Consider the following 53,557-nt stretch of genomic DNA (forward strand, 5'->3'; position numbering starts at 1 on the left):
CGGGTACTGTTATCCACAACATCGAGCTAAAACCTGGTAAAGGCGCGCAAATGGCGCGTTCTGCTGGCGCTTACGCTCAGTTAGTTGCGCGTGACGGTGCTTACGTTACTTTACGTCTTCGCTCTGGCGAAATGCGTAAAGTATTAGCCGAAGGTCGTGCGACTATCGGTGAAGTAGGTAACTCTGAGCATATGCTTCGTAGCCTAGGTAAAGCTGGTGCCACTCGCTGGCGCGGCGTTCGTCCTACGGTTCGTGGTGTAGCGATGAACCCAGTTGACCACCCGCATGGTGGTGGTGAAGGGCGTACCTCTGGTGGTCGTCATCCTGTAACTCCATGGGGTGTACCAACCAAGGGTAAGAAAACTCGTAAGAACAAGCGTACTGACAAGTTTATTGTCCGTCGTCGTAACAAGAAATAGAGGACAGCATAGTGGCACGTTCATTAAAGAAAGGCCCTTTCATTGACCTTCACTTATTGAAGAAGGTTGAGGAAGCTGCGGCCTCTGGCTCTAAAAAGCCAATTAAAACATGGTCTCGTCGTTCTACCGTTTTCCCGGAAATGGTTGGTTTGACGATTGCCGTTCACAATGGTCGTCAACACGTACCAGTTTTCGTTTCCGAAGACATGGTAGGCCACAAGTTGGGCGAGTTTGTATTAACTCGTACTTACTATGGTCACGATGTTGATAAAAAAGCCAAGAAGCGATAAGGCGAGGAGTGAAAGATGGAAGTAGCAGCAAAATTGCGTAACGCTAGCATCTCTGCACAGAAAATGCGTCTTGTGGCAGATCAAGTTCGTGGCTTACCAGTAGAAAAAGCATTGAACATTCTTGAATTCAGCCCTAAAAAAGCGGCTCGTCTAATCAAGAAAGTTCTTGAGTCTGCGATTGCAAACGCTGAGCACAACGAAGGCGCTGACATCGACGAATTAAAAGTTTCGGCTATTTTCGTTGACGAAGCAGCTACCGCTAAGCGTATGCGTCCGCGCGCGAAAGGTCGTGGCGACCGTATCTTGAAAAGATCAAGCCACGTTACTCTAAAAGTATCGGATAACTAGGAGAGATAGTATGGGTCAAAAAGTACATCCTAATGGTATCCGCTTAGGTATCGTTAAGAAGCACACCGCAACTTGGTATGCTGAGCGCGGAGAATATGCGGATAACCTTGAAGGTGATATCAAAATCCGTAACTGGTTGGTTAAAGAATTGAAGAGCGCTTCAGTATCTCGTATCGACATCGAGCGTCCTGCGAAAGCGATCCGTGTGACTATTCACACCGCTCGTCCAGGTATCGTTATCGGTAAGAAAGGTGAAGATATCGAGAAATTACGCGCTAAAGTTAGCAACATGGCTGGCGTTCCTGCTCAAGTTTCAGTTGAGCAAATTCGTAAGCCTGAGTTAGATGCTAAATTGGTTGGTGATAACGTAGCTCAGCAATTAGAGCGCCGTGTAATGTTCCGTCGTGCTATGAAACGTGCGGTACAAAACGCTATGCGTGCTGGTGCAGAAGGTATCAAAATCCAGGTTAGTGGTCGTCTTGGCGGTGCTGAGATTGCTCGTTCTGAGTGGTATCGTGAAGGTCGTGTACCTTTGCATACACTTCGCGCGAACATCGATTACGCACACTGCGAAGCTTTGACTACTTACGGCATCATCGGTATTAAAGTGTGGATTTTCAAAGGCGAAGTTCTTCCTGGTCAAGAAATTGTTGAACCAAAAGAAGATAAAAAACCTCGTCGCAGAAAGCCTGCACCACGAGCTAAGAAATAGGGGTAGCGAATAATGTTATTACCTAAAAGAACTAAATTCCGTAAGCAACATAAGCTGCGTAACCGTGGTTCTCAAACCATGAACGTTAGCTTCGGCGAATTCGGATTAAAAGCAACTGGCCGTGGTCGTATGACAGCTCGTCAAATCGAAGCTGCTCGTCGTGCCATGACTCGTCACATGAAGCGTCAAGGTAAAGTTTACATCCGTGTATTCCCTGACAAACCAATTACTAAAAAGCCATTAGAAGTTCGTATGGGTAAAGGTAAAGGTTCTGTTGAGTATTGGGTAGCACAGATTCAGCCTGGTCGCATGTTATATGAAGTAGAAGGTATTGACGAAGGTTTGGCGCGCGAAGCATTTGCTTTGGCAGCGGCTAAATTACCTTTCAAAACTACTTTCGTTAAACGTACGGTGATGTAATGAAAGCTGTAGATTTGAGAGAGAAAAGCGTTGAAGAATTGAATGTGCAACTCGTTGAGTTGTTACAAGAACAGTTCAAAAAGCGTATGGAAAAAGCCACTGGGCAGATGGAAGCGACTCACGAAATTCGTGAAATCCGTCGTAACATCGCTCGTGTTAAAACCATCATCAACCAGAAGGCGGGTTCATAATGAGCACTGAATCAATTCAACGCACATTACAAGGCAAAGTCGTCAGTGACAAGATGGATAAGTCCATTACGGTTCTTATCGAACGTCAAGTGAAGCACCCAATCTATGGGAAATTCATCAAGCGTTCTACTAAGATCCACGCACACGATGAAGCCAATGAGTGCAAAATGGGTGATGTAGTTACGATAGCTGAGTGTCGTCCACTGTCAAAAACCAAATCGTTTAAATTGGTTGAGATTGTAGAAAGCGCAAGCTAACAAAACTGTGTCGGTTAACCCCGAAGGAGTCATTTCCATTTGGGGTTAGGAATTTTAGAAATTTAATGGTATACTCTCGCGCCATTTTAGCGCGGGTTTAAGCGGAGAAAACCATGATCCAGATGCAATCAATGCTAGACGTAGCTGATAATTCAGGCGCTCGTCGAGTAATGTGTATTAAAGTGCTGGGTGGTTCGCATCGCCGTTATGCTAACGTTGGTGACGTTATCAAGGTGAGCGTAAAAGAAGCGATTCCACGCGGTAAAGTTAAAAAAGGTGACGTGTTGAACGCGGTTGTTGTTCGTACTCGTAAAGGCGTACGTCGTCCAGACGGATCTTTGATCAAGTTTGACGGTAATGCGGCAGTAATGTTGAACAACAACTTGCAACCAATCGGTACTCGTATTTTTGGACCTGTGACACGTGAATTACGTGGTGACAAGTTCATGAAGATCGTATCACTTGCACCTGAAGTATTGTAAGAGAGATAAGATCATGCAAAAGATTAAGAAAGACGACGAAGTCATCGTAATCGCAGGCAAAGATAAAGGTAAACGCGGCACTGTAAACCGCATCTTACCAAATGGCCGCGTGATTGTTTCAGGCGTTAACTTGGTTAAGAAACACCAAAAACCAAGCCAAGGCGCTGACGGTATGCCTGTTGAGGGCGGTATCGTAGAAAAAGAAGCGGCATTAGATTTATCCAACGTTGCGATTTATAACCCTGAGACTGGTAAAGCTGACCGTGTTGGCATCAAAGTCGAAGAAGGTAAAAAATCACGCTTCTTTAAGAAAACTGGCGGTGCGATCTAATCGCTCCACTGGTTGTTGAGAAAGAGTTTATTTTAAATAGGTAATTATTAAGATGGCGAAACTGCACAACTTTTATAAAGAGACTGTAGTAGACCAACTTCAAGAGAAGTTTGGTTTCAAGTCAGTTATGCAAGTCCCACGCATTACCAAGATCACATTAAACATGGGTCTGGGTGAAGCTATTGCGGACAAGAAAATACTGGAACACGCAGTCAACGATATGACCGCAATCTCAGGCCAAAAGCCGGTTATCACTAAAGCTCGCAAATCTGTTGCTGGCTTTAAAATTCGTGATGACTACCCGATTGGTTGCAAGGTAACCCTACGCGGTGAGCGTATGTGGGAATTCCTTGAGCGTTTCATTTCAATTGCGATTCCTCGTATTCGTGACTTCCGTGGTTTAAATCCTAAATCATTCGACGGTCGCGGTAACTATTCTGTAGGTATCAAAGAGCAAATCATTTTCCCTGAAATTGATTATGACAAAGTTGATAAAATCCGTGGTATGGACATTACCATCACTACGACTGCAGCTAACAACGAAGAAGGACGTGCTTTATTAGATGCGTTCAACTTCCCATTGAAATCATAAGGAACGCGCAATGGCTAAAACATCTATGGTTCAGCGCGAACTAAAGCGCACCAAAACAGTGGCTAAATTCGCAGCAAAACGTGCGGAGCTTAAAGCAATCATTAACAATCCTAAGTCTTCTGAAGAAGAGGTTTGGGAAGCACAAGTGAAATTGCAAAAGCTACCACGTGACGCAAGTCCTTCTCGTCAACGTAACCGTTGTCGTGTCACAGGTCGTCCTCACGCTTACTTACGTAAATTCGGTCTTTGCCGTAACAAATTACGTGAGCACGCGATGAAAGGTGACGTTCCTGGTTTAGTTAAAGCAAGCTGGTAGTCGGGAGAATAGATCATGAGTATGCAAGATCCTATTGCAGATATGTTGACTCGTATTCGTAACGGCCAAGCTGCTGCGAAGAAAAGCGTAAACATGCCTGCTTCAAAATTAAAAGCATCAATTGCACAAGTATTGACTGATGAAGGTTTCATCAGCGGTTTTAGTGTTTCTGACGAAGTCAAAGCGACTATGACGGTTGAATTGAAATACCATCAAGGTCGTCCAGTAATTGATGAGTTAAAGCGTGTAAGCCGTCCAGGTTTACGTATCTACAAAAAAGTAGACGAGTTACCGAAAGTTATCGGTGGTTTGGGCGTTTCCATTATTTCAACCTCGAAAGGTGTCATGAGCGATCGTGCGGCGCGTAAAGCGGGCCACGGTGGTGAAGTCATCTGCACTGTAGCGTAAGGGGAGTTTAAGATGTCACGTGTAGCAAAAAGCGCTGTATCTATCCCTTCAGGTGTTGACATCAACATCAAAGACGGCGTGATCAGTGTAAAAGGTTCAAAAGCAACCCTTGAGCAAGCGTTGCACCAAGACGTAGTAGTTAAAGTTGAAGACGGCGAAGTTACTTTCGTTCCTTCAGACTCTGCTACTAACTGGGCAATGGCCGGTACTTTCCGTTCACTAGTTAACAACATGGTTGTTGGCGTAACTGATGGTTTTGAAAAGAAGCTTCAGTTAGTGGGTGTTGGTTATCGTGCAAACGTTCAAGGCAAGAAAGTTAACTTAACCCTGGGTTTCTCGCATCCTGTAGTTCACGAAGTTCCAGAAGGCATCACAGTTGAAGCGCCTTCGCAAACGGAACTAGTGATCAAGGGTGCGGACAAGCAAGTTGTTGGCGAAGTCGCGGCGAAAATTCGCGCTTACCGTCCACCAGAGCCTTATAAAGGTAAAGGTGTACGTTACGTTGACGAGCACATTGTTCGTAAAGAAGCTAAGAAGAAATAGTAGGGCTTAAGAGATGAAAAAGAAAATTCAACGTATTCGTCGTGCGACTAAAAGCCGCGCGAAAATGCACGAGTTAGGCGCTAACCGCCTAGTCGTGAACAGAACGCCTCGTCATATTTACGCTCAAGTAATTTCTGGCGAAAATGGTTCTGTAATTGCTAGTGCTTCTACGGTTGAAAAGTCAGTTCGCGGTGACGTGAAGTCGACTGGTAACGTAGATGCAGCTAAGCATGTTGGCACTCTAGTAGCGGAGCGTGCTTTGGAAGCGGGCGTAAAGCAAGTTGCTTTTGACCGTAGTGGTTTCAAATATCATGGTCGTGTGCAAGCGTTAGCTGATGCGGCTCGTGAAAAAGGCTTACAATTCTAAGGTGACGACAGATGGCTAGAGAAGTAGAAAATCAAGAAGGTTTAGTTGAGAAATTAGTCAACGTAAACCGTGTTGCTAAAGTAGTTAAAGGTGGTCGTATCTTCGGTTTCACAGCTTTGACTGTTGTTGGTGATGGTAAAGGTAAAATCGGTTTCGGTCGTGGTAAGTCGAAAGAAGTTCCAACTGCTATTCAAAAAGCAATGGAGCAAGCTCGTCGCAACATGATCCAAGTGGATTTGAAAGACGGTCACACTTTGCAACACCCAATTAATGCTCGTCACGGCGCATCAAAAGTGTATATGCAACCAGCCTCTGAAGGTACTGGTATCATCGCTGGTGGTGCAATGCGTGCGGTATTCGAAGTGCTTGGCGTACAAAACGTTTTAGCGAAAAGCGTAGGCTCTACAAACCCAATTAACATCGTTCGTGCAACGATTAACGGTTTGAAGCAAATGTCTTCTCCTGAAGCTATGGCGTCTAAGCGTGGCAAAACTGTAGAAGAGATTTTGGACTAAGACAATGGCTAAGAAAATGATGAAAGTAACGCAGACGCGTTCTAGCATTGGCCGCTTAAAAGCGCATAAAGCGTGTTTAACTGGCTTAGGCTTGCGTCGCATCGGTCATACGGTTGAAGTTGAAGATACCCCTTCAACTCGCGGTATGGTAAACAAAGTTTACTACATGGTTTCTGTAGAGGAGTAATGACATGCGTTTAAATACTTTAATGCCAGCTCCTGGTAGTAAGAAAAAAGCCAAACGTGTTGGTCGTGGTATCGGTTCTACCGATGGTAAGACTGCAGGTCGTGGTCACAAGGGTTTGAAATCGCGTTCTGGCGGTAAAGTGAAAATCGGTTTTGAAGGTGGTCAAATGCCTTTGAAACAGCGCTTACCTAAGTTCGGTTTCAAATCACGCAAAGCTTTGGTTTCGGCTGAAGTTCGCCTTGGTGAGTTGGCTAAAGTTGAAGGTGAAGTAGTGGATATGTTGAGCTTGAAAAAAGCGGGCATCATCACTAACAACATCCAAAACGTTAAAATTATGTTGTCTGGCGAGATTGATCGTGCGGTAACCGTGACTGGCGGTATTCGTGTGACTAAAGGCGCTAAAGCGGCTATCGAAGCGGCAGGCGGCAAAGTGGAAGAGGCTGCCCAAGAAGAGGCGCAAAGCTAATGGCCTTGAATCCACAGCAACTCGCGAAAAGCGGTGGCTTATCGGAGCTCAAACAGCGTTTGCTGTTTGTGCTTCTTGCTATTGTGGTATTCCGTATTGGATCTTTTATTCCGGTTCCTGGAGTTAATGGTCAGGTATTAGCTGACTTCTTGGCTCAACAAACCGGTATTTTTGATCTGTTCAACGTATTCTCAGGCGGTGCGCTTGAGCGTGCTTCGGTTTTTGCATTGGGTATCATGCCGTACATCTCGGCATCGATTATCATGCAAATCTTGAGCTACGTTGATCCACGTTTAAAAGAACTGAAGAAAGATGGTCAAACAGGCCAGCGCAAAATCAACCAATACACTCGTTATTTCACGGTGGTATTGGCTACGGTTCAAGCCTTTGGTATGGCGACTCAGCTACCAAAGATGATCCCTGGTTTGGTGGATAATCCTGACATCTCTTTCTACTTCGTTGCTATCGTAACGTTGGTAACGGGGACTATGTTCTTGATGTGGCTTGGTGAGCAAATCACTGAGCGTGGTATTGGTAATGGTATCTCTATCATTATCTTGGTTGGTATCGTTGCGGGTCTACCGCCTTCAATCGCCCAAATGTTCTCGGAAGCCTATGATGGCACTCGTAACATTCTGGAAGTATTGATCTTCGCTATTTTTGCCCTAGGCGTGATTTATTTCATCGTTTGGGTCGAACGCGCGATGCGTCGTATCACCATTAACTACGCGAAACGCCAACAAGGCAACAAAGTTTACGCAGCCCAAAGCTCTTACTTGCCGTTAAAAGTTAATATGGCGGGTGTAATCCCTGCGATCTTTGCCTCAAGTATCGTCTTGTTCCCAAGTACTTTATTGTCTTGGTTCTCGACCGGTTCGGGCGAAGTGACTTGGTTTACAACTTTGGCGCAGAACTTACAGCCAGGTAAGCCTGTATATATGCTGATGTATGCAGCGGGTATTATTTTCTTTGCGTTCTTCTATACCGCATTGACTCAAAACCCACGCGACACAGCTGAGAATTTAAAGAAGCAAGGTGCATTCATTCCAGGTATTCGTCCTGGTCAACAAACTGCCAGCTATCTTGATAAAGTGACTACTCGCCTAACATTCTGGGGCGCGCTTTACATGACCGCGGTCTGTTTGTTACCTGAATTTTTGATCTTGTTCTTTAATTATCCGTTCTACTTTGGTGGAACATCACTACTGATTATTATTGTTGTAGCCATTGATTTTATGGCGCAAGTGCAAGCGCACTTGATGTCACAACAATATGACTCAGTGCTAAAGAAAGCGAATCTTCACAAACAAGGCCCTGGCGGTCGTGTTCGTGGACGCTAAGGATGTTGGAGTAGCAAATGAAAGTTCGTGCTTCTGTTAAAAAAATGTGCCGTAACTGTAAAGTGATCCGTCGTCACGGTGCAGTTCGTGTAATTTGTACTGACCCACGCCATAAACAGCGTCAAGGTTAGTGAATTTAATTGGTTGATTTTTGCGCTTTGAAGGGCTAGAATACGCGCCCTTTCAAAGCTTGCTTAATCAAAATTTTAGGAGAAACTGTTAATGGCTCGTATAGCTGGTATTAACATTCCGGTACATAAGCATGCTGAGATCGCATTGACCGCTATCTATGGTATCGGTCGTCCTCGTGCACAGGCTATCTGTGCTGATGCAGGGGTAGAACCTACTGCAAAGATCAGAGATTTGAACGAAGACCAAATTGAAAATCTACGTAACGAGGTGAGCAAATTTACCGTTGAAGGTGATTTGCGTCGCGAAATCAACATGAATATTAAACGTTTGATGGACTTGGGTTGTTTCCGAGGCATTCGTCACCGTCGTAACTTGCCACTTCGTGGTCAACGTACGAAGACAAACGCCCGTACCCGTAAAGGTCCTCGCAAACCTATTAAGAAATAATTTAGGTATTATTAAACATGGCTAAATCACCTCGTTCTACGAAAAAGAAAGTCAAAAAGCATGTTGTTGATGGTATGGCGCACATTCACGCGTCATTTAACAATACCATCATCACCATCACAGACCGCCAAGGCAATGCTCTTTCATGGGCAACTGCTGGTGGTTCTGGCTTCCGTGGTTCACGTAAATCTACTCCATTTGCTGCACAGGTTGCGTCTGATCGCGCTGCGCAAGTAGTAAAAGAAATGGGTATGAAGAATGTTGAAGTATTTGTTAAAGGTCCTGGACCAGGTCGTGAATCTGCGGTGCGTGCATTAAACGCTGCGGGTTTTAAGATCACTAACATTACTGACGTGACACCAATCCCTCATAACGGTTGTCGTCCGCCTAAAAAGCGTCGCGTCTAACCTAGAGCTTAACGGGAGTTTAAAATGGCTAGATATTTAGGTCCAAAACTTAAATTGTCGCGTCGCGAAGGTGTCGATCTAGGACACAAATCAGGCGTTCGTGCAATTGAGACTAAATGTAAAATTGAAACAAAACCAGGTCAACACGGTGCCGGTCGTGGTCGCTTGTCAGACTATGGTTTACAGTTACGTGAAAAGCAAAAAGTTCGTCGTATCTACGGTGTACTAGAGCGTCAATTCCGTAACTACTATAAAGAAGCTGATCGTCTTAAAGGCGCAACTGGTGGTAACTTGTTGCAACTTTTAGAGTCACGCTTGGATAACGTGGTTTTCCGCATGGGCTATGCTGCTACGCGCAACGAAGCTCGTCAACTAGTAAGCCACAAAGCAATCCTTGTTAATGGCAAACCAGTAAACATTCCTTCATACGTAGTTAAGTCTGAAGATGTGGTTTCTGTGCGCGAAAGATGTCAAAAGCAAGCGCGTATCGTAGCTGCTTTGGAATTGGCTGCACAGCGCGATAAGCCTGAGTGGATTGACGTTGATGCGAAGAAAATGGAAGGCACTTTCAAGCGCCAACCAGAGCGTTCTGAACTAGACGCTAGCATTAATGAAAACCTAATTGTGGAGCTTTACTCGAAGTAATCCATAGCGGTTTGAAACGCCAAAGCCTGAGAGTTTTTACTATCAGGCTTTTGTGCGTTTAAGAGCAATGCTGAAAATGCATTACTTAATTACCAATTTTTTAATCCTTAGAAGAGGGATATTATGTCAGCTACTGAATTTCTAACTCCGCGTCAAATTAAGGTTGAGTCTAACGAAGGCACAAAAGCTCGTGTGATTTTAGAACCTTTTGAGCGTGGTTTTGGACACACTTTAGGTAATTCTCTTCGTCGCATTTTATTGTCTTCAATGCCAGGTGCGGCGGTAACTGAAGTTGAAATCGACGGCGTGCTTCACGAATACTCTGCTATTGAAGGTGTTCAAGAAGACGTAATTGATATCCTTTTGAACTTGAAAGGTTTGGCTGTACTTCTTGAAGATAAAGAAGAAGCGACTTTGACTTTGCAGAAAAAAGGCGAAGGCGTAGTTACAGCTGCTGATATCGAAGAAATTGCTGGTGCAGAAGTGGTTAATAAAGATCACTATATCGCGACCTTGAACAAAGGCGGTGCTTTAAGCATGCGCATTAACGTTCGCTTAGGTCGTGGTTATGAGCCATCGAATACGCGTAAACTGCCAGAAGGCGAAGATAAGCCAATTGGTGTTTTACACGTAGATTCTTCTTTCAGCCCAATGAAAAAAGTATCTTACACCGTCGAAGCGGCGCGTGTAGAGCAGCGTACCAACTTAGATAAATTAGTTTTGGACTTGGAAACTAATGGCACTATCGATCCTGAAGAAGCGATCCGCCGTAGCGCGACCATTCTTCAAGAGCAATTGGCAGCCTTCGTTGACTTAAAAGACGAAAAGCAAGCTGAGCCTGAAAAAGAAGAGCCGGAAGTTGATCCAATTCTTTTACGTCCAGTAGACGATTTAGAGTTAACTGTACGTTCTGCTAACTGTTTGAAGACTGAGAATATCCATTATATTGGTGACTTGGTACAACGTACCGAAGTTGAACTTCTTAAAACGCCTAACTTGGGTAAGAAGTCATTAACGGAAATCAAAGACGTATTGGCTTCACGCGGTTTGTCTTTGGGTATGCGTTTAGAAAACTGGCCGCCATCAAGCATTCTAGAAGGTTAATTCCTAGGATAATTGAGCGTCAGTTAATACATTAATAAAGCTCTAATTGTATTGTTAGAGCTTTGTTTTTAAAGAAGTAATTGTTTCGATGATTATTTCAAAACGGTAAAACACTAGTTTTACATTATCAATACTAAGTGTTAAAAATTTGCTTAGTTGCGCAGCAAAAGTGGTATGAAATAGCGAAGTTTAGTTCTTCTAAATAAACGCCTTGAATACAACTTTCAACAAAGCCAATGACAAATTTAGCCACTTAGAAAGCTTTCTCAGTACTACAGCAGGCTGAGATTAAATAGAGTGAGGAACTCAATATGCGTCATCGTAAATCAGGTCGTCAATTAAATCGTAACAGCTCACACCGTAAGGCTATGTTCAAAAACATGACTGCGTCATTAATCGAACATGAACTTATTCGCACTACTTTGCCAAAAGCAAAAGAATTGCGTCGTGTTGCTGAGCCACTAATCACCTTAGCAAAAAAAGACACGGTTGCTAACCGTCGTTTAGCTTTTGCTCGTATTCGTGACAATGCAGCTGTAGCTAAATTGTTTGCAGAGCTTGGTCCTCGTTACCAAGAGCGTCCGGGTGGTTATTTGCGTATTTTGAAGTGTGGTAACCGTCCAGGTGACAATGCTCCAATGGCTTACGTCGAGTTAGTTGATCGTCCAGTAGTTGAAGAAGATTTTGAAGAAGAAGCAGTAGAAGAGTAATTTTCTGACTTTTTCTCGAAGTTCTTAAAAAACCGGCTTTTGCCGGTTTTTTGTTTGTTAATTTGCTGAGTTTATTTTGGTTTTGATTGTTTCCCAGATTTTTTAATAAACAAAATAATAAAAAAGATGGCCATACCAAACATGAAAAGAATGACCAAGGCGCTTAAAATACCGAATGGGCTGGAGAATAATTCTTTAATTAATTCCATCAAGACCTCCTAAAGTAATGCTAATACTCTAGCAAATCAGCAGTAAAGGATTTTGATTTAGATCAACAAATAGAGGCTTTGTCGTATGCTATAGCTATAAATAGAAGCTATTGGCAGCGCAAATTAGTGTTAACTATTTTTAATGTGCAGAATGTAGCCTTCAAACTTTTCTGGTTCTACGGAATACCAGTCGAGGTATTCTGCCTGAAAATGCTTCTGGCACAGTTCTACTAACTCATAAAATGGCGAACGGCCAGGATCGGCAAAAATAATATCTTTAACACCAGCTTTTAAGGCGCGCTTGATCAGTTTGAAATGAATTGGCGTGAGCGAGTCCCAGAAGCAAATATCTGCGCCAAACACTAGATCGAATTTAGCAAACTCTGCTTTTTTTAATTGTTGAAAAGATTTTCTTAAGGTTTTGACCTTAACGCGATTGATTTCGGCCTGTGCTTGAAAAAAGGGAAACACATCTTCATCCAAATCGACACCAGTAACTTTAGCGCCGCTATTTTCAGCACAAAAAACACTGGCTGGCCCCCAGCCGCAGCCCAATTCCATCACTTTCTTTTTTGGCTTGAGTAAGTGCTTGTGCAGCAAATAATCCATAATTAAAAAACTGGAATCCCAGGTTTTATGGCCATGCACACTGGGCACATAAGCTTCTTCTAACTCTTTTACCGTGGGGTGGTCGTTTTCAAAAAGGAAAATACCGTAAGCTTGTATTAGTTTGGATTCGGTTTCAGCAGTTTGCGGCATCTTAGTGGGTTGCTAATTGTGGTTATTTTTTAGTTTCAGTTACTTGATCATGATTTTTTTTGAAAAACTTATCAAGTTTTTGTTGGGCTAATGTTAAATGCTCTTCTTTAATAGAACTGGTCACGGTTGAGAAGGCTAATGCCAAGGCACCTAAATCATCCATCCAACCCCCCGGCAAAATATCGGGTATTAAATCTACTGGCAGAATAAAATAGCCAAGCGCGCTTAAAATGATGCTTTTATGCTTTGCTGGAGTGTCCGGATCTTTCATGCAGTAATACATGATCAGGGACTTCTCCATGGCTTCTTTGCCAATTTTGATGGCAAATTGCTTTGTTTTCTGCCAAAAAGATTCATCGGAATAATGTTTTTTATAGTCTTGGTTGCTTATTTCAAAAGCATCAAGCTCTTTAGCTTTGTCATCTTTAGTCTTAGTGAGAACCGGCGGCTCAGAACTCATGGCTACTCCAAAAATTGTATCTCAATACTATGATGGGGCTTATCAAGATTAATTTCAAATGAATACAAGGTTGTGCTTTAAATATTGAGTATCGAGCAAGTGCAAAATGCCCCTGCTGCGAATTACGCATTAAGACTGATAAGGTCTATACACTTATTCTGCCCGAGTTTTTAATTGGTTTGATTGAGCCTGTAATTCAGTTCTTATTGGACTTCGGTTAAAAAGTTTTTTTGGTGCTCGAAGTTGGTTAAAGAGCGTGCTAACTTATGTTGCAACTCTTGGATCGAGTTAGAATTAGCCGCGTGTTTTTGCACCAAATTGTCAGCGCTATCGGTGTATTTGGCTAACACCTCCGTTAATCCTAAAAGTTGTTTATGGCTAAAGTGAATGTTCTTTTTCAGGATGATTCGTTTGCAATCGTCAATCAAATCATCCTTCTCAAAAGGAGCCGTAAAAAAAGCATTAATTTGTTGGCGATAAACCCACTCACGTAACGAAGTGCTGCCGCTATCGGAATAGATACAAATGTCGATGGTGTTTTGAACCGCTCGTTTGACTTTGCGCACAGTGGGATAGCCCAAGGCATTATTCAAAGCGATGATGATCATGCCGAGTTCCGATTTGTGTTGCTCCACAAATTCGAGCGCCTGCGAACCTGAGTTGAGATAGGTAATGTCACAGCCCGCAAGTTTTAATTCTTTCACCGTTTCTGCTAGGTATTTTTTATCATCGTCTAGCAAAAGTAATTTCTTCATAAATTACAGTATGTTACTTATAGGAATAGGCTATACTTTACCATCGAACGACTGGCTTGTCGGATTACTTTTTTGGAAATTTTGTAAATTGTGTTAAAAAATGTGAGGAAATACTTACTTGTGCTCTAAACCGTCAAAAATACTGACATTTGTCACCCTGTTATTGCTTACTTCTTGTGCAACTTTTAAACCCAGCAATGTCAATAATTTGTGTAGCGTATTAGCCGATGAGGACTGGTACGAGGCAGCAATTGATTCGCAAGATAAATGGGGAACACCGATCCATGTGCAACTGGCTATTATGCACCAAGAATCTAAATTTCAACACGATGCCCAGCCGCCTCGCAAATGGTATCTCGGCTTTATTCCTGGCCCGCGCCCATCGAATGCTTACGGCTATGCCCAAGCCTTAGAATCCACTTGGGATACATACATTAGGGCTACCGGTAATAGTGGCGCTGATCGCGATGATTTTGATGATGCTATCGATTTTATTGGCTGGTATACCGCCACCAGTCACCGCAAGCTTGGCATTTCCAAATGGGACGCCAGAGCCCAATACTTGGCCTATCACGAAGGTTGGGGTGGCTATAAACGTAAAACTTATAACAATAAAGCTTGGCTGCTTAAAGTCGCCGACAAGGTCAAAGCTCGCTCGTTAAGTTTTTCCAATCAATACAAGCAGTGTCGCCGTGAACTGGAATCCAACCGAGGATGGTTTTAACGGTTAAGACCTGCCGATTTTACTACCAGTTAAGGCGTTATTTTTATCAAGAATAGCCGCGCATTTCACCTTCTGATCGGTTAAAATGACGCCACTAAAATTTTACGCTTAACCAAATATTTTGAGGCTTTGCTATGTTGGGAAACACTACTCCACTAAAAGACTTTGATCCAGAATTGATGGCTTCGATGGAAGCTGAGCAACAACGGCAAGAAGAGCATATCGAGCTTATCGCTTCGGAAAATTACACCAGCATGCGGGTGATGCAGGCGCAAGGCTCGGTGTTAACCAACAAATACGCCGAAGGCTATCCTGATAAGCGCTATTACGGCGGTTGTGAATACGTGGATGTGGCGGAAAAATTAGCGATCGAACGTTTAAAAACATTGTTTGGTGCTGACTATGCCAATGTCCAGCCGCACTCCGGCTCGCAAGCCAATGCCGCGGTTTATATGGCCTTATTGAAGCCTGGTGATACGGTTTTGGGTATGAGCTTATCCGATGGCGGCCACCTAACTCACGGTTCAAAAGTCAATTTTTCAGGCAAGATCTATAATTCGGTTGAGTATGGCGTTGACGAAAATGGCTATATCGATATGGCCAATGTGGAAGCCTTGGCGCTTGAGCATAAGCCGAAAATGATTATTGCCGGCTTCTCTGCTTATTCCCGAGTGGTTGATTGGGCTAAGTTTCGTGAAATCGCCGATAAAGTTGGTGCCTATTTATTCGTCGATATGGCGCATGTGGCGGGTTTGATCGCAGCGGGCGAATACCCCAATCCAGTGCCTTATGCGGATGTGGTAACCTCGACCACTCATAAAACCTTAGCGGGTCCTCGTGGTGGTATTATTTTGGCCAAGGCCAATCCAGAGTTAGAGAAAAAATTAAACTCAGCGGTTTTCCCCGGTGGTCAGGGCGGCCCTTTGATGCACATCATCGCTGCCAAAGCAGTGGCTTTTAAAGAAGCGCTAAGCGATGAGTTTAAAGCTAGCCAAAAACAAGTCAAAGCCAATGCCAAAGCCATGACGGAGGTGTTAATGGAGCGAGGCTTTAAAATTGTTTCGGGCGGTACCGATAACCACTTGTTCTTGATTGACTTAATCGATAAGGATATTACCGGTAAAGATGCAGAAGCAGCCTTAGGCGCAGCCAATATTACGGTTAATAAAAATACGGTGCCGAATGAACCGCGCTCACCTTTTGTCACTTCCGGTTTGCGCATGGGTACCCCTGCGGTGACCACACGCGGTTTTAAAGAAGCCGAAGTAACTGAGTTGGCTGGCTGGATTTGTGATATTTTAGATGACATTGAAAATCAAGACACGATTGAAACGGTGAAAACGAAAGTCTTGCAATTAACGGCGCGTTTTCCAGTTTACAAAGCGTAAGGCTTGTTTTCGGAAGCGATGGTTTTAAGGAGCGACTATGCACTGCCCATTCTGTTCAAATAACGACACCAAGGTGATTGATTCGCGCCTGGTAGCCGATGGTTCGCAGGTGCGTCGCCGTCGCGAGTGTTTGTCTTGTGGCGAGCGCTATACTACCTTTGAAACTGCAGAGTTGGTGATGCCTAAAGTGGTTAAATCTGATGGCACTCGCGAACCCTTTAATGAAGATAAGCTGCGTGCTGGCTTAACCAAAGCCGTAGAAAAACGCCCAGTCAGTGTCGAGGCACTAGAGGCGGCGATTAATAAAATCTTGTCTTTTTTGCGCGCCACTGGCGAGCGAGAGGTGGACTCGAACGTAGTCGGCGAGCAGGTAATGGCGGCGCTAAAAGGTTTAGATAAGGTCGCTTATGTGCGCTTTGCTTCGGTTTATCGAGATTTTAAAGACGTACAAGCTTTCCGCGAAGAAATCGACAAATTGGAAAGCGATAAATAAAAGGGAGGATGATATGTATAAAATAATATTATTAGTTTTAATGATTTCTTTTTCGATGTTAGTTGAAGGAGGAACTGCTCAGGGTAAAGTGAAGCGGATTTACCCTACTGGAGATGACGGAAAAATTTTTTTCAACTTACATGATGATTCTTGTAAGTCTGGTAGCAAATACTATTACTTTAATACTGATAATCAAACCGGGAAAAACTGGTATGCGCTATTATTATCTATGTCTGCACAGAAACAAGAAGTGATAGTTAATTATCAAGGCGATTGTGACCCTAATATCAGTCAGCCTATTCGCTATATTTATGTATCACTACCAAAATAACAGAAAGCCATAATTTTCAAGTGAACATTACTTCGCAAGATGCGCTTTATATGGCGCGCGCCATCAAACTAGCTGAAAAAGGTTGGTTTACCACTCGCGCTAATCCGCGAGTGGGCTGCGTGATAGCCAAAGATTCTGAAGTTCTAGCAGAAGGTTGGCATCAAAAAGCGGGCTTAAATCATGCGGAAGTTAATGCTATCAGCAATGCAAGCAACAGCGCTCAGCAGGACTTAAGTGGCACGACTGCTTATGTCACGCTGGAGCCTTGCTGCCATTTTGGTAAAAGACCGCCTTGCGCTTTAGCATTAGTTCAAGCGGGTATCACTCGAGTAGTGTGCGCGATGCAAGATCCTAATCCTTTGGTGTCTGGTCAGGGGATTGAGCTATTACAAAAAGCCGGAGTCGAGGTTGAGGTCGGTTTGCTGGAAGCAGCTGCACAGCAACTAAATGTAGGCTTTGTCAAGCGCATGATCCATGGGTTGCCTAAAGTCACCATTAAGATGGCCACCAGTCTCGATGGAAAAATTGCCATGGCCTCAGGTGAAAGTCAGTGGATCACTGGTCAAGCGGCGAGAGCTGATGTGCAGCGATTGCGCGCAGAATCTTGTGCAATCATTACCGGCTCTGCTAGCGTGATTGCGGATAACCCATCGATGAATGTGCGCGATCCAGAGTTTTTAAGTAATGAGTACTTTGCGCAGCCGTTACGAGTGGTGATTGACTCGCAAGGTTTGGTGGATGCTGATGCTAAAATTTTTCAGCTAGAAGGCGAAGCTTGGCTGGCGACTACACAATGGCAAAATAAAGAATATCCTGCCGGCGTCAACCAAGAAGTTTTTGAGCCGACTGCCGATGGCAAAGTAGATTTATACGAGTTGTTATTGCGTCTAGCGGATAAGGGTATCAACCAAGTTTTGGTCGAGGCAGGTTCTGGTTTGGCTGCTGCTTTTATCAAGCAGCAACTGGCAGATGAACTGGTGGTGTATATGGCACCAAAGTTGATGGGGGCGACAGCGCAATCCATGCTGAACTTGCCTTTTACTCAAATGGCCCAATCTATAGCCTTGCAATTAGAGGATACTCGTGTGATTGGCGAAGATTTGAAACTGACCTATAACCTAGTAAAAAAACGGTAGTGAAGAACTAGATGTTTACAGGAATTATTGAAGCCACCGGCCGCATTGTCGCCATAGAGCCGAAAGCGATCGATGACGATAAAGGCGATGCTATTTACCAATTCAATACGGGTAAATTGGGCTTGTCAGATGTGCAGCTGGGCGACAGTATTGCTTGTAATGGTGTTTGCTTAACCGTTATTGAAAAGCTTGAGGATGGTTTTAAGGCGGACGCGTCAGTGGAAACCATTCGCGTAACCCGCTTTAAAGATTATCAAGTTGGACAGCCGGTGAATTTTGAAAAAGCAATGTTACCAACCACTCGATTTGGCGGCCATATGGTTTCCGGTCATGTGGATGCGATTGGTGAAGTGGCTAGCATCCAAGACGCCGCTCGCTCCATCCAATATCATATAAAGGCGCCGCAAGAAGTTTTGAAATTTATTGCCATTAAAGGCTCGATAACCGTGGATGGGATCAGTTTGACAGTAAACGATTTAGTGGCGGATGGTTTTTATTTGAATTTAGTGCCGCATACCTTGCAGGAAACTATTGCTGATTCTTATCAAGCAGGCACTCAAGTCAATTTGGAAATCGACTTGGTGGCGCGTTATTTAGAGCGGCTAATGACCGCAGAAAAGCAAGCCGAAAATTAGGCTGAATGTTAGGCTAAAGTATGAAGTTAAATAGCATTGAAGACATAATTGAAGATATCCGTCAGGGCAAAATGGTGGTTTTGATGGACGATGAAGATCGCGAAAATGAAGGCGATCTGGTGATGGCTGCTTCGCAAGTGCGTCCTGAAGACATTAATTTTATGGTCAGCCACGCTCGTGGTTTGGTCTGTATGCCGATGACCGAGGCACGCTGTGAGCAATTGAATTTGCCTTTGATGTCGAATCAAAATGGCGCCAAATTTAGCACCAACTTTACCGTTTCCATCGAAGCCGCCGAAGGTGTCACTACCGGTATTTCTGCTGCAGATAGAGCGCGTACTATTTTGGCCGCTGTAGCTAAAGATGCAAAACCGGCGGATATAGTGCAACCAGGACATATTTTTCCAATTATGGCGCAGCCTGGCGGGGTGTTAAATCGAGCAGGGCATACCGAAGCCAGTTGCGATTTGGCACGTTTAGCCGGTTTTGAGCCAGCCGCGGTGATTGTGGAAATTTTAAATGAAGATGGCACCATGGCGCGCCGTCCTGATCTGGAAGTATTTGCTCAAAAGCATGATTTAAAAATTGGCACTATTGCTGACTTGATTGAATACCGCTCAACTAAGGAAAAGTCGGTAGCAAAAGTCTCAGAATGCCATTGGCCGACCGAGCATGGCGATTTTCGGTTACATACTTACCAAGATTCAATTGACCAACAAATTCACTTCGCCTTGGTCAAAGGCCAGCCGCAGCAAAAAGATTCAGCGTTAGTGCGGGTGCATTTGGCTAACAGTTTAGGTGATTTGCTTGAAGCGCAGCGTGGCAATAAATCCAGTTGGACTTTAGCTAATGCGATTGAGCGAATTGCAGCAGAAGGCGAGGGCGTGGTGGTGGTGCTTGCCAACAAAGAATCTAACGAAGAATTGTTGCAGAAAATTCGCAAATTCGAGCAAGAAGATAAAGGGCAAGATTTAACACAAGGGCAGCAGCGGCAGAAAAAAAGAACCGTTGGCATTGGCTCGCAAATTTTGGCGGACTTAGGTGTGCATAAAATGCGCTTGTTGAGTTTCGGTTCGAAATATACGGGGCTTGCCGGATACGGCCTAGAGATTATCGAAAATATTTCTGAATAAGCCAGCAATAATATTAGTAGGATAAATAGGATGAGTAACTTTAAACTCGACTTTTCAGCAACCCAGTACCAAGGCGGTCGAATTGCCATAGTGCACGCTCGCTTTAATGAACCATTGATCGAAATGATGATTGAGGGGGCGCGGGAAAAACTCTCGGAATTATCAGTGCCCAATGATGCCTTAGAAACTTTTAATGTGGCTGGTGCTTATGAATTACCCTTTGCTGCGCAACAGGCAGCGAAAAGTGGTAACTTCGATGCAATTATTGCGATTGGCGTGGTCATAAAAGGCGATACGCCGCATTTTGATTTTGTCTCGGCTGAGTCGAGTGCAGGTTTGATGCGGGTTTCTCTTGATGAGCAGATCCCGATTATTTTTGGTATCTTAACCACCAATACTGAAGCGCAAGCTGAAGAAAGAGCTAACCCAGCCAAAATGAATAAGGGTGGCGAAGCAGCGGCGACAGCAGTGGAAATGATTAATTTAAAACAAGTTTTACACAGTTAGAGGTTCCCAGCATGAGTTTTAAACCGGCAGCAAGACGCAAAGCGCGCGAGTACGCAGTGCAGGCCATTTATCAATGGCAAATGACGGGCAATCCTCTTAATGAGATTGAAGCGCAATATTTAACTACTATGAACAGTAAAAAAGTGGATACGGAATATTTCCAAGAATTGTTTATGGGAGTTTTAACGGATCTGGATACGGTGGATCAAAAACTAGAGCCTGCTTTAGAGCGCGATATCGAAGATATTGATCCGATTGAGCGTGCGATTGTCCGCTTGTCGGCTTTTGAGCTTAAAAACCGCATCGATATTCCGAAAAAAGTCGTGATTAACGAAGGGATCGAGCTTGCCAAAACCTTTGGCGCCACCGATGGTCATAAATTCGTGAATGGCGTTTTGGATAAAATCAGTAAAGATTTACGTCCTCACGAATAATAGTTTGCTAAATCATGACTGAGTTTGAGGTTATCCAAAAATTTTTTAACTTTGAACAAAAGTTATCAAAATCCATTATCCAGTCGATTGGCGATGACTGTGCAGTATTGGATATCCCTAACAATCGTCAACTGGTCACTTCTACCGATACCCTAGTCTCTGGAGTGCATTTTTTTGCCGATGCTAGTCCGCAACAGATTGCTTATAAAGCTTTAGCCGCTAATGTTAGCGACTTGCTGGCGATGGGCGCTAAACCGCTGGCCTTCACTTTAGCCATGAGTTTGCCTGAAATAGATCCTGATTGGCTTAAAGCCTTTAGCCAAGAGTTGCAAGCCCAAGCTAAGCACTACCGGATTAATCTCATAGGTGGCGATACCACTCGCGGTGCCTTAAGCATTACTATCAGCGTCTTGGGTTTGGTCAAAAAGGGCCGTGCTGTAAGCCGTAGCCAAGCTCAAATAGCGGATGATATTTGGGTAACGGGCAATCTAGGAGCTGCGAGAGCGGCATTAAAACTGCATAAAAAAGCTCAACTTAATGCTGATGAACAGCAGCTTTGGTTGGCGTTAACCCGACCACAACTTGCGGCTAGCTTTGCGAGAAAGTTGGCCAAGTTTGCTACTGCCGCTATCGACGTATCCGATGGGTTGCTTGCAGATTTAGGCCATATTTTAGTACAAAGTAAAGTGGGCGCCTCGATTGATGTTGAGGCTTTACCTTTGTCAGAAAGTCTTATTAATCATCTAAGTTTGGAAGCGGCGCGGCAGTCGGCTTTGGCTGGCGGTGACGACTACCAGTTATGCTTTACAGCCAATAAAAAGCACCGAGCAAAAATTCTAACCCAAACTCAGAAAACACAAACTCAAGTTACTCGAGTTGGCATTATTTGTGCACAAGGCTTAAATGTCTTGCTTAACGGTGAGCCCTATCCGATTACCGAAAATTCGTGGCAACACTTTAATCGGGATGCTTAAGCCATGTCTTTTAACAAAACCATATTAACCGATCCGGTTCACTTGCTTGCCTTTGGCTTTGGTAGCGGACTATTACCAAAAGCGCCAGGAACTTGGGGAACTTTAGTCGCCATTCCTATCTGGTTGGGCTTAAGCTTTTTAAGCCTGCAACATTACCTGCTGGTAACTCTAGCCTTGACGGTTTTTGGCATTTGGTTGTGCGGCGCCAGTTCAAAAAAGCTTGGCGTTCACGATCATGGCGGCATTGTCTGGGATGAAATCTGCGGCTACTTGGTCACCATGATAGCGCTACCTTTAACTTGGTATTGGGCTTTGGCAGGGTTCGCGCTCTTTCGATTCTTTGATATTATCAAACCTTGGCCGATTAAATGGCTGGATAAAAAAGTCCATGGCGGTTTTGGGATAATGATTGACGATCTGATTGCTGCTGTCTTTGCCGCAATTATTTTGCAAGTCTTTTATCGATTTATTGGATAGCAGCAATAATTTGAGCTTTAGTTAAACCCACGCGCTTAAGCAAGTCTTTGGTATCGCCATGTTCAATAAAGCGATCCGGTAATCCAAAATTTTGAATGCTTGTGTGAATGTTATTGGCGAGCAAAAATTCATTAACCGCACTTCCCGCGCCGCCCATTACGGCGTTTTCTTCAAGCGTAATTAATTGTTCATGAGCCGCGGCAAGCTGTTGGATCAAAGCTTCATCTAGTGGTTTTACAAAGCGCATATCGGCTACTGTCGCGTCAATTTCTTCTGCAACTTCAAGCGCTAATTTAAGCATGGAGCCAAAGGCCAAGATTGCCACCTTGTCGCCACTTCTTTTGATCTCACCCCGACCAATTTCAAACGGGGTAAAGGCCTTTTCGGGTTCAACTCCAGTACCCATTCCGCGCGGATAACGCACCGCAGCAGGTCCTTGATAGGTATAGCCGGTGTAAAGGCATTGACGACATTCGTTTTCATCAGAAGGTGTCATAATCACCATATTAGGGATACAACGAAGATAGCTAATATCGAAAGCGCCATTATGAGTAGCCCCGTCGCCACCGACTAAACCGGCTCGATCAATGGCAAATAATACGTCCAGATTTTGCAATGCTACATCGTGGATGAGCTGATCATAGCCGCGCTGTAAGAAAGTCGAATAGATGGCACAAACGGGTTTTAGTCCTTCGCAGGCCAGTCCGGCTGAAACGGTCACTGCGTGTTGCTCGGCAATCCCCACATCATAGTAGCGCTCTGGAAACTCTTTTGAAAAACGAATCATATCCGAGCCTTCACGCATTGCTGGAGTGATCCCAACTAGGCGTTCATCTTGCGCCGCCATATCGCATAAAAAATCGCCGAAAACGTTGGAATAGGTTTTAGGCTTTTTGCCTTTGGGTAGGTTGGAGTCTTTTGGATCGAAAATCGGTACTCCATGATAAGCGATGGGATCATTTTCCGCCGGTTCATAGCCTTTACCTTTGCGCGTGACTATGTGCAAAAACTGGGGGCCATCAAGCTGCTTAATGGTTTCTAAAGTCGATAGCAGGGTAGGCAAGTCATGACCGTCAATGGGGCCGCTGTAATGAAAACCAAGCTCTTCAAATAAGGTGCCAGGTAAAAGCATTCCTTTCATATGCTCTTCGGCGCGGCCGACAAAATCCGATAGGGGTTTCATGCCATGTAGGGCTTTTTTGCCAGTCTCGCGAACCCTTTGATAAAAGCGTCCAGCCAATAATTTAGCTAGGTATTTATTCAAGCCACCCACGTTTTCCGAGATCGACATTTCATTGTCATTTAAGATCACCAATACGTTAGCGTCAGTATCAGCAGCGTGGTTCATGGCTTCAAACGCCATACCGCCGGTTAAAGCGCCGTCACCAATCACCGCAATACAATGGCGATCAATTCCTTGCTGTTTGGCGGCGAGCGCCATGCCCAGCGCGGCGCTGATTGAGGTGCTGGAATGACCAACTGCAAAGGTATCGTATTCCGATTCGGTGCGCACTGGAAAAGGGTGCAAACCATCCGTTTGGCGAATGGTAGCAAGCTGTTCACGACGACCCGTTAGCACCTTGTGCGGATAGGCTTGGTGGCCAACATCCCAAACGATGCGATCCTCGGGAGTATCAAAAATATAGTGCAGCGCTACGGTGAGCTCCACCGTGCCAAGTCCAGCGGCAAAGTGGCCGCCACAAGAGCTGATAGTATCGATTAGGTATTGGCGTAGCTCGTCGGCAAGCGGTAGCAACTGATCCTTGTCCAATTCTCGTAACTCGATTGGAGAGTCAATATTCTGCAAAATAGGATAAGTTGATTCGCTCATGGTCGCTGTCGGAAAGCTTAAAATCTGTTAATGGCGCCGTTGGGTAATAAATTGCGCCAATTGTGCCAAGGTGGCGGTATTGTACGGCAACTTTTCTAAGGCGTGTAGCGCCAATTGCAATAAATCGTCCAATTTTTGCTTGGAACCTTTCAGTCCCAGCAACGCCGGATAGGTATTTTTGGCTTTTTCTTGATCCGAACCTTGCGGCTTGCCCAAAGTTTCGGTATCCGATTCAATGTCCAAAATATCGTCTTGCACCTGAAAAGCTAAACCTATTGCCTCGGCATAATCGCTTAGTAATTGATGTTCGCTTGGCGCAATTTTGCCAGCGCACATAGCACCCAATAAAACGCTGGCTTTAATCAAAGCACCGGTTTTCATGCGGTGCATATTTTCTAGCGTTTCAAGACTAATGGCTTGGTTGGTCGAGGCGAGATCGATCGCTTGCCCGCCGCCCATGCCCAGCGAGCCACTGGCTTTTGCTAATAGACTTAGCATGGCTAGCTGTTGCGGCTCAGCTTTTTCACTAAAATTGGCTGAGGACAACTCTTCGAAGGCCTGAGTGTGCAGCGCATCACCCGCTAAAATTGCGGTGGCTTGATCGAATTGGATGTGACAAGTGGGCTTGCCACGGCGTAAATCATCATCATCCATGGCTGGCAAATCATCATGTACTAATGAGTAGCAGTGAATCAGCTCTACTGCTAAAGCGGCTGAGTCTAAATCTTTAACGCTGGCGCCAAAAGCTTGTCCGGTTAAATAGACTAGAATAGGACGAATACGTTTACCGCCATTAAGAGCCGCATAGCGCATCGCGCGGTGCAAGCTTTGCGGTTCTAGATCGGCTGCAGGCAATTGTGAATTGAGCTGATTGGCGATGTGTTTTTGCCACAATGCTATCTCTTGCGATAGGCTTGAGACGATTGGTTGTGATGAAGGAATGGCGTTTTGCATGGATAATTATTCTTCAGATTCGAATAACTCTTCTTTGCCATTCATAAGAATCGTTACTTTCTGTTCCGCTGCCGCCAAATGTTGCTGACACTGGCGAGATAGTTTAACGCCTTTTTCGAAAACTTTTAGTGCTTCGTCGAGCGGCAAATCGCCATCTTCAAGTTGATCCACTATGGCTTCTAACTGCTCGAGTTGTTGTTCAAAATTCGGTTTTTTAGTGTTGGCCAAAATAGCTGCCTACGGGTGCATGAATAAACCACTATTGTCGCTTATTCGGTCAACAATTAAAAGTCGGCGGCGACTGCTTTGCCAATTTTCAGCGAATTGGTTAGGATAGGTTTATGAAGCAAGGAATGGAATAAAAGGTTGCTAATAGCCTCATTTATAAGCAATTTTATAGGCAAAACTTTCAGAAATGGCTAAACATTACAAGATTATTCAAACCCCTGATAGTGCTCAGTTACAGTTAAGTGGTGACTGGTCAATTTCTGAGGGGGTAGATGATTTTGCTAACATTATGCCGCAACTGAGTAAAAGTCATCAGTCGCAGATTGAGGTTAGTGGCGATGAACTTAAAACTTGGGATTCGAGTCTGTTGAGTTTTTTGTTGCAGCTGCAAGCTTTTAGCGAAAAAAATAAGCAACATTTAACCTTCAAAAATATGCCGTCTGGCGTTTCAGAATTAATTGATCTTGCTGCTAGTGTTCCAGAGCGGCAAGGCGCTAGCCGCGTCACTCAACAAAAACCCTTACTGAACTATATTGGCGACAATGTCTTGACGGATTGGAGCGAGTTTAAAGGCTTTCTAAGTTTTCTGGGCGAAAGCATCAAAAGTTTAGGTCGGTTTGTTGCAGGCAAAGCGCAGTATCGAAAACAAGATTTTCTGGAAATCCTAACGGATACAGGCCCTTCGGCACTGCCAATCATCACCTTAATCAGCGTTTTAGTGGGGATCATCTTAGCTTTTGTAGGGGCAGTGCAACTACAGCAGTTTGGAGCTGAAATTTATACCGCTAATTTGGTGGCGGTGGCTATGGTGCGTGAAATGGGCTGCATGATGGTGGGTATTATTATGGCTGGACGCACTGGAGCCGCTTTTGCTGCCCGAATTGGTACTATGCAGGTCAATGAAGAGATCGATGCTCTCAAGACTCTGGGGATTTCGCCTATGGACTTTTTAGTGCTGCCGCGGATGTTGGGTTTGGTCTTGATGATGCCGCTGTTATGTTTGTATGCGGATATTCTGGGGATCTTAGGCGGCGCGTTGATCAGTGTTGCAGGACTGGGTTTTAGTTTTATGGAGTATTGGAATCAAACCTTAATTTCAATCAATATGACGGACATTAATATTGGCCTTTTTAAATCCTTTATTTTTGGTTTGGTGATTGCCATTACCGGCTGTATGAATGGGATCCGTTCAGGCCGTTCCGCTTCTGCGGTGGGTGATTCGACTACTGCGGCGGTGGTGGCAGGAATTGTATTTATTGTAGTCATTGACGGTTTATTCGCCATCGTGACTAGCGTGTTAGGGATTTAGGTTTGTTGTCGGCAATTCAAGTTAAAGATCTAACCATGGCTTATGGCGATTTTGTCGTGCAGAAAGATCTCACTTTCGACATTAATCGAGGAGACATCTTTATTATTATGGGTGGCAGCGGTTGCGGTAAAAGCACCTTGTTGCGTCATCTGATTGGTCTTAAAGAGCCCGCTACAGGACAAGTGCTCTATCCGCCTAAGCAGCATGAGCAGGGTAAAACCATTGATTTCTGGCAGTCAGAGCTTGAAGTACAACGCGCACTCATGCGAAATTTTGGTGTACTCTATCAAAGTGGGGCGCTTTGGAGTTCGATGACCTTAGCGGAAAATATTGCTTTGCCGTTAGCTGAGTATACTGAGTTGAGCGACGCTGAAATTCGCGATTTGGCTTCTTTAAAACTCGCTTTGGTTGGGCTAAAGGGCTTTGAAGATTATTACCCTTCGGAAATCAGTGGCGGTATGAAAAAACGCGCTGGTTTGGCCCGGGCTTTAGCGCTTGATCCGGATTTATTGTTTTTTGATGAGCCTTCGGCTGGGCTTGATCCGGTCAGTGCTCGTTTGTTGGATGACTTAATTTTGCAACTTCGAGACAACCTTGGGGCGACCGTTGTGGTGGTCACGCATGAGTTGGCTAGTTTGTTTGCCATTGGCAACAACTCAGTGTTTTTGGATGCAGAGGCTAAAACCATGATCGCCACGGGAAATCCCAATGAATTGTTGCGGCATAGCGATAACCAAAAGGTGATAACCTTTTTAACTCGCGGTGAGCAAGGGGAATGATTGTGGATATGAGACGAGAGAGACTATAGACCATGAGTAATAAATCGCAATCAACAGCCATAGGCGGTTTTGTACTGGGCGCCATTGTGCTATTGGTAGGGGCAATTTTTCTGTTCGCCAAAAGCCAATTCTCTAAAGATACTGAAAAAATTGTACTGTTCTTTGAGGAGTCTTTGTCAGGATTGGATGTTGGTGCTCCAGTGGTCTTCAATGGGGTAAAAATAGGGCAAGTCTATAATATTGAAGTGTTGGCCGATGTGAGCAATTTGGATATTTATACCCCTGTGTATATTGAAGTCTATCAGGATTCGTTTCGCCAGCTTAACCGGCTTTGGAGTATTGATCGGGCTGAAAATACTCGAAAAATTATTGAAAAAGGTTTGCGAGCAACCTTACAACTACAGAGTTTGGTCACGGGTAAATTGCAAGTTGCTTTAGAGTTCCGGCCGGAAACACCGGTACAAGTCAAAGGTATTATTAAAGGGATGCAAGAATATCCTACCGCACCTAATACCTTTAGTATTTTGACATCGCAGCTCAGTAAATTGCCATTGGAAGATATTGCCAATAACGTCAATAATCTGGTGGTTAATCTTGACCATTTGTTAAGTAAATCGGAGCTGGAAACGGTGATACAAGCGGTGAATGAAACTCTTGCTGAGTATAAAAAGCTTGCTAGTCAGGTTGGTCAAGAAATTAAGCCGGTTTCGAGCGGTGTTAAGGCTACGATGAATGACTATCAACAGTTGGCCCAAAATATTAATAAACGCTTGCCTGCGATGACTGAAAGCTTGCAACAGGCTTTTGAGCGTTTGAATCAGGTATTGCTGGATACGCAAAAATTAATTGTTTCGGTGGAAAATTCGTATGGTGATAAGTCAGAATTACGCTATCAATTGAATATTACCTTGCAGGAAATTAGCAAAGCCGCGCATTCGGTTAAACTGCTCACTGACTATTTAGAACGCCACCCCGAAGCCTTTATCTATGGAAAAGATCAGCCATGAAAATTATTGCTATGACAATCGTTAAAAGCTCATTGCTCATTTTTGCACTTATGCTAACGGCTTGTTCAAGCCTATCGCCGGATACGCCTGAGCCGAACTATTATATTTTGGAGAGCAGTTTATCCAAACAACCCAAGGCGAATACCATTGCTGTAGGCGTGGAATTAAAAATTGCCGATTATCTCGAAAAGCCGCAGATGGCTTTAAGGGGAGAGCAAAACCAGATTATCTATTCGGATTACCACCGCTGGGCATCTTCCCTAAAAGGACTAATTTTAGCTAACCTGCGCGAGGATTTATCGGTGGATTTGGATAGCGATCAGATCTTTGAATACCCTTGGCGGTTAAAGGACAAGGTTCGATATCATCTAAAGGTTGATATTCTCCGCTTGGATGGCCATTTAGGCGACACCGCTTTTTTACAGGCGAGAGTTAAGATCATGTCCACGGAACAAGAGGCTTTATCACGGGTACAAAACTATAATTTAACCCAGTCGGTGACTGGCGAGCAGCATAATGATCTGGTGATTGCTGAGCGAAATTTATTGAAGCAATTGAGTCAAGTTATCGCTACCAGTATTCAGTCTATGCCGTGAAGGGAAGCTGTCGTTACATCGACAGTGAAAACTGCGGTGAAAAGCTGTCGCCATAGCTTGTAAATACCGTTAAAATCCCCATTTCATTATTCTTTAAGGCTTAAGGATATAGTGACTGAAATGCCCTTATCCTAAAGCGAACCTATAAGCAAAAGAGCAAGCCATGAGCGAAACCGTGAAATATACCGACTTTATCCGCAACATCATTGATAAAGATTTAGCGCAGGGCAAAAACGATGGCCGTGTCCATACCCGTTTCCCGCCAGAACCTAACGGTTATCTGCATGTTGGGCATGCTAAGTCGATTTGCCTGAACTTCGGGATAGCTGAAGCTTATCAAGAGCATAAAGCGCTGTGTAATTTACGCTTTGACGATACCAATCCGGAAAAAGAGTCGAAAGAGTTTGCCAAAGCAATTCAAGAAGACGTCAAGTGGCTCGGTTTTGAGTGGAACGGCGAGGTGCGCAATGCTTCGGATTATTTCGAGGATCTCTACGGTTTTGCCAAGCAGCTGATTGAAAAAGGTTTTGCTTACGTGGATGAATCTTCTGCCGAAGCAATGGCCAAAGCGCGTGGGAATTTCCAAACGCCGGGCACCGAAAGTCCTTACCGTAATCGACCGATTGAGGAAAGTTTGCAGCTGTTTGAGAAAATGCGCGCGGGCGAGTTTGCTGACGGACAAATGGTATTGCGCGCCAAAATCGACATGAGTCATCCCAATATGCTGATGCGCGATCCGGTGTTGTATCGAATCAAAAGAATGCATCATATTAAAACGGGGGATAAATGGTGTATTTATCCCATGTACGACTTTACCCACTGCATTTCTGATGCGCTGGAATCCATTACCCACTCGCTTTGTACCTTGGAGTTTGAGGTCAACCGTCCTTTGTATGACTGGGTGCTCGATCATTTAGACATACCAGCACGACCTTATCAGTATGAATTTTCGCGTTTAAATTTAGCTTATACCATTACTTCTAAGCGCAAGCTGACCCAATTGGTTGATGAAAAACTGGTGGATGGGTGGGACGACCCTAGAATGCCAACCATTTCAGGGATGCGCCGTCGCGGTTATACGCCAGCTTCGATCCGCAATTTCTGTAAAGCGGTGGGGATCTCGAAGGTCAATAGCGTGACTGATATGACCTTGCTCGAAGATAATGTGCGGCATGATTTGGATGCTACCGCTGAGCGTCGAATGGCGGTGATGGATCCGATTAAGGTTATCATTACTAATTATCCAGAAGACAAGGAAGAAATGTTGACGGGCAAAAACCATCCAAAAAATGACGAGATGGGAACGCGAGTTTTACCCTTTAGTCGTGAGCTGTATATCGATCGTGCCGATTATCGGGAAGAAGCCAATAAGAAATATAAACGTCTAGTAAAAGGCGGCGAAGTGCGTTTACGTAATGCTTATGTTATTCGTGCGGATGAGGCAATTTACGATGATAAGGGTGAAATTTTAGCGCTACATTGTACTTATGATGCGGATACTTTGGGCAAAAATCCCGAAGGGCGTAAAGTGCGCGGTGTTATTCATTGGGTGTCGGCGAAACACGCCAAGCCAGCCTTGATCCGCCTGTATGATCGTTTGTTTAAGGTGGATAATCCTGGCGCTATGGATAATTTCTTAGAAGCTTTAAACGAAGATTCCTATAGCGAACAAACCGCAATGGTAGAAGCCAGTTTGCTCGAAGCGCAGCCGGAAACGCGTTTTCAATTTGAGCGGGAAGGTTATTTTACCGCTGATCGTTATGATCATTCATCCGATAAGCTAGTGTTTAATCGTACCGTGACTTTACGCAATTCATGGACGGATTAAAGCCACCTTTTGAATTGTGCTTAAAGAGCGCAGACAAGAAAAAAGCCAATCAAACGATTGGCTTTTTAGTAATTTACAAAACAAAAATCTTTTAGGTTTAGAAATCATGACTAGGGATTTCTAAAGCTTTAGTCAGCTATATTTTATAAAAGTTCACACAATACTGAAAAAATCTCGTTATGATAAGAAACTTAATGTTTTCGACATTATCTAATTTTTACCTTTCCCATGCGGAGTCATCATGAAAAAACTGTTTAAATGGATTTTGGGTTTAGTGGCCCTTATCGTTTTAGCGCTAGTCATAACTGGCGGTATAGCTTTCTATTTGTTGGACAGCGATAACTTAAAATCGCGCTTAGTAGCTGCGGTTAAACAACAAACCAGCGCTGATTTGACTATCCAAGAGGATATTTCGCTAAGCTTCTTCCCTTGGCTCAAGGTTAATACTGGCGGTGTTAAGCTTTCCAATCCGCAAGGATTTTCCAATAAAACCAACCTCGCCGAAATTGATAAACTTTCTGCCAGTATCAAATTAATGCCGTTATTTAGTGGGCAAATCGAGGTTGGGGCGATTGAACTGCAAGGCAGTCAATTAAACCTGATCCGAGACCGGAAAGGGCGCTCAAATCTGGATCTAATGCTGACCAATGCGCAGAAATCCGCACCGATTGAGCAAGATGACAAGACGAAAAAAGCAAAAGGTGATGAGCAATCGGCAGTCGATCTTAATAGCCTAAGCATAGAGCAGATCGCATTAAGCCGTTTCGAATTGAATCAATACGATGCGCGTGGAAACTTGACCCAGAATTTCTCACTGGAGAATTTTGCCATTGACCATTTCGCTTTTGACCAATGGACGCCGATCAGTGCTCAAGGCGTTTTTAATAGTGGTAGTGGCAAAACTAAGGCTAACTGGCAATTAGACACTGAGTTAAAAGTGGCGGCAGGCGCTAAGGCTTTCGAGCTTAAGAATTTATCAGCAGCCATGACCAATATGAGCAACAAGCTCGAAGAATTGCGCTTAACAGGTCAATCCAAGCTAACGCTAAATCAAAAGGACACTAAAGTTAGTCACCAAGGGCGTTTAAATCTTGCTGGACAGGATTTTGAGGTGGATCTAAATGCAACTTTTAGCACCTTCAAAGATGTTGCGTTAAGTCTTAAAACCGGTGACTGGGATTTAACGCCTTGGTTAGTCGCTGGTGGTGATTCAGGCGCTGAGGCTAAGCCAAGCAGCCCACTAGATACCAAGCCGATAGCCGACTTTTTAAAGACGGCGAGGTTAAAAGGGCACCTTGAAGTTGCTAATTTGACGATTGATAAGCTCAAGCTTGCTAATGTTTCCGCTGATTTATCCAACAAGGGAGCGACCCTGTGGTTAAAACCCTTTAAAGCATCGGCATTTAAAGGCAGCTTATCCACTAACGCCAGCGTGAATTTTGCCAGCAAACCATTGGCCTTATCCTTACAGCCAGCGATGGAGAAGATCGAGATTGGCGATATGATTAGCCAGTTATTTGAGATCAACCGTTTGTCAGGGCTAGGCAGCTTAAATCTGAATATGAACACTAAGGGTTTAGAGCTAAAACAAATGCTGGCGAACCTTAACGGTACTGGCTCGGTTAATCTATCCGATGGTGCTTTACTGGGTTTGGATTTGAATAAGTTGATCCAGTCCGGGATCAGTTTGGATCTATTAAAAGGCGCTAAAGCTTACGATGGCAAAACCAGCTTCGCTAGCTTAAACAGTGACATTAAGGCCAATCAAGGCGTGATTGATCTAAACAATCTGGCGCTGACAACCCAGCTATTTGATTTAACTGGCAAAGCGTCCACCAATGCTAACACCGAGTCTATTTCGGGTAATTTTAGCTTGCAGCTCAAAGGCAGTCTCAAGCAGTTACTTGAGCAAAAATACCCTCAATTAGCGGGCTCTGATTTACCCTTGGAGTTGAAGGGTAGCTGGACTGAGCCGCGTCCGAGTATTGACTTTGAGTCCTTGCTTAAGGCTAAATATAAGTCGCAAGTGGATGATAAGATTGAAAAAGAAAAGGACAAGCTTGAAGATAAACTCAAAGACAAGCTAAAAGATAAACTCAAATTGAAATTTGATTAAACCCTTTTTAGATCAGCAGCATCTTATAAGAAACCAATTTAAAACGATACTGGATTGATTATGAACAAGATACAACGATTAGGTCTGGGCTTGATTACGGCTAGCGTCTCGACTTTGATGCTGACGGAGGTCGCGTTAGCGGATGTGGATGAAAATTTTTCTAAACGCTATCCCTTTGATAATAAAGGAGTTATTAGCGTCGAGAATATTAATGGTAAGATTGAAATCGAAGGTTGGGATGAGGATGAAATTTTGCTGGAATACACCATTACGGCAGACGATAAGGATGGCTTAGAGCGGATTAACGTTGATGTGGATGTTTCAGATTCGCGTTTTTCGGTGGATGTGGATTTTAGCAGCCAGAAAAAAGGCTGGTTTAGCTGGGGCGGCTCAAGCTCAGGTGAAGTGGAGTTCCGTTTAAAGGTGCCAAGCCAAGCTTTCTTGAAAGGCATTGATTCCGTCAATGGCAACATCAACATCGAAAAGGTGTTGGGTGAAATTAAAGCCGAAACGGTCAATGGACGGATTGTGATTGAAAATGCAGGCAGTGACGTATCCACTGATACGGTCAACGGCAATATTAAAATTGTGATGGATCGTTTTAGTGGCAGTCAGCGGATCAAAGGTGAAAGTGTTAATGGTGATATTGTGGTCTATCTGCCAGCCAATGGTGGCTTCCGTTTAAATGCTGAGACCTTAAATGGCGATTTGGCTAATGATTTTGGGATTGAAGTGGATGAGGGTGAATACGTTGGTGCTGAAATGAGTGGGCGTTACAAAGACGGAGACGGTCGCTTAAGTTTCGATACGGTTAATGGTGATATCGAAGTTAAGCAACGTTAAGCAGATAGCGCTACTGTTCAATACGAATAAAAAAGGCTTCCAGTTGGAAGCCTTTTTTTGTGTTGCTCTTTATTCATCTAAGTAAGTGCGTAATTTTTCTGAGCGGCTGGGGTGGCGCAGTTTACGCAAGGCTTTAGCTTCGATTTGACGAATACGCTCACGCGTTACGTCGAACTGTTTGCCCACTTCTTCTAGCGTATGATCAGTATTCATATCAATACCAAAGCGCATTCTTAAAACCTTGGCTTCGCGCGCGGTTAGACCAGCTAAAATTTCGTCAGTTACTTCTTTTAAGCTTTCACCGGTAGCCGCATCCACTGGCGAATCAATGGTAGTGTCTTCGATAAAATCGCCTAAATGTGAATCTTCATCATCACCAATTGGCGTTTCCATCGAAATTGGCTCTTTGGCGATTTTCAATACTTTGCGGATCTTATCTTCCGGCATTTCCATACGCTCTGCCAATTCTTCAGGCTGTGCTTCGCGGCCCATTTCTTGCAACATTTGGCGCGAGATACGATTGAGTTTGTTAATGGTTTCGATCATGTGCACTGGAATACGGATAGTTCTGGCTTGATCCGCAATGGAGCGCGTGATGGCCTGACGGATCCACCAGGTAGCGTAAGTCGAGAATTTGTAACCGCGGCGGTATTCAAACTTATCCACCGCCTTCATCAAGCCGATATTACCTTCTTGGATCAAATCCAAGAACTGTAAACCACGGTTGGTGTATTTTTTGGCAATTGAGATCACCAAACGCAAGTTAGCTTCCACCATTTCTTTCTTGGCGCGGCGAGCTTTGGCTTCACCAATCGACATTTCGCGGTTAGCTTCTTTGATCTCCATCACCGAGAGGCGGCAGCTTTCTTCAATAAATTGTAATTTACGCTGAGCCTTGATGATATCTTCTTCGTATTCAGCAAGCGCTTCGCTGTACTTAGCTTTTTTCTTGATATGGCTAGTAACCCACTCAGGATTGGTTTCAGCACCCGAAAAGCTAGTAATAAAGGTTTTGCGAGGCATTCTAGAGCGGTTAACCGCCATTCTCATGATGGCTCTTTCTTGCTCACGAATACCTTCCATCTTCAAACGTAAGCTGATCACCAAGCGATCAAACATGATCGGCGCTAAACGAATTTGCAAGAACTGCTCTTTCATCGCATCCAATTGTTTGATGGCAGATTTGTGAGTGCGGCCATACTTCTCAACCGCTTTAACGGTTTTGTTGTATTGCTTTTTCAGTTCCTTGAAGCGCTCAGCGGCTTCTTCAGGATCAGGGCCAGTATCGACTTCGGCCTCTTCCTCTTCATCATCGTCGTCGTCATCGTCCGAGTTCTCTGCTTCGGCTAATTTGGCCGCTTCAGACTCTTCTTGTACAAATTCTTCTTCTTCGCCATCAGTAAAGCCGGTCAAAATATCGGTCAGGCGAGCTTCTTCATTCTCGTAATATTCGAATTCTTGCAGTAATAAGCGAATGGTGTCCGGATAGTTACCAATCGCCGATAATACTTGCTTCAGACCTTCTTCAATACGTTTGGCGATATCGATCTCACCTTCACGAGTGAGCAGCTCAACCGTACCCATTTCGCGCATGTACATGCGCACAGGGTCGGTAGTGCGGCCAAATTCGCTATCAACGCTAGCTAAGGCCGCTGCCGCTTCTTCAGCAGCTTCTTCGTCGGTCACGGAATCATCATTAAGCACTAGCTCATCGGCATCAGGCGTGGACTCAAAAACTTGAATCCCCATGTCATTGATCATGCGAATAATGTCTTCAATTTGTTCCGGATCAACAATGTCTGGAGGTAAGTGATCGTTCACTTCCGCATAGGTCAAATAACCCTGCTCTTTGCCTCGAGCTATCAGTAATTTTAGCTGTGATTGTTGCGATTGAATTGAGTTGTCGGACATTAAAGTACCTGTACCTTAGTTTCAGTTATGATGATGTTTTCCTGCCCAAAATAAACTGGCGCAAACCCCTAATTATACAGACCTGGCGGGGCTTTCAGCAAGGATTAGTTGTTACTTTGGGCTCAATTATTCTGCCGCTTAGAAAGCAATAAAAGTTGTTGAAACTCGGCTTTTTCGGCAGCGGACAAACCCTCTTGGCTGGATTTTTGCTGCAAATGATCTAACCTTTGAGTTCGAGCTTCTTGTAACAATGCCTTAAAGCAATCCGCGATTTCTTGCGCTTCATTGCCACGAATACGCTCTTCGCGCTCCGTTATGGCAAGCTCCGCTAGGCGCTGATAAAGCTTATCGTCACGCCAAAATTCCAGTAGGGCGCCACTGCTTAAGGTGGGGTTTTTGTGAATGATTTCAAGCAGTCGATGGAGAATCTTTGGGCCGGCTTGCTCAAGACTCAACAACCAATCAAACTGCTCAACAGCGAGCCCTAATTTAGGGCTTTGCAATAACAAAGTTATCGCTAACTGTATGCTTTTATTGATTTTTTTTCGACCACTTGCCGTTTTTTGATGTGGGTTAGTAGCATTTTGCGATTGATTCGCAGCGCTTTTGTTGGTCGTTGTAGCGACCTGCTGCGGCGAGCCGAGTAGGCTTTCCAGCTTATCGCTATCCAGACCGCTGGTTTGTGCCAAAGCTTGGGAAAACAATTCCAAATAAATCGGATCGGTGATTTTTTCTAAATAGGGTTTGGCCAGATGCACCAATTGACCACGTCCTGAAACCGACTCCAGATCCACTTGGTCGCTTAAAAACTTGAGTAAAAAGTCGAAAATCGGCTGGGCAGCCTGAACCAATTGGTTAAATTGCTCTTGACCTACCTTGCGCACCATAGAATCCGGATCTTCACCATCAGGTAGGAACATCAACTTAATCTCACGACCTTCGCGTAATTGCGGCAAGCCATGCTCTAAGGCTTTCAGGGCGGCAGCACGACCAGCTTTGTCGCCATCGAAGCATAGGACTAGCTCGCGACTGGTGCGAAATAATTGCTGCAAGTGACTCGCGGTGGTGGCGGTGCCGAGGGTCGCCACCGCATTGGTAATCCCAAATTGAGCCAAAGCCACTACATCCATATAGCCTTCGACGATTAAAATTCGCGATAAATTTCGGTTGGCTTGACGCGCTTGATAAAGACCATAAAGCTCATTGGATTTATGAAAAATAGGCGTTTCAGGCGAGTTTAAATACTTCGGTTCACCATCACCCATAACGCGGCCACCAAAAGCAATCACTCGCCCACGTTTGTCTTTAATTGGAAACATGATCCGATCGCGAAACCGATCGTACACTCGCGAGCTGTCGCCTTCTTTTTGGATCAACATACCACAGTCGATTAATTGCTGTTTAAGCTTAGGGTTGTTACTAAAGTTGCCAAATAGTTTTTCTAATGAGTCCCAAGCGTCAGGCACATAACCCAAGCCAAATTGTTTTGCGATTTCACCACTTAACCCCCTGTTTTTTAAGTAGTTTACCGCCTTTTGGCCATTGCTTGTTCGCAGCTGTTGCTGATAGAAGTTAGCGGTTTTAGCCATTAAATCATACAATGAATTATCGATCTTAGGACGATTGTCATGGCCTTCTTCGCGCGGCACTTCAAGACCTAAACTGGATGCCAGTTCTTCTACTGCATCGGGAAACTCTAAGCGGTCATACTCCATTAAAAAACTAATCGCATTGCCATTCATGCCGCAACCGAAACAATGATAAAACTGTTTGGTCTGGCTAACGTTAAATGAAGGTGTTTTTTCGCCATGAAAAGGACAGCAGGCTTTGTAATTAGCGCCAGCTTTTTTTAGTGGCACGCGCGAGTCGATCAGATCGACAATATCAATCCGGTTGAGCAAATCTTGAATAAAGTGTTGAGGGATTAAGCCCATTAAAATTTATCTGGAAGTATGCGCGAACAACTTAAGTTGTGGCTATCATAGCAGAGACGGCTCATAGAGAGCTATTAGAAAAATACCAAATAAATAAGGTGAACGCTGTAGAGATTGGTGTTGATCTTAAGACAGACGTGCTTTGATTTTACCACTTACAGGGCCCATATCGGCACGGCCTTGCAGTTGCGGTTTAAGCATACCCATTACCTTGCCCATATCGCGGATTGATTCAGCGCCCGATTGGGCAATGGCATCGTCAATCAGTTTATCGATTTCGGCATCGGTTAAGGGTTGGGGGAGAAACTCTTGTAGGACCGCTATTTCTGCATGTTCCACATCCGCCAGCTCTTGGCGACCTGCTTCTTCATACATTTTTATCGATTCGCGACGCTGTTTAACCATTTTATCCAAAATGGCCAGAATCGCCGTATCATCCAATTCAATGCGTTTATCAACTTCCACCTGCTTAATTGCAGACAAAGCCAAACGAACGGTGGTCAAACGCGCTTTCTGTTTAGCACGCATGGCCTCTTTCATGGCATTGTTGATAGTCGCTTTTAGATCCGACACGGCAATTCCTGCTAGCTTAAGCTATTGAAAAATAAGCTATTAGTACAAGCGAATGCGACGAGCGTTTTCGCGAGACACTTTTTTCGCAGCACGCTTAACCGCAGCAGCTTTTTCACGCTTACGAACAGATGTTGGCTTCTCGTAGTATTCACGCTTACGAACTTCCGCCAAAATACCTGCTTTTTCACATGAACGCTTGAAGCGACGCAATGCAACGTCAAATGGCTCGTTGTCTTTTACTCTTACGCTTGGCATTAAAAATCACCTAACCTTTAAATGTTTAAAATAAATACGTTTTTGATAATAAAATCAAACAGTTACTCTTGATGTATACTAGAGGCAAGCCATACTAAACCCGCTCCTAATACCAAGAGGGCGCAAATTTTAGCCATTTTTCGATCAAAAAGCAAAGGATCAATGGATAAAAGCCTATGAAATTCCTATTAATTTCATAAATGGCTAAATACTCGCTAAATATGGCTTTCTCTATTAAAATCCTCACATCGTCATTCCCGCGTAGGCGGGAATCCTGTTAACTTCAGTGGTAAGCTTTTTAGATTCCCGTTTGCACGGGCGACCGTAGGAAGTGCCTGCGGTAAATGACGGAATGAATAATGAAAATCCTTGGTATTGAAACTTCTTGTGATGAAACTGGCATCGCTATTTATGATAGCGAGCAGGGGATTATTGCCGATGCGCTCTATTCGCAAGTGGAGCTGCACGAAGAGTATGGCGGGGTAGTGCCTGAATTGGCGTCACGCGATCATGTGCGCAAGGCTATCCCATTGATCAAGCAGGTGTTAGCAGAAGCCAATTGTAGCAAAGATGATATTGATGCTATCGCCTACACCAAAGGGCCAGGATTAATTGGCGCCTTATTTGTTGGCGTCGGAGTAGGGCGAAGTCTTGCTTATGCTTGGGATATTCCAGCGATAGGCGTTCATCATATGGAGGGCCATTTATTAGCGCCTTTATTAGAAGACGACAAGCCAGAATACCCCTTTGTGGCATTGCTAGTTTCTGGCGGCCATACCTTATTAGTCGATGTGCAAGCGTTAGGTGAATACAAAATTTTAGGCGAATCGATTGATGACGCGGCAGGTGAAGCTTTTGATAAAACCGCTAAAATTATGGGCTTGGGCTATCCGGGAGGTCCCGCGATTGCCAAGTTAGCTTTGAATGGCAGAGCAGGGATTTATAAATTACCAAGACCTATGACCGATATACCGGGTTTAGATTTTAGTTTTTCAGGCTTAAAAACTGCGGTGGCTAATCTTTATATGAAATCGGATAAATCGGAACAGGCGCTCGCCGATATCGCTTATGCTTTTCAAGAAGCGGTAGTCGATACCATCTTTATCAAGTGCCGACGTGCGATTGAACAAGTGAGCGTTCAATCGTCATTGCGAGAAGGCGAAGTCGACGCGGCAATCTCGAAAAACAAACCTGCCCTAGTGGTCGCAGGTGGCGTTTCTGCCAATGTGTCTTTACGTCAAAAGCTTTCAGAATTACTCGAATCAAAAGGTGGCAAAGCCTATTACCCGAGACCAAAATTCTGCACTGACAATGGCGCCATGATCGCCTACGCAGGTTACGCTCGCTATCAAGCGGCACAAAATGGTAACGGTGAATTTGAAGAGCCAGCTATCAGAGCGAAACCTAGATGGCCGATTGAAGAGCTGTAGTAAGGGAGTAAAAGTTGAATTTAGAGTTTGCAATAGATCTAAAATACTTGTGGTTACTAATAGATATTTTTTTTGTGATTTTATTTTTTAAGCAAAAGAACTATATATTTTTAAATGTTGCAGTAGCTTCTCTAATTGACACTATTTTAGCCTCAATGATTTTTTTACCCCTGTATAACCATCATGATGCTATCTATCTTTGGTATACCGCCTGGATGTGGACAGGAGTATTTTTTACACTCCAAATAGTGCTATTTAGTGTTTACTGGTTAGGAATTACTAAGCGGTTGATTATTTATTTGGTAGTTATTACTTTAATTGGTCTTTTAGGTTGGTTACGTTTTATAGAAAGGCATTATTTTGATACGGAGTTTGTAATGCTGTTTTATCAGAATACTTATTTATGGAGTATCGTCTGTATCGCGATTTTAACTTTAGAAGCATTTAATCCAGAAAAAAAGATCTTCTATCCGTATAAAAAAATTAGTACTTAAAAGTCCAACTATTTGACTACTCTTCAAGTATCAAAGCCACTAGGTCGATTTGGTACTTTCTTCCTATAGCCGAGGTCTTTAACTGCCATCGCTGGAGTTGTCTTGTGTATTCTTTCATATTCTTATTTTTTATAGCTTCAATGTCTTTAAGCTCTGACTTGAGTTGTTTAAGCGTTGAGTTAGGGACATTGTTAGCTTGTGTAAAAGGAGCTTCTTCTAAACGCTTTGCTCTTAAGTAAATTTTTAATACGGCAATAAAACATCCACATATTATTAGGAAACCTGTACTTATTGCCAGGGTATAAAATGTTAGTTTGTCCATGTATTTAATTAGTAGATGTATCGTTCAAACTAAATTTTAATATTAAATATCCAGTAATCCCAGAAATAATTGATCCTGCAATAATTCCTAAACGTTCATCGAACAATAAATTAACGCCAGTTTCTTCGAAGGCCAAAGAGCCAATAAATAAACTCATGGTAAAGCCAACTCCGCAAAGTGCAGAGGTTCCTAAAAGGTGGGGCAGCCGCATGGACTTGGGTAATTCAACTAGCTTTAGCCGAATGGCTAGCCAGCAAAGACCAAAAATACCAATAATTTTACCGACAAATAAGCCTAAGGTGATTCCAACGGGAACTGGATGAGTTAGTTGTTCGAAGCTAATTCCAGTCAAGTTGAGGCCGGCATTGGCAAAGGCAAAGACGGGTAAAATAAAGAAAGCGACCACTTGATGTAAATCGTGTTCCATCGTTTTTAACGGGGATATGTCCGGTTCACTTTTGGAGCGCATCGGAATAAATAGCGCGATAATTACTCCCGCTAAAGTAGCGTGGACGCCTGATTTTAGAGTGGCGACCCACATTAAAACCCCGATCAAAACATAAGGACTTTTGTGGGTTACGTTCGCTCTATTAAGTAGCCATAGGAAAGGAATGCAGGCGGCGGCAAATAATAAAGCACTAACGGAAACTTTAGACGTATAAAAGAGCGCTATGATGACTATGGCACCAATGTCATCAAAGATGGCGAGTGAGGTTAAAAATACTTTCAGTGCTACCGGAACTCTAGAGCCCAGTAAGGATAAGATGCCTAGGGCAAAAGCAATATCGGTTGCCGCAGGAATTGCCCAGCCTTGAGCGGCTACGGGATCATCGCCATTAAAGTATAAATACACCATTGCTGGAACTAACATGCCGCCAACGGCGCCAATAGCCGGCAACAAAATTTTTCGCGTATCTGAAAGCTCTCCTTCAAGAATTTCACGTTTCAGCTCGAGCCCAACCATCAAAAAGAAAACGGCCATTAATCCATCGTTAATCCACAACAGTAAAGGTTTGGCAATTTCTAGCGCACCAATACGAATTTCAACGGGCGTTGTTAACAATAGTTCGTAGAAACGGTTAAGAGGAGAGTTAGCAATTATGATCGCTAAGGCCGCTGAAAAGATTAAAACAATCCCACCAGCAGACTCTAACCTTAAAAATTTATTAATAAAATTACTCTTTATAGAATCCATTGGTTTTGAGTGACTATCAATTTTAGTTGCTTAATATTAAATAACTATAAGTGAAAAAAAGGTCAATTAAAACGGTAACTTATAAGAAGGTTTGAAAATTAGCGCAAGAATTGAAGAAAGTCGCAATAAATATTCTTCCGTACTCAAAACAAGGATAGAGGCTATGTCGCTCTAACCGCTTTTGGCTTAAGAAGTTGCGCTATCAAGACTCCGAGTAGCGATGCAAACATTAGAATGGCTAAGTTAAAAGGAGTGCCATCGCTAAGTGCGCTGAGGATGACGCCTGCAAAAGCGCCGCTTCCGAAGCGAAGCGTGCCTATTACTGCGGTAGCGGTTCCTGTTTGTTGTGGGAATTGGGTGAGTATTTGGCTGTCTGAGTTAACCGTAACTAAAGATAGCCCCGCGATAATCGGGAATAGCACTGCGACGGTATAATATAGCGTTAAATCGAGTTTGCTGATAAGTACAAAAAGACCAGCGCTAACCACGCCAAGCACTAAGCCAATAGTGAGCATGGTTTGCGAACCGAGTCTGACCACAAAGCGGCTATTGATGATATTGGCCAGTAGTAAAGCCAAAACGTTGATGCCGAATAAAATACTAAAATGACTTTCGCTGACTTTAAAGAACTCGATATAGACAAAGGCGATAGCAGTTATGTAGCAAAAAAAGGCGAAGGAACCTAACATAGAGCTAACAATGTTCATCACAGAGCGAAGATCGCTAAACACGAGTTTGTAATTGGCAAAAAACTCGCCAAACCAATTGCGATCGCTTTTTTCCGGCATACAACTGGGCAGCTTCCAGCTGACTAAAATTAAAATTAATAAAGCATAGGCAGCTAGAGTGAGGAAAATGGTTTGCCATCTGGAAATCTCTAAAATTAGACTACCAATTGCTGGGGCGATCAGTGGCGCCACCATCATAATCATGCTGACGTAAGACAAGCCTTTAGAGGTATGTTCGCCATACAGATCTCGAATAATTCCTGCTACCACCACGGTAGCGCCGCTGCCTAGAACCGCTTGGGTAAAGCGTAAACCAAGAAAAACGTCAGCTTGTTCGGTGAAGGCGAGTAACACAGAGCAGATGATAAAACCAATAAGGCCCGTAATGGAAACCTTGCGCCGGCCAAGCCGATCAGCTAAAGGGCCAAAAATAAGCATCCCTAACGCATAACCCGCCAAATAAAGGCTCAAAGAGACCTGAATGGCGCTATTGGTGGTTTGTAAGTCTTTGGCGATAACTGGCATAGCCGGCAAATACATATCGATTGCCAGTGGCGTAATAGCTACCATCGAAGCCAGCAACGGTAATAGTCGCAATGGATGCTTGCGAAAATCAGTTTTGGATCTTGTCATGACTTGAGCACTCTATCTTGCTTATAGTGTTCAGTCTTAGCATACTCAAAGCTATCTGTTATTAGCTGGACCATATCTACATTATACTTTTTGCTGATGTTGCTAGCCTTTAACTGCCAGCGTTGCATTTGTCTCGTGTATTCTTTTCCGTTTTTGTATTTTATGGTTTGAATATCTTTATAGTCTGTTGCTAGCTCTTTATATAGATACTTAGGGATCTTATCACTTAGGTGCAGAGTGTTGTTGTGTTTATTAGATACAACATTGAGTTGGTAGTATTTATATAAAATAAAGCTGAAGGTTATAACTGATAAGAGTAAACCAAAAAGCACTATAACAGTATAGAAAGTAAGTAAACTCATCAGTAAATATCCCGCGAGTTGTTCAAAGAACCGCTAAAGGCTTCGCTGGTCAAAATAGCCGCGATCAAAATAACAGTAGTCACATCCCAATAAGGAAAAATAGATTTGACAACAGTACTATCGGTATAATGACGCTCAAAAAAGCGCAAGCCATAAAAAAGACTGTTTGAAAAGATAAGCATACTTAAAAAAACAACTGATAAGCTTATACGGTTATATTTGTATATGCTAAAACTGATAAAAAATAGAAAAGGTAAGTTATAGCCTATCCAAAAAGGATACCAATGATATTGAGCGAAAGGATGTTCAAGTAGCGGGAAAAAATAGAATCTAGAGAGTCCGTGAGATAAAAATAAAATAAGCGTTAAATGAAAATAAAACCCTCTATTTTGAATTTTAAATATAATTGTGAATGCTAGGTACAATAAGACATGTATTGTACCTAATGTGAAGCCTACGGTAATGTTCATTTATTTTTATCCGTTATTTTTCGTTCTGTTCCACGCCATAAATTCTTGATATTTTGTCGATGCCGCCATATCAGAATTAGCGACATGGCGAATAGCGGGAAAAAGTATTTTTTGTCGATATAAAAACCAAAAGCGGAAACTGCAACACTGGTCATAATCGAAGCAAGCGATGAGTAGCGGGTAAAAAACGCGGTGAGTAGCCAAGTGGCTAATCCGTAGAATAATAAAGCTGGAGATAGAGCTACTAGCACACCGAAGTAGGTGGCCATCCCTTTACCGCCTTTAAAATTAAAGTAAAGCGGATATAGATGTCCGATGAATGCCATAAAACCCACCCAACCAAGGTTACGGTTATGCAACGCTAAGGCGTAGCCAATCAAAATAGGAATAACCGCCTTGAGAATGTCACCTATTAGGGTAAAAATCGCCGCTTTTTTGCCGCCAAGGCGTAAAACGTTGGTTGCACCGGGGTTGTGCGAACCAAAATCCCGCGGATCGGGTAAATTCATGATACGGCAGACAATCACTGCACTGGAAATAGAGCCAGTCAGATAGGCTAATATCAGCAAGGCGATGGTTTCGATTGTCACGGCATTATTTTTAGGATTATTTAGACTCCTTTATAACAAATCTAGCCAGATTTGCTATCCTATGGCTCAAGAAATTAGCAATAACTATTCAAAAAACGTGTGAGAAAAAGGTGGATATAACTTTTATAGAAGATTTAAAAGTCGATACGGTCATTGGGATTTATGATTGGGAGCGGCAAATTCGGCAAACTATCAGTATCGATCTAGAAATGGGGTGCGATATTAGTCAAGCGGCCAGCGAAGATACCATCGATCATTGTTTGGATTATAAGTCAGTCGCCAAGCGCATTATCGGCTTTGTCGAGGCGGCTGAATACCAAACGGTAGAAACTTTGGCTGAAAAAATAGCCGCCATTGTGCGCGAGGAATTTAATGTACCTTGGTTACGGCTCAGATTGAGTAAACCTGGCGCGGTGCGTGGCTCGAAAAACGTCGGCGTTTTGATTGAACGGGGCTCGAAATAGTCCATGGCGACGGTCTATATCAGTATCGGCTCGAATCAAAATGCCGAGGCGCAAATAAGGTATGGCGTGAAGCGTTTGCAGGAAATGTTCTCTAAGCTAGAGCTTTCCAGCGTTTACGAGTCGGAAGCGGTGGGCTTTAGCGGTGATAACTTCTTAAATCTAGTCGCGAAAGCCCAAACGCAGCTAACCATTTCTCAGGCGGACCAAGCTTTCAAGCGTATCGAAGCCGCTGCTGGGCGTCGCCGTAACGTACCTAAATTTAGCGATAGAACCTTGGATATCGATTTGTTGCTGTATAACGATTTAGTCTGTGATAAACCGGTGTTACTACCGCGTACAGAAATTACTCAGCATGCTTTTGTGTTATTGCCATTGGCAGAAATGGAGCCGACCAAGCTACACCCTATCGAAAAACGAAGCTATCATAGCTTGTGGCAACAATTTGATAAAAAAGAGCAGCAAAAATTATGGTTAGTCGATTTTGATTGGGGGCAGGGCTAGGTTATGGCGCTAGCATTAGTTACTGGGGCAGCTATTCGTGTGGGTAGAGCTATTGCTTTGCAGTTGGCTCAAGATGGCTTTGATATTGCTTTGCATTATCATGGCTCTGAGCAAGCAGCGAAAGAAACCGCTAGCGAAATACAGCAGCTAGGAGTTAAAGCGCTATTGATACAATCCAATCTGGCACAAGCAGAAAACCTTAGCAGCCTTATACCGCAAGCCCAATCCTTTGGTGAACTGAAGGTTTTGGTTAATAGTGCGGCTATTTTCCCTAGCGATGACACCCTTGAAAATAGCCATGAGCACTGGGACAGAGTACTCAATGTAAACCTCAAAGCTCCGCTGATGTTATCGCAAGCATTCGCCCAATTGCAGCATAATAACGCTCATATAATCAATATTTTAGATGCCAGAATCAAAGCTCCTGCGGGTGATCATTTAGTTTATCGTTTGACTAAATCGGCCTTATGGCACTTGACCGAAAGCCTTGCCAAAGAGTTGGCACCAAAGGTTCAAGTTAATGGTCTTGCTCTGGGCGCGATTATGGCTCCGCCAGGTGCTTCAGAAGATCACTTTAAGCGTATGGCGAACCAGATCCCGTTGCAGCGCACTGGCTCACCTGAAGCGGTAGCCGAAGCCGTTTCTTTTCTAGTGTCACAAAACTTTATTACTGGCGCGGTTTTACCGATCGACGGTGGTGAATTTCTTTGATGCCTTCAATAGAGTGTTAAAATTTGAATGTTAATGCCTAAGTTTTGTGCTTCCGAGGCGACTTACCAAGCCTATATCAAACAAGAGTTATCGCTACAAAGCTTGCCTTTTCCTGACTCTAAAGCCATAACGCTTAGTTTTGAGCTGACGCAAAAAATCGCCCAAAAAATACTTGAGCAAGGCGCGATGGATTTTGAGACCTTTATGCAAATGGCTTTGTATGAGCCTGCTTTAGGTTATTACGCGGCGGGTCAGCAAAAATTTGGTGCCGCTGGAGATTTCGTCACTGCGCCAGAAATTTCTCCTTTATTCGCGCAAACGTTTGCCCATCAGTTTGCCCAAGTATTTAAGCAAACGGACGCTAATCTCTTAGAGTTTGGTGCAGGCTCAGGGATATTCGCAGCAGACTGCTTATTAGAGCTTGAACGCTTGGGTGAAACAATAAATTCCTATTCAATTCTTGAAGTTTCTGCTGAGCTGCAGGCAAGGCAAGAAGCTACCTTGAAAAAACTAGCGCCGCATTTATTAGATAAAGTGCAGTGGTTAACAAGCTTACCTAAAAATTTCAGCGGGGTAATCTTTGCTAATGAGGTTGTGGATGCGATTCCTTGCCAATTGTTCCGAAAAAATAGAGCCAGCATTGAACGAGCTACCGTTAAGGTTAGCGATCAGGGTTTTCAGTGGCAATGGCAACCGCAGGATTTAGCTTCGCAAAGCTTAGGGCTTGATATCGACTTGATTCACTCATGGCCAAACGATTATCAATTCGAAGTTCGACGCCAAGGGTCCGCTTGGCTAGGTGCGATGCTAGAAAGCTTACAGCAGGGGGTGGCTTTTATTGTGGATTACGGTTTTTCGCAGGCAGAGCTTTACTCAGCAACAAGAGCTCAAGGTGGTTTGCAGCAATATTACCGCCACCATAAAACTACCAACCCCTTATCTCTAGTTGGGCTACAGGACATCACCAGCTCAGTAAATTTCACTCAATTAGCCTTAGCCGCTGATCTGGAGCAAGCGCAATTGTTAGGTTATATTTCTCAGTCGATGTTTTTAATGGGTGCGGGAATTGAGGCGTTAGCAAAAAACGAATTAGCTCAACAAAAGATGGCGACTACTGACGCTTCTGATACAATGCTCACCAACAAAATAGGCCAACAATTACGGCAACTTTTGATGCCCAATGAGATGGGTGAAAGTTGTAAGGTTTTAGCGATTGGTCAACAATTTCAAGGAGTCCTGAGTGGCTTTTCTTTGGATAATCAACTCTATAAATTATGAATAAAATCATTGTTTTAGCGATTGTTTTTATGGTTTTTTGGATGCCAAGTACCGCTTGGGCTGCGCAAGAGACACTGCCGTGGTGGGGAACTTTATTGTTAGTTAGTTCGATTTCAACCATCATTTCAGCTACTTTGGTTTGGCGAAATAAAAAACTCGAAACCTTTACCGAGAAAGCCATGGGTTTTGGTGCTTGGTTTTGGTTTATTATTTTCTTGCAGGTCATGGTTTATGGTTTCTATATCGGCATCGAAAAGTACTTAACCTAGTAAAGAGGTTTAATAAAAAACAAAATGGATTGGCTTCAAGCAATATTTTTGGCATTAGTTCAAGGCTTAACTGAGTTTCTACCAGTTTCAAGTTCGGCACACTTGATTTTAACTTCAAAAATTTTGGGTTGGCAGGATCAAGGCTTGGCTTTTGATGTGGCGGTTCATGTGGGAACTTTAACTGCAGTTCTGATCTATTTCAGGAAGGAAGTAGCGGATATGATTACCGCTTGGTTTGCCTCAACTTTTAAAGGAAACCATAGTCCTAATGCTCGATTAGCGTGGGCGGTAATTCTTGGCACTATTCCGGTAGGCTTATTCGGACTTTTCTTAGAAGCTTTTGATATTGTCGATAACTATTTGCGAGCCATCCCCGTGATCGCCACTACCACCATCGTTTTTGGACTTTTATTAGCAGTTGCTGAAAAGAAATATAAAAATGCGGATGCAAAAAAATTCAAAGACGAATACCAATTATCATGGAAAGATGTGGCCATGATTGGTGGCGCGCAAGCTTTGGCCTTAATTCCTGGTACCTCAAGATCGGGTGTTACTATGACTGCCGCTGCGCTACTAGGCTTTACTCGAACCGCTGCCGCTCGCTATTCTTTCTTACTTTCCATTCCGGCAATCCTATTGCCTGGCGGCTTAAAAGGTTATCAATTAGTTAACGAAGGCGCGCACTTTGATTGGAGCTTCCTAATTCTAGGCGTTATGGTCTCCGCCATCAGCGCTTTTGCCTGTATCCATTTATTTCTAAAATGGCTCGAAAAAATCGGTTTTATGCCTTTTGTTTGGTATCGGTTGGTTTTGGGTATTGGGCTGTTTGTTTTATTTTTTCTTTGATCATGCACAAAAATAGCTCTTAGCTGACTCTTATAATTAAAACGACAATAAAAATTTATGAGATTTAAGCGCTTAGGAGAGCTTTTCGAATCCTATCATCATCAGCTGTATTTAACAGCCATGGCCATCACCAAGAGTCGCGAACTGGCAGAAGATGCTGTTCATGAGGCTTTGATAGCGGTTTCGGAGTCTTCAACCGAACCTAAAAACTTAAAAGCTTGTGTATTCACTGCGGTGAGAAACAAAGCAGTAAAGTTATTGATTTATCGAAATAAACACATGGCTTTATCTGACTTTATTGAACCTTTTGAAGAGTTGTCAGAAGAAACTGTTGTGATGAAAAGCGTGTTTAAGCTGCTGGATGAATTAGACGGGACTCAGCAGCAAGTGATTATCATGAAAACTTTGGGCGATATGACATTTCAAGAAATTGCAGATTGCCTGGATAAATCGATTAATACAGTGTCTTCAAGTTACCGCCGAGGTATTGAGCGTATACAGGAAAAAATTAATGACTAGAAAAAATGTTGAAGATTTGCTTAATAGCTATCAAATCAAACAAGCTTCGAGTGAATATACAACTAAAGCTTATGAAATTATTCATAAAAAACAAAAGCGAGATAAGGTGATTCGTTGGAACTGGGCCTTAGCTAGCTTTCTTACCTTGTCACTGATGGGGAATATTTTTTTGTGGCGATCTTACCCAAAGCCAGAGTTAAATCATGCACAAAAATATGCCGTTAAATACTCTATAGAGCAGGGTGCAATAGTTCGTAGTGATAAAAAATATAATTTAACTGTAGTAATGGAGAGATGAAATGAGACTGCTTTTTTTGATTCTTTTTATAGTTTTTTTTGTCAAAGCAAATGCTAATGAAAGTGAAGTTATTTATATAGAGGCGGTATTGAGCCACGTCAATCTAAAAAGTAATAGCGTTAAGGAATTAGCAAAGTTTAAGATGCAGCAAGGGGTTATGAGTGAAGTACACTCTAATAAAGAGTATCGCTTATTACCTGGCGGAGAGTGGGACTTAGAAATTAGAATGCCTAGTTCAGAAAAAATAACTGTGGATTTTGTACATAAGAATAATGCCCAGTTAGTACGTCATGATATCAATATTGTTCGTCGCAGGCCATCTTCTAAGATTATCTTTGCTTCAAAGTCCGAAGAATTGCGCTTAGATGTTTTTCCTAAAGCCGAAAAAACACTTGAGCCAATAGAAATGGCTTCTACAAGTTTTGGTCTGCGAGATTTATGCTTTAACAACACAGCGGTGATTATCGACGATAGTTTCTACTTGGGACGCTTTAGTGGTTTTGGAGAGCGACTATACTTTGGTATTCCAGAGTTTTATAACATTGACTTATCATTAAAACCTCTTCGTGACTGGGAGCCTATTGGTGTTTTAGAAGATGGGATTATTAATATTGAACTGGAAACTGGCGAGAATATTGAATTGTTGAATGTAGGGGTTGGACCTTCCGGATTTATTAGCCCTAGCCCTTTTATTGTTTATGGCAAAATTGAAGGTTCAACTGACAGTAAAAAGGACACCTTAACTTTTCAAGAAAAAATATTAAAACAGTCCTATAGAGGGGAAAAGCTAAAAAGATTATTGATTGCTAAAAAGAACAACCCTTATGTATCATTGAGTCGGGGAACTATTGGTAATGATAATGAAGTTTCGCAACACCTAATCAAGCAAGTGGGTGGCATTTTTGAAGGGCATAGTTGCGGAAGTTAGTTTTTAATCAATTGCTTGATCGCCAGTAATCGTTGGCGATCAATCGCTTCGCCAAGCTTTTTGCCTTCATAGCCTTCTTCAATTAAAGCCTGCGTATCCACGTCTTTAGATATTCCATAACATTGCCATAAATATTCACCTTGCGGATAAGGCTTGTCTTCGTTGTGTAAGCGTCCATTGAAATCCGCTTCGCAGGCGGTAATAAATTGTTTAAGAAAGTCAGGGTTACGATAGGCTTTAAGGCCTTTTAACACTTTTAAAATAGTATTAGGTCGAAGTTCAAACATCTTATGGCAGTGCAAATGATAACGGGAAACTTGGACTGCTAATTCTTGGTATTCTTTTGGCGTTTTGAGGCGGCGACAGGCATTGTTAATGACGGCTACGCCAGCGCCTTCATGGCCTTTATGGTGTGGCCATTGTTCGACAGGTGTTTCACCTTTACCTAGGTCATGAAACAAGGCCGCAAATCGCACCACTGGGTCTTGAGTTTTTTTAGCGGCTTGTTCGAGCACCATCATGGTATGCACACCGGTATCAATTTCAGGGTGCCACTTTTCGGGGTTGGGGATGCCCCAAAGCTTGTCTAGTTCAGGAATTAATAGCTTTAAAGCACCGCATTGGCGCAATACTTCAAAATAGATCCACGGCGAATCAGTTAAGAGTGCTCTGTACGTTTCTTGCCATGCCCGCTCGGCAGTAAGCTCCGAGACTTCGGTTTTTGACAGTTGTGTCATTAACGCTAAAGTTTCGTCGGCAATGGTAAAACCTAGATGATGAAAACGGGCAGCAAAGCGCGCCACGCGCAAGACTCGTAAAGGGTCTTCGGCAAAGGCTGGCGATATATGGCGGAGCAGTTTGTTATCGAGATCATTTTGCCCGCCATAGGGATCGATAAGACTGCCATCATCGGCTTGTGCTATTGCGTTGATGGTTAAATCTCGGCGGATCAGATCTTGCTCGATGCTAATATCAGAGGAGAAGTCCACACTAAACCCTTTGTAGCCTTTGCCGGATTTACGCTCAGTTCGAGCCAAGGCATATTCTTCGAAAGTGTTCGGATGTAAAAATACCGGAAAGTCTTGCCCCACTTCTTTAAAGCCAGCGTCAAGCATGGCTTTTGGCGTTGCGCCAACTACCAGAAAATCTCTATCTTTAACTTCAAGGCCTAATAAAGCGTCTCGAACCGCGCCGCCAACTAAATATATTTTCATACTTTGGTTAAATTAAATGACAAACTTATGCTTACTCTATTATGGCTTTTGCACTTGTGAATAAGATAAACCATAATAGGCATAGAAAAACAGAATTTAAGCCTAATGTACAACGATTTTTTTGGTCTAAAAGAAACGCCATTTACCATTTCACCCGATCCACGCTATCTATTTATGAGCGAACGTCATCGGGATGCCTTGGCGCACCTGCTGTATGGAATAGGCGAGGGCGGTGGTTTCGTTTTATTGACAGGAGAGGTAGGCACTGGAAAAACTACTGTTTGTCGTTGTTTGCTTGAGCAGCTTCCTGACAATGTTCGTTTAGCCTATATTCTCAACCCTAAGCTAAACTCGGTTGAGCTGATGGCGACCATGTGCGATGAGCTTGGCATTAGCTATGATAAAGGTGAGAAAAGTTTAAAGGCTTTTACGGATTTGTTAAGCAATTATCTTTTGCAGTCTGAAGAGAAGGGACTTAATACGGTTTTGATGATTGATGAGGCGCAAAATTTAAGCGTCGATGTTTTAGAGCAAATCCGTTTATTAACTAACCTAGAAACTAATAAAAAGAAACTGCTGCAGATTATTTTAATTGGTCAGCCGGAATTACAAGAGTTGCTGGCCAAAAAGGAGCTGCGTCAACTCGCACAAAGGATCACCGCTCGTTATCATCTACGCCCTTTGTCGTTGGCCGAAACTAAAGCTTATATCGAGCACCGCTTGAAAATTGCTGGTGTGACAAGACCTATCTTTACTAAGAAGGCCATTGGTCAAATCCATAAGTCGAGCCAAGGAGTGCCGCGACTGATTAATGTGATTAGTGATAGAGCCATGCTCGGAGCTTTTGCAGAGCATCAACATCGAGTCAAGGATAAGATAGTTAACAAAGCAGTTAATGAGGTATTGGGCAAAAATAACAAACCGCAATTGGAAAAAGAAACTTCCTCCTCTGTTGGTTATTGGAAGCTGCTTGCTTCAGCCGTCGCTTTGGCATTGTTAATCACTTTAGGTTGGTATCTTTTTCAAGATTACCAACAAACTCAAGCCGATGAACGTGATAAGTTTGTCATGGAACAAGAGCGCCAACGACTAAAGCTAGAGCAGCAATTGGTTTCGACCCAGCAGGCTTTAGCCAAAGCTTCCTTGGAAAAGGATTCGCAACCCCTAGCTGAGCAGTTTTGGGGCAAACAAAGTTGGGATAGGCAGGGTGATTTAGCGGCTCAAAACCTTTTTGCGCTATGGGGGCTGGAGTATTTGCCCTTTCAATCTGCGCAAGCGTGCGAATTTGCTAGGCAGTACAGTTTGGAGTGTGACAACGGAGTAGCAGATTGGGCCTTCGTTGAGCAGCTGAATCGTCCAGTAAACCTTAAATTTCAATCGGCTACGGATGGTTTCTACTGGGGCTTATTGGTAAGTCTTGACGGAGATAAGGTGAGCTTACAATTTGGTAATAATAAAGTGGAAACTAACAAAAGTAAGCTTAATCCCATTTGGACTGGAGAGTATCGGTTGTTCTGGAAAAAGCCCCTAGGCATGAGAGAAGCAATCAAGCTTGGTGAAAGAGGCCCTCATATTAGCTGGTTGCTCGATTCAATACGGCAGGTCGATGGCAATGCGATAGCAGCAAGTCGTTATAACCAAGAGGTTAAAAGCTGGGTAGAAGGTTTTCAAAAGACCGCCGGGTTAGTCGCGGACGGTGTCGTTGGAAAACATACGGTGATTTTACTGAATAACCAAGTCTCGCCGGAAATACCAAAATTAAAGGTTGGTGGTTAAATGGTATTGGGCAGCAATTAGTTATGTCTTATATTTTAGATGCACTCAAAAAGAAAGATACCGATAGCGACAAGCCGGTGCCCGACCTCGCCAGTCAACATTATGCTGCGGAGTTGGATGAGGAGCCGGCCTTCAATAAACGGTTGCTGATACTGCTTATCTGTTTTTTGCTAGTGGCGGTTGCTCTGCTCAGTTACTTTCTGCTTATAAAATCGGATCTTAAGCGTGAGATTTCTCAAAAAGTATCGGATGAACCCCAAGACGTAGCTACTAAACCAGTAGCAGAATTAAGCGCGGATTCTGGCAGCCAAAAGAAAACCA

General features: G+C 43.5%; 73 protein-coding genes (2 of these 73 cut by a window edge). 55 read left to right on the top strand and 18 right to left on the bottom strand.

Annotated elements, in window-relative coordinates:
- The 24 genes from rplB to rplQ all read left to right on the top strand — a co-directional run.
- Positions 1–419, top strand: the 3' portion of a protein-coding gene (rplB, locus tag NFS34_RS05845) for a 50S ribosomal protein L2 (protein ID WP_251359004.1). Its footprint begins 409 nt before the window's first position; only the last 419 of its 828 coding nucleotides appear in the window; the start codon falls outside the window, past its left edge; its stop codon occupies positions 417–419.
- A gap of 11 nt (positions 420–430) precedes the next feature.
- On the top strand, positions 431–709 hold the full coding sequence (gene rpsS / locus NFS34_RS05850) for a 30S ribosomal protein S19 (protein WP_251359005.1): 279 nt from the start codon (positions 431–433) through the stop codon (positions 707–709).
- 15 nt (positions 710–724) lie between these two features.
- Entirely contained in the window at positions 725–1,057 is a 333-nt protein-coding gene (rplV, locus tag NFS34_RS05855) for a 50S ribosomal protein L22 (RefSeq protein WP_251359006.1), read from the top strand.
- Between the two features lie 10 nt (positions 1,058–1,067).
- A complete protein-coding gene (gene rpsC / locus NFS34_RS05860) occupies positions 1,068–1,769 on the top strand; it encodes a 30S ribosomal protein S3 (protein ID WP_251359007.1) in 702 nt (233 codons plus the stop codon).
- A 12-nt stretch (positions 1,770–1,781) separates the two neighbouring features.
- Positions 1,782–2,189: a 50S ribosomal protein L16 gene (gene rplP, locus NFS34_RS05865; protein ID WP_154247430.1), complete on the top strand. Its 408-nt coding sequence runs from the start codon at positions 1,782–1,784 to the stop codon at positions 2,187–2,189.
- Positions 2,189–2,380, top strand: coding sequence for a 50S ribosomal protein L29 (rpmC, locus tag NFS34_RS05870; RefSeq protein WP_251359008.1), 192 nt, complete (start codon positions 2,189–2,191; stop codon positions 2,378–2,380). The genes rplP and rpmC overlap by 1 nt, the downstream gene beginning before the upstream one ends.
- The gene (gene rpsQ / locus NFS34_RS05875; RefSeq protein WP_251359009.1) at positions 2,380–2,637 is read left to right on the top strand and encodes a 30S ribosomal protein S17; all 258 of its coding nucleotides are present in this window, start codon (positions 2,380–2,382) and stop codon (positions 2,635–2,637) included. Before rpmC ends, rpsQ begins: the two co-directional genes overlap by 1 nt.
- Before the next feature lie 113 nt (positions 2,638–2,750).
- Positions 2,751–3,119 (top strand): 50S ribosomal protein L14, encoded by a 369-nt coding sequence (gene rplN, locus NFS34_RS05880; RefSeq protein ID WP_251359010.1) that lies wholly within the window; start codon positions 2,751–2,753, stop codon positions 3,117–3,119.
- A 13-nt stretch (positions 3,120–3,132) separates the two neighbouring features.
- Positions 3,133–3,450 (top strand): 50S ribosomal protein L24, encoded by a 318-nt coding sequence (gene rplX / locus NFS34_RS05885; RefSeq protein WP_376707934.1) that lies wholly within the window; start codon positions 3,133–3,135, stop codon positions 3,448–3,450.
- Between the two features lie 52 nt (positions 3,451–3,502).
- Positions 3,503–4,042 carry a 50S ribosomal protein L5 gene (gene rplE / locus NFS34_RS05890; protein ID WP_251359011.1) on the top strand — a complete coding sequence of 180 codons (540 nt, stop codon included), beginning with the start codon at positions 3,503–3,505 and terminating at the stop codon, positions 4,040–4,042.
- Between the two features lie 10 nt (positions 4,043–4,052).
- Entirely contained in the window at positions 4,053–4,358 is a 306-nt protein-coding gene (gene rpsN, locus NFS34_RS05895) for a 30S ribosomal protein S14 (RefSeq protein ID WP_251359012.1), read from the top strand.
- 15 nt (positions 4,359–4,373) lie between these two features.
- Positions 4,374–4,766, top strand: coding sequence for a 30S ribosomal protein S8 (gene rpsH, locus NFS34_RS05900; RefSeq protein WP_251359013.1), 393 nt, complete (start codon positions 4,374–4,376; stop codon positions 4,764–4,766).
- A 12-nt stretch (positions 4,767–4,778) separates the two neighbouring features.
- A complete protein-coding gene (gene rplF, locus NFS34_RS05905; RefSeq protein ID WP_251359014.1) occupies positions 4,779–5,309 on the top strand; it encodes a 50S ribosomal protein L6 in 531 nt (176 codons plus the stop codon).
- Between the two features lie 13 nt (positions 5,310–5,322).
- Positions 5,323–5,676, top strand: a complete 354-nt coding sequence (gene rplR / locus NFS34_RS05910; protein WP_251359015.1) for a 50S ribosomal protein L18 — start codon at positions 5,323–5,325, stop codon at positions 5,674–5,676.
- Between the two features lie 11 nt (positions 5,677–5,687).
- Positions 5,688–6,191: a 30S ribosomal protein S5 gene (gene rpsE, locus NFS34_RS05915; RefSeq protein ID WP_251359016.1), complete on the top strand. Its 504-nt coding sequence runs from the start codon at positions 5,688–5,690 to the stop codon at positions 6,189–6,191.
- A 4-nt stretch (positions 6,192–6,195) separates the two neighbouring features.
- The gene (rpmD, locus tag NFS34_RS05920; protein WP_251359017.1) at positions 6,196–6,378 is read left to right on the top strand and encodes a 50S ribosomal protein L30; all 183 of its coding nucleotides are present in this window, start codon (positions 6,196–6,198) and stop codon (positions 6,376–6,378) included.
- A gap of 4 nt (positions 6,379–6,382) precedes the next feature.
- Positions 6,383–6,844, top strand: coding sequence for a 50S ribosomal protein L15 (gene rplO / locus NFS34_RS05925; RefSeq protein WP_251359018.1), 462 nt, complete (start codon positions 6,383–6,385; stop codon positions 6,842–6,844).
- Entirely contained in the window at positions 6,844–8,184 is a 1,341-nt protein-coding gene (gene secY, locus NFS34_RS05930) for a preprotein translocase subunit SecY (RefSeq protein WP_251359019.1), read from the top strand. The genes rplO and secY overlap by 1 nt, the downstream gene beginning before the upstream one ends.
- 17 nt (positions 8,185–8,201) lie before the next feature.
- On the top strand, positions 8,202–8,315 hold the full coding sequence (gene rpmJ, locus NFS34_RS05935; protein WP_251359020.1) for a 50S ribosomal protein L36: 114 nt from the start codon (positions 8,202–8,204) through the stop codon (positions 8,313–8,315).
- A 91-nt stretch (positions 8,316–8,406) separates the two neighbouring features.
- On the top strand, positions 8,407–8,763 hold the full coding sequence (gene rpsM / locus NFS34_RS05940) for a 30S ribosomal protein S13 (RefSeq protein ID WP_251359021.1): 357 nt from the start codon (positions 8,407–8,409) through the stop codon (positions 8,761–8,763).
- A gap of 17 nt (positions 8,764–8,780) precedes the next feature.
- A complete protein-coding gene (gene rpsK, locus NFS34_RS05945) occupies positions 8,781–9,170 on the top strand; it encodes a 30S ribosomal protein S11 (RefSeq protein WP_251359022.1) in 390 nt (129 codons plus the stop codon).
- A 24-nt stretch (positions 9,171–9,194) separates the two neighbouring features.
- Complete coding sequence (gene rpsD, locus NFS34_RS05950) at positions 9,195–9,815, top strand: 30S ribosomal protein S4 (RefSeq protein ID WP_251359023.1); 621 nt, start codon at positions 9,195–9,197, stop codon at positions 9,813–9,815.
- 123 nt (positions 9,816–9,938) lie between these two features.
- Positions 9,939–10,919 (top strand): DNA-directed RNA polymerase subunit alpha, encoded by a 981-nt coding sequence (locus tag NFS34_RS05955; protein ID WP_251359024.1) that lies wholly within the window; start codon positions 9,939–9,941, stop codon positions 10,917–10,919.
- A 311-nt stretch (positions 10,920–11,230) separates the two neighbouring features.
- Entirely contained in the window at positions 11,231–11,629 is a 399-nt protein-coding gene (rplQ, locus tag NFS34_RS05960; RefSeq protein ID WP_251359025.1) for a 50S ribosomal protein L17, read from the top strand.
- A 71-nt stretch (positions 11,630–11,700) separates the two neighbouring features.
- Here rplQ and NFS34_RS05965 read toward each other — a convergent pair whose 3' ends face one another.
- The 4 genes from NFS34_RS05965 to NFS34_RS05980 all read right to left on the bottom strand — a co-directional run bounded on the left by NFS34_RS05965 (position 11,701) and on the right by NFS34_RS05980 (position 13,812).
- On the bottom strand, positions 11,701–11,838 hold the full coding sequence (locus NFS34_RS05965; protein WP_251359026.1) for a DUF3149 domain-containing protein: 138 nt from the start codon (positions 11,836–11,838) through the stop codon (positions 11,701–11,703).
- Between the two features lie 129 nt (positions 11,839–11,967).
- The gene (locus NFS34_RS05970) at positions 11,968–12,597 is read right to left on the bottom strand and encodes a methyltransferase (RefSeq protein WP_251359027.1); all 630 of its coding nucleotides are present in this window, start codon (positions 12,595–12,597) and stop codon (positions 11,968–11,970) included.
- 22 nt (positions 12,598–12,619) lie between these two features.
- Positions 12,620–13,057 (bottom strand): YkvA family protein, encoded by a 438-nt coding sequence (locus NFS34_RS05975; RefSeq protein ID WP_251359028.1) that lies wholly within the window; start codon positions 13,055–13,057, stop codon positions 12,620–12,622.
- A 203-nt stretch (positions 13,058–13,260) separates the two neighbouring features.
- Complete coding sequence (locus NFS34_RS05980; protein ID WP_251359029.1) at positions 13,261–13,812, bottom strand: response regulator; 552 nt, start codon at positions 13,810–13,812, stop codon at positions 13,261–13,263.
- A 118-nt stretch (positions 13,813–13,930) separates the two neighbouring features.
- Between NFS34_RS05980 and NFS34_RS05985 the strand changes: the two genes are divergently transcribed.
- The 11 genes from NFS34_RS05985 (at position 13,931) to NFS34_RS06035 (ending at position 22,044) form a co-directional block, all read left to right on the top strand.
- On the top strand, positions 13,931–14,536 hold the full coding sequence (locus tag NFS34_RS05985) for a transglycosylase SLT domain-containing protein (protein ID WP_285834449.1): 606 nt from the start codon (positions 13,931–13,933) through the stop codon (positions 14,534–14,536).
- 134 nt (positions 14,537–14,670) lie between these two features.
- Positions 14,671–15,924, top strand: coding sequence for a serine hydroxymethyltransferase (gene glyA / locus NFS34_RS05990; RefSeq protein WP_251359030.1), 1,254 nt, complete (start codon positions 14,671–14,673; stop codon positions 15,922–15,924).
- A 37-nt stretch (positions 15,925–15,961) separates the two neighbouring features.
- Positions 15,962–16,417 carry a transcriptional regulator NrdR gene (nrdR, locus tag NFS34_RS05995; RefSeq protein ID WP_251359031.1) on the top strand — a complete coding sequence of 152 codons (456 nt, stop codon included), beginning with the start codon at positions 15,962–15,964 and terminating at the stop codon, positions 16,415–16,417.
- Positions 16,418–16,430: 13 nt separating this feature from the next.
- Complete coding sequence (locus NFS34_RS06000) at positions 16,431–16,748, top strand: hypothetical protein (protein WP_251359032.1); 318 nt, start codon at positions 16,431–16,433, stop codon at positions 16,746–16,748.
- 20 nt (positions 16,749–16,768) lie between these two features.
- Positions 16,769–17,884, top strand: coding sequence for a bifunctional diaminohydroxyphosphoribosylaminopyrimidine deaminase/5-amino-6-(5-phosphoribosylamino)uracil reductase RibD (gene ribD, locus NFS34_RS06005; RefSeq protein ID WP_251359033.1), 1,116 nt, complete (start codon positions 16,769–16,771; stop codon positions 17,882–17,884).
- A gap of 11 nt (positions 17,885–17,895) precedes the next feature.
- Positions 17,896–18,519 (top strand): riboflavin synthase, encoded by a 624-nt coding sequence (locus NFS34_RS06010; protein WP_251359034.1) that lies wholly within the window; start codon positions 17,896–17,898, stop codon positions 18,517–18,519.
- Positions 18,520–18,539: 20 nt separating this feature from the next.
- Positions 18,540–19,652 (top strand): bifunctional 3,4-dihydroxy-2-butanone-4-phosphate synthase/GTP cyclohydrolase II, encoded by a 1,113-nt coding sequence (gene ribBA / locus NFS34_RS06015; protein WP_251359035.1) that lies wholly within the window; start codon positions 18,540–18,542, stop codon positions 19,650–19,652.
- A 30-nt stretch (positions 19,653–19,682) separates the two neighbouring features.
- Positions 19,683–20,159, top strand: coding sequence for a 6,7-dimethyl-8-ribityllumazine synthase (ribH, locus tag NFS34_RS06020; RefSeq protein WP_251359036.1), 477 nt, complete (start codon positions 19,683–19,685; stop codon positions 20,157–20,159).
- Between the two features lie 11 nt (positions 20,160–20,170).
- Positions 20,171–20,593, top strand: coding sequence for a transcription antitermination factor NusB (gene nusB, locus NFS34_RS06025; RefSeq protein WP_251359037.1), 423 nt, complete (start codon positions 20,171–20,173; stop codon positions 20,591–20,593).
- Between the two features lie 14 nt (positions 20,594–20,607).
- Positions 20,608–21,567, top strand: a complete 960-nt coding sequence (gene thiL / locus NFS34_RS06030; protein WP_251359038.1) for a thiamine-phosphate kinase — start codon at positions 20,608–20,610, stop codon at positions 21,565–21,567.
- 3 nt (positions 21,568–21,570) lie between these two features.
- Complete coding sequence (locus NFS34_RS06035) at positions 21,571–22,044, top strand: phosphatidylglycerophosphatase A (RefSeq protein ID WP_251359039.1); 474 nt, start codon at positions 21,571–21,573, stop codon at positions 22,042–22,044.
- Here NFS34_RS06035 and dxs read toward each other — a convergent pair.
- The 3 genes from dxs to xseB are packed head-to-tail and all read right to left on the bottom strand — an operon-like array spanning position 22,034 to position 25,057.
- Positions 22,034–23,875 carry a 1-deoxy-D-xylulose-5-phosphate synthase gene (gene dxs, locus NFS34_RS06040; protein WP_251359040.1) on the bottom strand — a complete coding sequence of 614 codons (1,842 nt, stop codon included), beginning with the start codon at positions 23,873–23,875 and terminating at the stop codon, positions 22,034–22,036. The genes NFS34_RS06035 and dxs overlap by 11 nt on opposite strands.
- A gap of 27 nt (positions 23,876–23,902) precedes the next feature.
- Positions 23,903–24,829, bottom strand: coding sequence for a (2E,6E)-farnesyl diphosphate synthase (ispA, locus tag NFS34_RS06045; RefSeq protein WP_251359041.1), 927 nt, complete (start codon positions 24,827–24,829; stop codon positions 23,903–23,905).
- Positions 24,830–24,835: 6 nt separating this feature from the next.
- A complete protein-coding gene (gene xseB / locus NFS34_RS06050; RefSeq protein ID WP_251359042.1) occupies positions 24,836–25,057 on the bottom strand; it encodes an exodeoxyribonuclease VII small subunit in 222 nt (73 codons plus the stop codon).
- Positions 25,058–25,244: 187 nt separating this feature from the next.
- Here xseB and NFS34_RS06055 point away from each other — a divergent pair, with 187 nt between their 5' ends.
- From NFS34_RS06055 to NFS34_RS06085, 7 genes are all read left to right on the top strand, one after another.
- Positions 25,245–26,366, top strand: coding sequence for an ABC transporter permease (locus NFS34_RS06055; protein WP_251359043.1), 1,122 nt, complete (start codon positions 25,245–25,247; stop codon positions 26,364–26,366).
- 35 nt (positions 26,367–26,401) lie between these two features.
- A complete protein-coding gene (locus NFS34_RS06060; protein WP_376707969.1) occupies positions 26,402–27,145 on the top strand; it encodes an ABC transporter ATP-binding protein in 744 nt (247 codons plus the stop codon).
- A gap of 32 nt (positions 27,146–27,177) precedes the next feature.
- Positions 27,178–28,152 (top strand): MlaD family protein, encoded by a 975-nt coding sequence (locus tag NFS34_RS06065; RefSeq protein ID WP_251359045.1) that lies wholly within the window; start codon positions 27,178–27,180, stop codon positions 28,150–28,152.
- Positions 28,149–28,748, top strand: a complete 600-nt coding sequence (locus NFS34_RS06070) for a membrane integrity-associated transporter subunit PqiC (RefSeq protein WP_251359046.1) — start codon at positions 28,149–28,151, stop codon at positions 28,746–28,748. The genes NFS34_RS06065 and NFS34_RS06070 overlap by 4 nt, the downstream gene beginning before the upstream one ends.
- Before the next feature lie 163 nt (positions 28,749–28,911).
- Entirely contained in the window at positions 28,912–30,576 is a 1,665-nt protein-coding gene (locus NFS34_RS06075; protein ID WP_251359047.1) for a glutamine--tRNA ligase/YqeY domain fusion protein, read from the top strand.
- Positions 30,577–30,817: 241 nt separating this feature from the next.
- The gene (locus NFS34_RS06080) at positions 30,818–32,692 is read left to right on the top strand and encodes an AsmA family protein (RefSeq protein ID WP_251359048.1); all 1,875 of its coding nucleotides are present in this window, start codon (positions 30,818–30,820) and stop codon (positions 32,690–32,692) included.
- 60 nt (positions 32,693–32,752) lie between these two features.
- Positions 32,753–33,535, top strand: a complete 783-nt coding sequence (locus NFS34_RS06085) for a DUF4097 family beta strand repeat-containing protein (RefSeq protein WP_251359049.1) — start codon at positions 32,753–32,755, stop codon at positions 33,533–33,535.
- Positions 33,536–33,604: 69 nt separating this feature from the next.
- Here the strand turns inward: NFS34_RS06085 and rpoD are convergent, their stop codons facing one another.
- The 4 genes from rpoD to rpsU form a co-directional block, all read right to left on the bottom strand.
- Complete coding sequence (gene rpoD, locus NFS34_RS06090) at positions 33,605–35,446, bottom strand: RNA polymerase sigma factor RpoD (protein WP_251359050.1); 1,842 nt, start codon at positions 35,444–35,446, stop codon at positions 33,605–33,607.
- A gap of 122 nt (positions 35,447–35,568) precedes the next feature.
- Positions 35,569–37,380: a DNA primase gene (dnaG, locus tag NFS34_RS06095; RefSeq protein WP_251359051.1), complete on the bottom strand. Its 1,812-nt coding sequence runs from the start codon at positions 37,378–37,380 to the stop codon at positions 35,569–35,571.
- 126 nt (positions 37,381–37,506) lie between these two features.
- Positions 37,507–37,953 carry a GatB/YqeY domain-containing protein gene (locus NFS34_RS06100; RefSeq protein WP_285834450.1) on the bottom strand — a complete coding sequence of 149 codons (447 nt, stop codon included), beginning with the start codon at positions 37,951–37,953 and terminating at the stop codon, positions 37,507–37,509.
- 39 nt (positions 37,954–37,992) lie between these two features.
- Positions 37,993–38,208, bottom strand: a complete 216-nt coding sequence (gene rpsU, locus NFS34_RS06105) for a 30S ribosomal protein S21 (protein ID WP_015781188.1) — start codon at positions 38,206–38,208, stop codon at positions 37,993–37,995.
- A 359-nt stretch (positions 38,209–38,567) separates the two neighbouring features.
- On the opposite strand from rpsU, the gene tsaD reads away from it, so the two are divergent.
- Both tsaD and NFS34_RS06115 read left to right on the top strand, forming a co-directional pair.
- Complete coding sequence (tsaD, locus tag NFS34_RS06110; RefSeq protein ID WP_251359052.1) at positions 38,568–39,638, top strand: tRNA (adenosine(37)-N6)-threonylcarbamoyltransferase complex transferase subunit TsaD; 1,071 nt, start codon at positions 38,568–38,570, stop codon at positions 39,636–39,638.
- A 14-nt stretch (positions 39,639–39,652) separates the two neighbouring features.
- On the top strand, positions 39,653–40,132 hold the full coding sequence (locus tag NFS34_RS06115) for a hypothetical protein (RefSeq protein WP_251359053.1): 480 nt from the start codon (positions 39,653–39,655) through the stop codon (positions 40,130–40,132).
- A gap of 16 nt (positions 40,133–40,148) precedes the next feature.
- Here NFS34_RS06115 and NFS34_RS06120 read toward each other — a convergent pair whose 3' ends face one another.
- The 6 genes from NFS34_RS06120 to plsY form a co-directional block, all read right to left on the bottom strand.
- Complete coding sequence (locus NFS34_RS06120; protein WP_251359054.1) at positions 40,149–40,454, bottom strand: hypothetical protein; 306 nt, start codon at positions 40,452–40,454, stop codon at positions 40,149–40,151.
- Positions 40,455–40,458: 4 nt separating this feature from the next.
- Entirely contained in the window at positions 40,459–41,649 is a 1,191-nt protein-coding gene (gene nhaA / locus NFS34_RS06125; protein WP_251359055.1) for a Na+/H+ antiporter NhaA, read from the bottom strand.
- Between the two features lie 161 nt (positions 41,650–41,810).
- Positions 41,811–43,010, bottom strand: a complete 1,200-nt coding sequence (locus tag NFS34_RS06130; RefSeq protein WP_251359056.1) for a multidrug effflux MFS transporter — start codon at positions 43,008–43,010, stop codon at positions 41,811–41,813.
- Entirely contained in the window at positions 43,007–43,372 is a 366-nt protein-coding gene (locus tag NFS34_RS06135) for a hypothetical protein (protein WP_251359057.1), read from the bottom strand. The genes NFS34_RS06130 and NFS34_RS06135 overlap by 4 nt, the downstream gene beginning before the upstream one ends.
- Entirely contained in the window at positions 43,372–43,842 is a 471-nt protein-coding gene (locus NFS34_RS06140) for a hypothetical protein (RefSeq protein ID WP_251359058.1), read from the bottom strand. The genes NFS34_RS06135 and NFS34_RS06140 overlap by 1 nt, the downstream gene beginning before the upstream one ends.
- Complete coding sequence (plsY, locus tag NFS34_RS06145) at positions 43,839–44,432, bottom strand: glycerol-3-phosphate 1-O-acyltransferase PlsY (protein WP_251359059.1); 594 nt, start codon at positions 44,430–44,432, stop codon at positions 43,839–43,841. The genes NFS34_RS06140 and plsY overlap by 4 nt, the downstream gene beginning before the upstream one ends.
- A 110-nt stretch (positions 44,433–44,542) precedes the next feature.
- On the opposite strand from plsY, the gene folB reads away from it, so the two are divergent.
- From folB to NFS34_RS06190, 9 genes are read left to right on the top strand one after another with little or no spacing between them, the layout of a single operon-like run.
- On the top strand, positions 44,543–44,896 hold the full coding sequence (gene folB / locus NFS34_RS06150) for a dihydroneopterin aldolase (RefSeq protein ID WP_251359060.1): 354 nt from the start codon (positions 44,543–44,545) through the stop codon (positions 44,894–44,896).
- Positions 44,897–44,899: 3 nt separating this feature from the next.
- Positions 44,900–45,397 (top strand): 2-amino-4-hydroxy-6-hydroxymethyldihydropteridine diphosphokinase, encoded by a 498-nt coding sequence (folK, locus tag NFS34_RS06155; RefSeq protein ID WP_251359061.1) that lies wholly within the window; start codon positions 44,900–44,902, stop codon positions 45,395–45,397.
- Positions 45,398–45,400: 3 nt separating this feature from the next.
- Positions 45,401–46,108 carry an SDR family oxidoreductase gene (locus NFS34_RS06160; RefSeq protein ID WP_251359062.1) on the top strand — a complete coding sequence of 236 codons (708 nt, stop codon included), beginning with the start codon at positions 45,401–45,403 and terminating at the stop codon, positions 46,106–46,108.
- Positions 46,109–46,141: 33 nt separating this feature from the next.
- On the top strand, positions 46,142–47,386 hold the full coding sequence (locus NFS34_RS06165) for a class I SAM-dependent methyltransferase (RefSeq protein WP_251359063.1): 1,245 nt from the start codon (positions 46,142–46,144) through the stop codon (positions 47,384–47,386).
- A complete protein-coding gene (locus NFS34_RS06170; RefSeq protein ID WP_251359064.1) occupies positions 47,383–47,655 on the top strand; it encodes a hypothetical protein in 273 nt (90 codons plus the stop codon). The genes NFS34_RS06165 and NFS34_RS06170 overlap by 4 nt, the downstream gene beginning before the upstream one ends.
- Before the next feature lie 24 nt (positions 47,656–47,679).
- Positions 47,680–48,501: an undecaprenyl-diphosphate phosphatase gene (locus NFS34_RS06175; RefSeq protein WP_285834451.1), complete on the top strand. Its 822-nt coding sequence runs from the start codon at positions 47,680–47,682 to the stop codon at positions 48,499–48,501.
- 57 nt (positions 48,502–48,558) lie between these two features.
- Positions 48,559–49,020: an RNA polymerase sigma factor gene (locus NFS34_RS06180; RefSeq protein ID WP_251359066.1), complete on the top strand. Its 462-nt coding sequence runs from the start codon at positions 48,559–48,561 to the stop codon at positions 49,018–49,020.
- Positions 49,013–49,318, top strand: coding sequence for a hypothetical protein (locus NFS34_RS06185; RefSeq protein ID WP_251359067.1), 306 nt, complete (start codon positions 49,013–49,015; stop codon positions 49,316–49,318). Before NFS34_RS06180 ends, NFS34_RS06185 begins: the two co-directional genes overlap by 8 nt.
- Position 49,319: 1 nt before the next feature.
- Complete coding sequence (locus NFS34_RS06190) at positions 49,320–50,246, top strand: hypothetical protein (protein WP_251359068.1); 927 nt, start codon at positions 49,320–49,322, stop codon at positions 50,244–50,246.
- Here NFS34_RS06190 and NFS34_RS06195 read toward each other — a convergent pair.
- On the bottom strand, positions 50,243–51,460 hold the full coding sequence (locus NFS34_RS06195; RefSeq protein ID WP_251359069.1) for a multifunctional CCA addition/repair protein: 1,218 nt from the start codon (positions 51,458–51,460) through the stop codon (positions 50,243–50,245). The two genes, NFS34_RS06190 and NFS34_RS06195, sit on opposite strands and share 4 nt — an antisense overlap.
- A 105-nt stretch (positions 51,461–51,565) precedes the next feature.
- On the opposite strand from NFS34_RS06195, the gene NFS34_RS06200 reads away from it, so the two are divergent.
- Positions 51,566–53,236: an ExeA family protein gene (locus NFS34_RS06200; RefSeq protein ID WP_251359070.1), complete on the top strand. Its 1,671-nt coding sequence runs from the start codon at positions 51,566–51,568 to the stop codon at positions 53,234–53,236.
- A 23-nt stretch (positions 53,237–53,259) separates the two neighbouring features.
- On the top strand, positions 53,260–53,557 hold the 5' end (the start) of the coding sequence (locus NFS34_RS06205; RefSeq protein WP_251359071.1) for a general secretion pathway protein GspB. 428 nt of this gene lie beyond the right edge of the window; 298 of the gene's 726 nt are visible here — the first part of the coding sequence; its start codon is at positions 53,260–53,262; the stop codon falls past the right edge of the window.

It is taken from the genome of Kangiella sp. TOML190 (assembly GCF_023706045.1).
Classification (GTDB): Bacteria; Pseudomonadota; Gammaproteobacteria; order Enterobacterales; family Kangiellaceae; genus Kangiella.

Coding starts and splice junctions, on each gene's coding strand:
- rpsH (WP_251359013.1), top strand. CDS start 4,374: ATGAGTATGCAAGATCCTATTGCAGATATGTTGACTCGTATTCGTAAC.
- rplF (WP_251359014.1), top strand. CDS start 4,779: ATGTCACGTGTAGCAAAAAGCGCTGTATCTATCCCTTCAGGTGTTGAC.
- NFS34_RS06035 (WP_251359039.1), top strand. CDS start 21,571: ATGTCTTTTAACAAAACCATATTAACCGATCCGGTTCACTTGCTTGCC.
- NFS34_RS06130 (WP_251359056.1), bottom strand. CDS start 43,010: ATGACAAGATCCAAAACTGATTTTCGCAAGCATCCATTGCGACTATTA.
- rplN (WP_251359010.1), top strand. CDS start 2,751: ATGATCCAGATGCAATCAATGCTAGACGTAGCTGATAATTCAGGCGCT.
- NFS34_RS05975 (WP_251359028.1), bottom strand. CDS start 13,057: ATGAGTTCTGAGCCGCCGGTTCTCACTAAGACTAAAGATGACAAAGCT.
- rplR (WP_251359015.1), top strand. CDS start 5,323: ATGAAAAAGAAAATTCAACGTATTCGTCGTGCGACTAAAAGCCGCGCG.
- NFS34_RS06160 (WP_251359062.1), top strand. CDS start 45,401: ATGGCGCTAGCATTAGTTACTGGGGCAGCTATTCGTGTGGGTAGAGCT.
- NFS34_RS06085 (WP_251359049.1), top strand. CDS start 32,753: ATGAACAAGATACAACGATTAGGTCTGGGCTTGATTACGGCTAGCGTC.
- NFS34_RS06190 (WP_251359068.1), top strand. CDS start 49,320: ATGAGACTGCTTTTTTTGATTCTTTTTATAGTTTTTTTTGTCAAAGCA.
- NFS34_RS06070 (WP_251359046.1), top strand. CDS start 28,149: ATGAAAATTATTGCTATGACAATCGTTAAAAGCTCATTGCTCATTTTT.
- rpsN (WP_251359012.1), top strand. CDS start 4,053: ATGGCTAAAACATCTATGGTTCAGCGCGAACTAAAGCGCACCAAAACA.
- NFS34_RS06075 (WP_251359047.1), top strand. CDS start 28,912: ATGAGCGAAACCGTGAAATATACCGACTTTATCCGCAACATCATTGAT.
- thiL (WP_251359038.1), top strand. CDS start 20,608: ATGACTGAGTTTGAGGTTATCCAAAAATTTTTTAACTTTGAACAAAAG.
- rplP (WP_154247430.1), top strand. CDS start 1,782: ATGTTATTACCTAAAAGAACTAAATTCCGTAAGCAACATAAGCTGCGT.
- rpmD (WP_251359017.1), top strand. CDS start 6,196: ATGGCTAAGAAAATGATGAAAGTAACGCAGACGCGTTCTAGCATTGGC.
- NFS34_RS05965 (WP_251359026.1), bottom strand. CDS start 11,838: ATGGAATTAATTAAAGAATTATTCTCCAGCCCATTCGGTATTTTAAGC.
- rpsC (WP_251359007.1), top strand. CDS start 1,068: ATGGGTCAAAAAGTACATCCTAATGGTATCCGCTTAGGTATCGTTAAG.
- ribBA (WP_251359035.1), top strand. CDS start 18,540: ATGAAGTTAAATAGCATTGAAGACATAATTGAAGATATCCGTCAGGGC.
- tsaD (WP_251359052.1), top strand. CDS start 38,568: ATGAAAATCCTTGGTATTGAAACTTCTTGTGATGAAACTGGCATCGCT.
- NFS34_RS06175 (WP_285834451.1), top strand. CDS start 47,680: ATGGATTGGCTTCAAGCAATATTTTTGGCATTAGTTCAAGGCTTAACT.
- rplV (WP_251359006.1), top strand. CDS start 725: ATGGAAGTAGCAGCAAAATTGCGTAACGCTAGCATCTCTGCACAGAAA.
- rpmJ (WP_251359020.1), top strand. CDS start 8,202: ATGAAAGTTCGTGCTTCTGTTAAAAAAATGTGCCGTAACTGTAAAGTG.
- NFS34_RS05970 (WP_251359027.1), bottom strand. CDS start 12,597: ATGCCGCAAACTGCTGAAACCGAATCCAAACTAATACAAGCTTACGGT.
- rpoD (WP_251359050.1), bottom strand. CDS start 35,446: ATGTCCGACAACTCAATTCAATCGCAACAATCACAGCTAAAATTACTG.
- rpsE (WP_251359016.1), top strand. CDS start 5,688: ATGGCTAGAGAAGTAGAAAATCAAGAAGGTTTAGTTGAGAAATTAGTC.
- nhaA (WP_251359055.1), bottom strand. CDS start 41,649: ATGGATTCTATAAAGAGTAATTTTATTAATAAATTTTTAAGGTTAGAG.
- NFS34_RS06195 (WP_251359069.1), bottom strand. CDS start 51,460: ATGAAAATATATTTAGTTGGCGGCGCGGTTCGAGACGCTTTATTAGGC.
- rpsQ (WP_251359009.1), top strand. CDS start 2,380: ATGAGCACTGAATCAATTCAACGCACATTACAAGGCAAAGTCGTCAGT.
- dnaG (WP_251359051.1), bottom strand. CDS start 37,380: ATGGGCTTAATCCCTCAACACTTTATTCAAGATTTGCTCAACCGGATT.
- NFS34_RS06165 (WP_251359063.1), top strand. CDS start 46,142: ATGCCTAAGTTTTGTGCTTCCGAGGCGACTTACCAAGCCTATATCAAA.
- rpsD (WP_251359023.1), top strand. CDS start 9,195: ATGGCTAGATATTTAGGTCCAAAACTTAAATTGTCGCGTCGCGAAGGT.
- ribH (WP_251359036.1), top strand. CDS start 19,683: ATGAGTAACTTTAAACTCGACTTTTCAGCAACCCAGTACCAAGGCGGT.
- NFS34_RS06000 (WP_251359032.1), top strand. CDS start 16,431: ATGTATAAAATAATATTATTAGTTTTAATGATTTCTTTTTCGATGTTA.
- rplO (WP_251359018.1), top strand. CDS start 6,383: ATGCGTTTAAATACTTTAATGCCAGCTCCTGGTAGTAAGAAAAAAGCC.
- NFS34_RS06065 (WP_251359045.1), top strand. CDS start 27,178: ATGAGTAATAAATCGCAATCAACAGCCATAGGCGGTTTTGTACTGGGC.
- rpsM (WP_251359021.1), top strand. CDS start 8,407: ATGGCTCGTATAGCTGGTATTAACATTCCGGTACATAAGCATGCTGAG.
- dxs (WP_251359040.1), bottom strand. CDS start 23,875: ATGAGCGAATCAACTTATCCTATTTTGCAGAATATTGACTCTCCAATC.
- NFS34_RS06180 (WP_251359066.1), top strand. CDS start 48,559: ATGAGATTTAAGCGCTTAGGAGAGCTTTTCGAATCCTATCATCATCAG.
- NFS34_RS06170 (WP_251359064.1), top strand. CDS start 47,383: ATGAATAAAATCATTGTTTTAGCGATTGTTTTTATGGTTTTTTGGATG.
- folK (WP_251359061.1), top strand. CDS start 44,900: ATGGCGACGGTCTATATCAGTATCGGCTCGAATCAAAATGCCGAGGCG.
- rplQ (WP_251359025.1), top strand. CDS start 11,231: ATGCGTCATCGTAAATCAGGTCGTCAATTAAATCGTAACAGCTCACAC.
- NFS34_RS06080 (WP_251359048.1), top strand. CDS start 30,818: ATGAAAAAACTGTTTAAATGGATTTTGGGTTTAGTGGCCCTTATCGTT.
- NFS34_RS06200 (WP_251359070.1), top strand. CDS start 51,566: ATGTACAACGATTTTTTTGGTCTAAAAGAAACGCCATTTACCATTTCA.
- rpsK (WP_251359022.1), top strand. CDS start 8,781: ATGGCTAAATCACCTCGTTCTACGAAAAAGAAAGTCAAAAAGCATGTT.
- NFS34_RS06010 (WP_251359034.1), top strand. CDS start 17,896: ATGTTTACAGGAATTATTGAAGCCACCGGCCGCATTGTCGCCATAGAG.
- rplE (WP_251359011.1), top strand. CDS start 3,503: ATGGCGAAACTGCACAACTTTTATAAAGAGACTGTAGTAGACCAACTT.
- NFS34_RS06120 (WP_251359054.1), bottom strand. CDS start 40,454: ATGGACAAACTAACATTTTATACCCTGGCAATAAGTACAGGTTTCCTA.
- glyA (WP_251359030.1), top strand. CDS start 14,671: ATGTTGGGAAACACTACTCCACTAAAAGACTTTGATCCAGAATTGATG.
- NFS34_RS06185 (WP_251359067.1), top strand. CDS start 49,013: ATGACTAGAAAAAATGTTGAAGATTTGCTTAATAGCTATCAAATCAAA.
- nrdR (WP_251359031.1), top strand. CDS start 15,962: ATGCACTGCCCATTCTGTTCAAATAACGACACCAAGGTGATTGATTCG.
- secY (WP_251359019.1), top strand. CDS start 6,844: ATGGCCTTGAATCCACAGCAACTCGCGAAAAGCGGTGGCTTATCGGAG.
- rpsU (WP_015781188.1), bottom strand. CDS start 38,208: ATGCCAAGCGTAAGAGTAAAAGACAACGAGCCATTTGACGTTGCATTG.
- rplX (WP_376707934.1), top strand. CDS start 3,133: ATGCAAAAGATTAAGAAAGACGACGAAGTCATCGTAATCGCAGGCAAA.
- NFS34_RS06135 (WP_251359057.1), bottom strand. CDS start 43,372: ATGAGTTTACTTACTTTCTATACTGTTATAGTGCTTTTTGGTTTACTC.
- nusB (WP_251359037.1), top strand. CDS start 20,171: ATGAGTTTTAAACCGGCAGCAAGACGCAAAGCGCGCGAGTACGCAGTG.
- ispA (WP_251359041.1), bottom strand. CDS start 24,829: ATGCAAAACGCCATTCCTTCATCACAACCAATCGTCTCAAGCCTATCG.
- NFS34_RS05980 (WP_251359029.1), bottom strand. CDS start 13,812: ATGAAGAAATTACTTTTGCTAGACGATGATAAAAAATACCTAGCAGAA.
- NFS34_RS06140 (WP_251359058.1), bottom strand. CDS start 43,842: ATGAACATTACCGTAGGCTTCACATTAGGTACAATACATGTCTTATTG.
- NFS34_RS06060 (WP_376707969.1), top strand. CDS start 26,402: ATGGCTTATGGCGATTTTGTCGTGCAGAAAGATCTCACTTTCGACATT.
- rpmC (WP_251359008.1), top strand. CDS start 2,189: ATGAAAGCTGTAGATTTGAGAGAGAAAAGCGTTGAAGAATTGAATGTG.
- NFS34_RS05955 (WP_251359024.1), top strand. CDS start 9,939: ATGTCAGCTACTGAATTTCTAACTCCGCGTCAAATTAAGGTTGAGTCT.
- NFS34_RS06055 (WP_251359043.1), top strand. CDS start 25,245: ATGGCTAAACATTACAAGATTATTCAAACCCCTGATAGTGCTCAGTTA.